The 55641-nt window shown below is 58.0% G+C and carries 54 protein-coding genes (2 of these 54 running past the window's edge); 21 read left to right on the top strand and 33 right to left on the bottom strand.

Annotation, left to right across the window (positions count from 1 at the left end; translation table 11 throughout):
• A protein-coding gene (locus tag ACF8YQ_RS12960; RefSeq protein ID WP_396621628.1) for a D-amino acid dehydrogenase crosses the window boundary here: on the top strand, positions 1-1090 show its 3' portion. Its footprint begins 164 nt before the window's first position; the window shows 1090 of its 1254 coding nt (coding positions 165-1254); the start codon falls outside the window, past its left edge; it ends in the stop codon at positions 1088-1090.
• An 83-nt stretch (positions 1091-1173) separates the two neighbouring features.
• Here ACF8YQ_RS12960 and ACF8YQ_RS12955 read toward each other — a convergent pair whose 3' ends face one another.
• The 15 genes from ACF8YQ_RS12955 to ACF8YQ_RS12885 all read right to left on the bottom strand — a co-directional run bounded on the left by ACF8YQ_RS12955 (position 1174) and on the right by ACF8YQ_RS12885 (position 14921).
• Positions 1174-2820 (bottom strand): fatty acid--CoA ligase, encoded by a 1647-nt coding sequence (locus ACF8YQ_RS12955; RefSeq protein WP_396621627.1) that lies wholly within the window; start codon positions 2818-2820, stop codon positions 1174-1176.
• A 63-nt stretch (positions 2821-2883) separates the two neighbouring features.
• Positions 2884-3165, bottom strand: coding sequence for a pyrimidine/purine nucleoside phosphorylase (locus ACF8YQ_RS12950; RefSeq protein WP_396621626.1), 282 nt, complete (start codon positions 3163-3165; stop codon positions 2884-2886).
• 66 nt (positions 3166-3231) lie between these two features.
• Complete coding sequence (mnhG, locus tag ACF8YQ_RS12945) at positions 3232-3642, bottom strand: monovalent cation/H(+) antiporter subunit G (RefSeq protein ID WP_396621625.1); 411 nt, start codon at positions 3640-3642, stop codon at positions 3232-3234.
• Positions 3635-3907 (bottom strand): monovalent cation/H+ antiporter complex subunit F, encoded by a 273-nt coding sequence (locus ACF8YQ_RS12940; RefSeq protein ID WP_011786304.1) that lies wholly within the window; start codon positions 3905-3907, stop codon positions 3635-3637. The genes mnhG and ACF8YQ_RS12940 overlap by 8 nt, the downstream gene beginning before the upstream one ends.
• Before the next feature lie 10 nt (positions 3908-3917).
• Positions 3918-4391, bottom strand: coding sequence for a Na+/H+ antiporter subunit E (locus ACF8YQ_RS12935; protein ID WP_228223820.1), 474 nt, complete (start codon positions 4389-4391; stop codon positions 3918-3920).
• Positions 4388-5902: a Na+/H+ antiporter subunit D gene (locus tag ACF8YQ_RS12930; RefSeq protein WP_228223821.1), complete on the bottom strand. Its 1515-nt coding sequence runs from the start codon at positions 5900-5902 to the stop codon at positions 4388-4390. Before ACF8YQ_RS12930 ends, ACF8YQ_RS12935 begins: the two co-directional genes overlap by 4 nt.
• Entirely contained in the window at positions 5899-6246 is a 348-nt protein-coding gene (locus tag ACF8YQ_RS12925) for a Na+/H+ antiporter subunit C (RefSeq protein ID WP_228223822.1), read from the bottom strand. Before ACF8YQ_RS12925 ends, ACF8YQ_RS12930 begins: the two co-directional genes overlap by 4 nt.
• Before the next feature lie 34 nt (positions 6247-6280).
• On the bottom strand, positions 6281-6706 hold the full coding sequence (locus ACF8YQ_RS12920) for a Na+/H+ antiporter subunit B (protein WP_153741007.1): 426 nt from the start codon (positions 6704-6706) through the stop codon (positions 6281-6283).
• Complete coding sequence (locus tag ACF8YQ_RS12915) at positions 6703-9012, bottom strand: putative monovalent cation/H+ antiporter subunit A (protein ID WP_396621624.1); 2310 nt, start codon at positions 9010-9012, stop codon at positions 6703-6705. Before ACF8YQ_RS12915 ends, ACF8YQ_RS12920 begins: the two co-directional genes overlap by 4 nt.
• Positions 9013-9132: 120 nt before the next feature.
• Positions 9133-9465: a Na+/H+ antiporter subunit G gene (locus ACF8YQ_RS12910; RefSeq protein ID WP_224849780.1), complete on the bottom strand. Its 333-nt coding sequence runs from the start codon at positions 9463-9465 to the stop codon at positions 9133-9135.
• A gap of 15 nt (positions 9466-9480) precedes the next feature.
• A complete protein-coding gene (locus ACF8YQ_RS12905) occupies positions 9481-9750 on the bottom strand; it encodes a K+/H+ antiporter subunit F (RefSeq protein WP_011786297.1) in 270 nt (89 codons plus the stop codon).
• A complete protein-coding gene (locus ACF8YQ_RS12900) occupies positions 9747-10235 on the bottom strand; it encodes a Na+/H+ antiporter subunit E (protein ID WP_023009135.1) in 489 nt (162 codons plus the stop codon). Before ACF8YQ_RS12900 ends, ACF8YQ_RS12905 begins: the two co-directional genes overlap by 4 nt.
• Positions 10235-11752, bottom strand: a complete 1518-nt coding sequence (locus ACF8YQ_RS12895; RefSeq protein WP_396621623.1) for a monovalent cation/H+ antiporter subunit D — start codon at positions 11750-11752, stop codon at positions 10235-10237. The genes ACF8YQ_RS12900 and ACF8YQ_RS12895 overlap by 1 nt, the downstream gene beginning before the upstream one ends.
• Complete coding sequence (locus ACF8YQ_RS12890) at positions 11749-12120, bottom strand: Na+/H+ antiporter subunit C (protein ID WP_011786294.1); 372 nt, start codon at positions 12118-12120, stop codon at positions 11749-11751. Before ACF8YQ_RS12890 ends, ACF8YQ_RS12895 begins: the two co-directional genes overlap by 4 nt.
• Entirely contained in the window at positions 12120-14921 is a 2802-nt protein-coding gene (locus ACF8YQ_RS12885; protein WP_011786293.1) for a monovalent cation/H+ antiporter subunit A, read from the bottom strand. The genes ACF8YQ_RS12890 and ACF8YQ_RS12885 overlap by 1 nt, the downstream gene beginning before the upstream one ends.
• A gap of 351 nt (positions 14922-15272) precedes the next feature.
• On the opposite strand from ACF8YQ_RS12885, the gene ACF8YQ_RS12880 reads away from it, so the two are divergent.
• Positions 15273-17327, top strand: coding sequence for an FAD-dependent oxidoreductase (locus ACF8YQ_RS12880; RefSeq protein ID WP_396621622.1), 2055 nt, complete (start codon positions 15273-15275; stop codon positions 17325-17327).
• A gap of 66 nt (positions 17328-17393) precedes the next feature.
• On the opposite strand, the gene ACF8YQ_RS12875 is transcribed toward ACF8YQ_RS12880, so the two are convergent.
• Positions 17394-17558 (bottom strand): hypothetical protein, encoded by a 165-nt coding sequence (locus tag ACF8YQ_RS12875; RefSeq protein WP_011786291.1) that lies wholly within the window; start codon positions 17556-17558, stop codon positions 17394-17396.
• A 140-nt stretch (positions 17559-17698) separates the two neighbouring features.
• Positions 17699-18691: a GlxA family transcriptional regulator gene (locus tag ACF8YQ_RS12870; protein WP_396621621.1), complete on the bottom strand. Its 993-nt coding sequence runs from the start codon at positions 18689-18691 to the stop codon at positions 17699-17701.
• Between the two features lie 277 nt (positions 18692-18968).
• On the opposite strand from ACF8YQ_RS12870, the gene ACF8YQ_RS12865 reads away from it, so the two are divergent.
• Together ACF8YQ_RS12865 and ACF8YQ_RS12860 are read left to right on the top strand one after the other, a co-directional pair.
• Positions 18969-20771 (top strand): acyl-CoA dehydrogenase, encoded by a 1803-nt coding sequence (locus tag ACF8YQ_RS12865; protein WP_396621620.1) that lies wholly within the window; start codon positions 18969-18971, stop codon positions 20769-20771.
• 411 nt (positions 20772-21182) lie between these two features.
• On the top strand, positions 21183-21962 hold the full coding sequence (locus tag ACF8YQ_RS12860; RefSeq protein WP_396621619.1) for a crotonase/enoyl-CoA hydratase family protein: 780 nt from the start codon (positions 21183-21185) through the stop codon (positions 21960-21962).
• Between the two features lie 227 nt (positions 21963-22189).
• Here ACF8YQ_RS12860 and ACF8YQ_RS12855 read toward each other — a convergent pair whose 3' ends face one another.
• The gene (locus tag ACF8YQ_RS12855) at positions 22190-23494 is read right to left on the bottom strand and encodes an alkane 1-monooxygenase (RefSeq protein ID WP_396621618.1); all 1305 of its coding nucleotides are present in this window, start codon (positions 23492-23494) and stop codon (positions 22190-22192) included.
• A 181-nt stretch (positions 23495-23675) separates the two neighbouring features.
• Between ACF8YQ_RS12855 and ACF8YQ_RS12850 the strand changes: the two genes are divergently transcribed.
• The 5 genes from ACF8YQ_RS12850 to ACF8YQ_RS12830 all read left to right on the top strand — a co-directional run bounded on the left by ACF8YQ_RS12850 (position 23676) and on the right by ACF8YQ_RS12830 (position 28824).
• Complete coding sequence (locus ACF8YQ_RS12850; RefSeq protein ID WP_022987979.1) at positions 23676-23927, top strand: hypothetical protein; 252 nt, start codon at positions 23676-23678, stop codon at positions 23925-23927.
• 79 nt (positions 23928-24006) lie between these two features.
• Positions 24007-24321, top strand: coding sequence for a hypothetical protein (locus ACF8YQ_RS12845; RefSeq protein ID WP_226595591.1), 315 nt, complete (start codon positions 24007-24009; stop codon positions 24319-24321).
• 179 nt (positions 24322-24500) lie between these two features.
• Complete coding sequence (locus tag ACF8YQ_RS12840) at positions 24501-26516, top strand: PhoX family phosphatase (RefSeq protein ID WP_141067164.1); 2016 nt, start codon at positions 24501-24503, stop codon at positions 26514-26516.
• Positions 26517-26753: 237 nt separating this feature from the next.
• Positions 26754-28394 (top strand): methyl-accepting chemotaxis protein, encoded by a 1641-nt coding sequence (locus ACF8YQ_RS12835; RefSeq protein WP_396621617.1) that lies wholly within the window; start codon positions 26754-26756, stop codon positions 28392-28394.
• 61 nt (positions 28395-28455) lie between these two features.
• On the top strand, positions 28456-28824 hold the full coding sequence (locus tag ACF8YQ_RS12830) for a DUF4870 family protein (RefSeq protein ID WP_396621616.1): 369 nt from the start codon (positions 28456-28458) through the stop codon (positions 28822-28824).
• A 15-nt stretch (positions 28825-28839) separates the two neighbouring features.
• On the opposite strand, the gene ACF8YQ_RS12825 is transcribed toward ACF8YQ_RS12830, so the two are convergent.
• From ACF8YQ_RS12825 to ACF8YQ_RS12805, 5 genes are all read right to left on the bottom strand, one after another.
• A complete protein-coding gene (locus ACF8YQ_RS12825; protein WP_014422204.1) occupies positions 28840-30153 on the bottom strand; it encodes an MFS transporter in 1314 nt (437 codons plus the stop codon).
• Between the two features lie 80 nt (positions 30154-30233).
• Positions 30234-31328: a DUF1513 domain-containing protein gene (locus ACF8YQ_RS12820; protein WP_014422203.1), complete on the bottom strand. Its 1095-nt coding sequence runs from the start codon at positions 31326-31328 to the stop codon at positions 30234-30236.
• 12 nt (positions 31329-31340) lie between these two features.
• A complete protein-coding gene (locus ACF8YQ_RS12815; protein WP_396621615.1) occupies positions 31341-32375 on the bottom strand; it encodes an imelysin family protein in 1035 nt (344 codons plus the stop codon).
• 9 nt (positions 32376-32384) lie between these two features.
• A complete protein-coding gene (locus ACF8YQ_RS12810; protein ID WP_226595597.1) occupies positions 32385-33788 on the bottom strand; it encodes a di-heme oxidoredictase family protein in 1404 nt (467 codons plus the stop codon).
• Positions 33789-33794: 6 nt separating this feature from the next.
• Complete coding sequence (locus ACF8YQ_RS12805; protein ID WP_396621614.1) at positions 33795-35090, bottom strand: imelysin family protein; 1296 nt, start codon at positions 35088-35090, stop codon at positions 33795-33797.
• A gap of 169 nt (positions 35091-35259) precedes the next feature.
• On the opposite strand from ACF8YQ_RS12805, the gene ACF8YQ_RS12800 reads away from it, so the two are divergent.
• Genes ACF8YQ_RS12800 through ACF8YQ_RS12790 form a run of 3 tightly spaced genes read left to right on the top strand, consistent with a single transcriptional unit; the run spans position 35260 to position 38151 of the window.
• The gene (locus ACF8YQ_RS12800) at positions 35260-36102 is read left to right on the top strand and encodes a 23S rRNA (adenine(2030)-N(6))-methyltransferase RlmJ (RefSeq protein WP_396621613.1); all 843 of its coding nucleotides are present in this window, start codon (positions 35260-35262) and stop codon (positions 36100-36102) included.
• 16 nt (positions 36103-36118) lie between these two features.
• Positions 36119-37330 (top strand): hypothetical protein, encoded by a 1212-nt coding sequence (locus ACF8YQ_RS12795; protein WP_396621612.1) that lies wholly within the window; start codon positions 36119-36121, stop codon positions 37328-37330.
• A gap of 11 nt (positions 37331-37341) precedes the next feature.
• Entirely contained in the window at positions 37342-38151 is an 810-nt protein-coding gene (locus ACF8YQ_RS12790) for a mechanosensitive ion channel family protein (RefSeq protein WP_396621611.1), read from the top strand.
• A 15-nt stretch (positions 38152-38166) separates the two neighbouring features.
• Here ACF8YQ_RS12790 and dctP read toward each other — a convergent pair whose 3' ends face one another.
• The gene (gene dctP, locus ACF8YQ_RS12785) at positions 38167-39228 is read right to left on the bottom strand and encodes a TRAP transporter substrate-binding protein DctP (RefSeq protein WP_396621610.1); all 1062 of its coding nucleotides are present in this window, start codon (positions 39226-39228) and stop codon (positions 38167-38169) included.
• A gap of 155 nt (positions 39229-39383) precedes the next feature.
• Complete coding sequence (locus tag ACF8YQ_RS12780) at positions 39384-39773, bottom strand: DUF4168 domain-containing protein (protein ID WP_396621609.1); 390 nt, start codon at positions 39771-39773, stop codon at positions 39384-39386.
• 221 nt (positions 39774-39994) lie between these two features.
• On the opposite strand from ACF8YQ_RS12780, the gene ACF8YQ_RS12775 reads away from it, so the two are divergent.
• From ACF8YQ_RS12775 to ACF8YQ_RS12760, 4 genes are read left to right on the top strand one after another with little or no spacing between them, the layout of a single operon-like run.
• Positions 39995-41467 (top strand): ATP-binding protein, encoded by a 1473-nt coding sequence (locus tag ACF8YQ_RS12775; protein ID WP_396621608.1) that lies wholly within the window; start codon positions 39995-39997, stop codon positions 41465-41467.
• Positions 41464-42849, top strand: a complete 1386-nt coding sequence (locus ACF8YQ_RS12770; RefSeq protein WP_396621607.1) for a sigma-54-dependent transcriptional regulator — start codon at positions 41464-41466, stop codon at positions 42847-42849. Before ACF8YQ_RS12775 ends, ACF8YQ_RS12770 begins: the two co-directional genes overlap by 4 nt.
• A complete protein-coding gene (locus ACF8YQ_RS12765; protein WP_036219955.1) occupies positions 42842-43747 on the top strand; it encodes a DMT family transporter in 906 nt (301 codons plus the stop codon). Before ACF8YQ_RS12770 ends, ACF8YQ_RS12765 begins: the two co-directional genes overlap by 8 nt.
• Entirely contained in the window at positions 43740-44018 is a 279-nt protein-coding gene (locus ACF8YQ_RS12760) for a GIY-YIG nuclease family protein (RefSeq protein WP_396621606.1), read from the top strand. Before ACF8YQ_RS12765 ends, ACF8YQ_RS12760 begins: the two co-directional genes overlap by 8 nt.
• On the opposite strand, the gene ACF8YQ_RS12755 is transcribed toward ACF8YQ_RS12760, so the two are convergent.
• The gene (locus ACF8YQ_RS12755) at positions 43996-44889 is read right to left on the bottom strand and encodes an alpha/beta hydrolase (protein WP_396621605.1); all 894 of its coding nucleotides are present in this window, start codon (positions 44887-44889) and stop codon (positions 43996-43998) included. The genes ACF8YQ_RS12760 and ACF8YQ_RS12755 overlap by 23 nt on opposite strands.
• A gap of 70 nt (positions 44890-44959) precedes the next feature.
• Here ACF8YQ_RS12755 and ACF8YQ_RS12750 point away from each other — a divergent pair, with 70 nt between their 5' ends.
• Both ACF8YQ_RS12750 and ACF8YQ_RS12745 read left to right on the top strand, forming a co-directional pair.
• Positions 44960-45949: an alpha/beta hydrolase gene (locus ACF8YQ_RS12750; RefSeq protein ID WP_396621604.1), complete on the top strand. Its 990-nt coding sequence runs from the start codon at positions 44960-44962 to the stop codon at positions 45947-45949.
• Positions 45950-46006: 57 nt separating this feature from the next.
• Complete coding sequence (locus ACF8YQ_RS12745; RefSeq protein ID WP_396621603.1) at positions 46007-46663, top strand: OmpA family protein; 657 nt, start codon at positions 46007-46009, stop codon at positions 46661-46663.
• A gap of 69 nt (positions 46664-46732) precedes the next feature.
• Here ACF8YQ_RS12745 and ACF8YQ_RS12740 read toward each other — a convergent pair whose 3' ends face one another.
• Positions 46733-47017 carry a hypothetical protein gene (locus ACF8YQ_RS12740; protein WP_278350284.1) on the bottom strand — a complete coding sequence of 95 codons (285 nt, stop codon included), beginning with the start codon at positions 47015-47017 and terminating at the stop codon, positions 46733-46735.
• 188 nt (positions 47018-47205) lie between these two features.
• Positions 47206-48435, bottom strand: a complete 1230-nt coding sequence (serA, locus tag ACF8YQ_RS12735; RefSeq protein ID WP_226595608.1) for a phosphoglycerate dehydrogenase — start codon at positions 48433-48435, stop codon at positions 47206-47208.
• Positions 48436-48624: 189 nt separating this feature from the next.
• Between serA and ACF8YQ_RS12730 the strand changes: the two genes are divergently transcribed.
• Together ACF8YQ_RS12730 and ACF8YQ_RS12725 are read left to right on the top strand one after the other, a co-directional pair.
• On the top strand, positions 48625-50028 hold the full coding sequence (locus ACF8YQ_RS12730) for an FAD-binding oxidoreductase (RefSeq protein ID WP_396621602.1): 1404 nt from the start codon (positions 48625-48627) through the stop codon (positions 50026-50028).
• Complete coding sequence (locus tag ACF8YQ_RS12725) at positions 50028-50705, top strand: NAD-dependent deacylase (RefSeq protein WP_011786261.1); 678 nt, start codon at positions 50028-50030, stop codon at positions 50703-50705. Before ACF8YQ_RS12730 ends, ACF8YQ_RS12725 begins: the two co-directional genes overlap by 1 nt.
• A gap of 8 nt (positions 50706-50713) precedes the next feature.
• On the opposite strand, the gene ACF8YQ_RS12720 is transcribed toward ACF8YQ_RS12725, so the two are convergent.
• The 5 genes from ACF8YQ_RS12720 to ACF8YQ_RS12700 all read right to left on the bottom strand — a co-directional run bounded on the left by ACF8YQ_RS12720 (position 50714) and on the right by ACF8YQ_RS12700 (position 55378).
• Positions 50714-52018 (bottom strand): AarF/ABC1/UbiB kinase family protein, encoded by a 1305-nt coding sequence (locus ACF8YQ_RS12720; RefSeq protein ID WP_014422182.1) that lies wholly within the window; start codon positions 52016-52018, stop codon positions 50714-50716.
• Between the two features lie 60 nt (positions 52019-52078).
• Positions 52079-52741 (bottom strand): fumarylacetoacetate hydrolase family protein, encoded by a 663-nt coding sequence (locus ACF8YQ_RS12715; protein WP_396621601.1) that lies wholly within the window; start codon positions 52739-52741, stop codon positions 52079-52081.
• A gap of 14 nt (positions 52742-52755) precedes the next feature.
• Positions 52756-53298, bottom strand: a complete 543-nt coding sequence (locus ACF8YQ_RS12710; RefSeq protein ID WP_011786258.1) for an adenine phosphoribosyltransferase — start codon at positions 53296-53298, stop codon at positions 52756-52758.
• Positions 53299-53329: 31 nt separating this feature from the next.
• The gene (locus ACF8YQ_RS12705; protein ID WP_011786257.1) at positions 53330-54628 is read right to left on the bottom strand and encodes an NCS2 family permease; all 1299 of its coding nucleotides are present in this window, start codon (positions 54626-54628) and stop codon (positions 53330-53332) included.
• A 132-nt stretch (positions 54629-54760) separates the two neighbouring features.
• Positions 54761-55378, bottom strand: coding sequence for a trimeric intracellular cation channel family protein (locus tag ACF8YQ_RS12700; RefSeq protein ID WP_011786256.1), 618 nt, complete (start codon positions 55376-55378; stop codon positions 54761-54763).
• A 183-nt stretch (positions 55379-55561) separates the two neighbouring features.
• Between ACF8YQ_RS12700 and ACF8YQ_RS12695 the strand changes: the two genes are divergently transcribed.
• Positions 55562-55641, top strand: partial view of a BLUF domain-containing protein gene (locus ACF8YQ_RS12695; RefSeq protein ID WP_396621600.1) — the 5' end (the start) only. It continues 490 nt past the right edge of the window; only the first 80 of its 570 coding nucleotides appear in the window; the start codon lies at positions 55562-55564; its stop codon lies off the right edge, out of view.

Raw genomic sequence — 55641 nt, 5'->3', positions numbered from 1 at the left:
GGCCAATCCCTCGGCGCCCGTGAAAGTCGCTAAATGGCTGTGCCAGCCGGATGCTCCGCTGTTGTTCCGGCCGCGGCTCGACCTGTACCAGTGGCGCTGGGCGCTGTCGTTCCTGGCCCAGTGTACCTCCGCCAAAGCTGCCCATAACATCCGCCAGATGGTCAATCTCGGCACCTACAGCCGTTCTTGCCTGCAGTCGCTGCGGGAAGAACTGACTCTGGATTATGACCAGTTGGCGAAGGGCATTCTGCATTTCTACACCAATCCTGCCGAGTTTGATGCGGCGCTGGAACCTTCCCGCATCATGCGTGACCTGGGCTGTGACCGTCAGGTTATCGATGCCGGCCGTGCGGTTGAGCTGGAGCCGGCGCTTGAGCCGATCCGTCATCGAATTGCCGGCGCCACTTACACCGCCGATGACGAAAGCGGCGATGCCCGTAAATTCACCCAGGCTCTGGCTGAGAAATGTAAAGAAGCAGGGGTGGCCTTTGAATATGGCACCGAAGTCCTGGGTTTTGATCGGGCGGGTGACCGGATTCTGGGCGTGCTGGCACTGAAAGACGGCAAACACCACACCCTGAGGGCGGACAGCTATGTGTTGAGCCTGGGCAGTTTCAGTGGGGTACTTGCCCGCCAGCTCGGGATGTTCCTGAATATCTATCCGGCCAAGGGCTATTCCATCACCGTACCGGTGAAAAACGAAGAAGCGGCCTTTAACGTCAGCCTGACCGACGACGAATACAAGCTGGTTTACTCGCGCCTGGGGGACCGAATGCGCGTGGCCGGCACGGCAGAGTTGAATGGTTACAGTCGCGACCTGAACTTTACCCGTTGCAGAGCCATTGTCCGCCGGGCTGCGGAAGTGATGCCCGAGGCTGGTTATTGGGACCAGGCTGAGTTCTGGACCGGCCTGCGGCCTGCCACACCCTCCAATGTGCCGTATATCGGCAAAAGCCATTTCAGCAATCTGTACCTGAACACCGGCCACGGCACCCTGGGTTGGACCCACTCCTGTGGGTCGGCGGCCGCCCTGGCGGATATTGTGGCTGGCAAGCGTCCGGAAGTGGACTTCACCTTCTCCGGTCTCTGAGCAGCGGAAGATTCAGGTAACCGCACAAACAAAAACGCCGGCGTCTGTGGCCAGGACGCCGGCGTTTCTGGTTTCTCGGGACCCTAGTCCTTCAACTGATCCCGAATCAGTTTCTTGTTGATCTTGCCGACGCTGGTCTTGGGGATGTCCTCCACAAACCGCATCTGCTCGGGAATCGCCCATTTGTTGATGTCGCCACTGTCGACAAACTGTTGCAGGTGCTGCTTGATATCCTGCTCCGAGATGGATTCTCCGGGCTTCAGGGTGATCAGGGCGTAGGGCCGTTCCCCCCATTTCTCATCGGGCACACCTACCACCGCAGCCCCGGCAACGGCAGGGTGCTGGCTGATCATGTTCTCCAGGTCGAGCGACGACAGCCATTCGCCTCCGGTCTTGATCACATCCTTGATGCGGTCTTTGATGGTCAGCGTGTTGTCCGGCTCCATGGAGGCGACATCACCGGTGTGTAACCAGCCGCCTTCCCACAGTTCCTCGCCTTTGTCCGGCTGTTTGAAGTAGCTCTGGGTCAGCCAGGGGGCCCGGGCGACCACTTCACCTTTGGCTTCGCCATCATGGGGTACCGGTTTGCCATCAGGATCGACAATTTCCAGTTCCACCATGGGCACGGCTTTACCGGTCTTCACCCGGATTGCGGTTTGCTGCTCCAGGGGCAGTTCAAGATCCGCCGGGGAGAGGTGCGTGGTGCTCAGCAGCGGGCAGGTTTCCGACATGCCGTAGCCGGTGAACATCTTGATGCCCAGTTTCGCCCCCGCATCGCACAGGCCTTTGGTCAGGGCGCTGCCACCGATGAGCACATGCCAGTTGCTCAGGTCGGCGGTCTTGATGGACTCGGTGGCCATCATCATCTGCATGATGGTGGGCACGCAGTGGGAGAAGCTGACTTTGTGCTCCTTGAGCAGATCCACCAGCAACTCGGGTTCATAGCGACCGGGATAGACCTGCTTTATTCCCATCATGGTGGCCGCGTAAGGCACGCCCCAGGCGTGAACGTGGAACATGGGCGTAACCGGCATATACACCGAGGATGAACGCAACAGCGGCATTTCGTCGAAATGGGAGATGCTGCCGGCCATGGAAAGCGTATGCAGTACCAGCTGGCGGTGGCTGAAATACACGCCTTTCGGGTTACCGGTGGTGCCGGTGGTGTAGAAAGTGGTGGCGACGCTGTTCTCGTCGAAATCGGGGAAGTCGAAGTGGTCGCTGGCCCCCGCGAGCAGGGCTTCGTACTCGCCGTGGGTGTCGAAAGAGGCGTTGCCCGGCTTGTCGCTGTCGGTCAGTTGAATCCAGGTTTTGACGGTTTTGATCTCGTCTTTCACGCCCTCGATGATGGGCAGGAAGTCATCGTGCACCAGTACCGCGTCGTCTTCGGCGTGGTTCATGGTGTAAACGATCTGCTCCGGCGACAGGCGCACGTTGACCGTGTGCAGTATGGCGCCAATCATCGGAATCGCAAAGAAACACTCAAGGTACCGTGGGGTATCCCAATCCATCACAGCCACGGTATCGCCGGGTTTGATACCGGCGTCTGTCAGGGCATTGGCAAGTCGATGGATGCGTTCGACAAGGTCCTTGTAGGTGTACTTGCGGCGATCGGCGTAAACGATTTCCTGGTCCGGGTTGTAGCGGGGGCCGGACATCAGTAACCGCTTGATCAGGAGCTGGTACTGGTGGGCATTGTCAGCCGGTTCGAGAATTCGGGGTTGAGCCATGTTGTTGTCCTCTTTCTCTGCTTATGTTTGTTGTCACGGTAAGAAAGACGGGCTGAGTGGGGCTTATCCGTAGGTACAGAGATAAGCAGTATCGGCATCCGTTTTTGCTTTGAAGCTTGCTTGCCCCGCTACCTCAAAGCTCTCGCCGGCGCCGAAGGTTTGCCAGTCTTGCTGGCCTGGCAGCCGCACGGTCAGTTCACCGCTGACGACCGTCATGGTTTCTTTTTCTGAGGTGCCGAATTCGTATTCCCCGGCACTGATAACACCGATTGTGGCAGGCAGTGTGCTGGACTGGAAAGCCACTGATTTTACCTTGCCATCGAAGTATTCATTGACTGTCAGCATGTCTGGTATTCCTTGAAATGGTTTGCAGCCTACTATACTGGAAATTCCTGTGCTGCCAATCACAAACTATTGGTTTGAGGTACCTTTTCCAGTTCGGGTTGGCTGCTCGGGCTTTAGCTCCTCAAGCCCGCTATAGAGTTTGTGGGTAACCGGGTCGTATCGTTCCTGCAGCTCATCCTTGATGGTGCCGGCCCAGAGTTTGGTGCCGGTGAAATAACCGGCCCGGCCTATGACATGAGCGGCGATCGGAGCTGTCAGAAAAATGAAGATAACAATGGCAACCGCCCGCGCGGCCACGGTACTGTCCCCGAAATAGAACGCCACGCCACCCATGGTCATCATGGCGCCCAGAGCACCGGCTTTGGTAGTGGCGTGCATGCGGGTAGGGAGGTCGGGCAATCTCAGAACGCCGATGGCGGCCAGTACCATGAAAGCAGCGCCCACCAGGAGCAGTACGGATACCAGTATTTCAATCATTCTTTACGCCTCCCCGCTCGACGAATCTGGCGAAGCCGATGGCTGCCAGAAAGGCAGTCAGAGCGATAACGATGGCAACATCCAGAAAACTGGCCACGCCGGTGTCAATCGCGTGCACTCCAACATAGCCGACCACGATGGAGGCGATCAGCTCCAGTGCGACCACCCGGTCCGGCAGGGATGGCCCCCGGGTGAGCCGAATGAAGGCGAAGAGCAACGCCAGTGACAGCATGAGATAGACAATATTGATCACCACATTCAGCATGACTGGCCTCCTAGCGCGTCACCTTCAGGATTCGGCGTTCGAGTTCTCTCAGGTCGTTTCTGAGCTGCTCTTCGTCGTGAAGAAACATGGCATGGATAAACAGCACCTTTCGATCATCAGAAACGTCCAGGCTCAGGGTCCCGGGTGTGAGAGAGATAACACTGCTGACAAACAGAATTTCCATATCGGTCTCAGCCCGGAGCGGGAACGCGATCACTCCCGGCTTCATGTGCCAGACGGGCGTTGCGATGTCATAGGCGACCCGCAGATTCGACTTCACCAGTTCTTTCAGGAAATACACCAGGAAAGTGGCGAGACGGGGAATCCGGCGGGAATACCCTTTCAACACCGGCACCTGTTTCTGCAGCACCATGAGGGCGACGTAGCCAAAGATAAAACCAGCGAGCAGGTTCATGGCTGTGATACTGCCCGTGAGGGTTACCCACGCGAGCGCCAGCAACAGGTTCCAGAACAGACCGATCATTCAGGCTGCCCTCCCAGAACGGCTGCGATGTAAAGCTGCGGGTTCATCAGCTGTTCGGCGGCGGATTCTGCAAGCATGTATATGGGCTGACCATAGAGGCCGATAATCAGAGTGCACACCGCAAGCGCCACCACCGGGGTGTAGTAGGCCCAACTGCGTTTTTCCCTGATCTCACCATTGAGCCGGCGCACATCAGTAACGTGCTCCGGGACTTTCTTCCAGAACACTTCCGCCCAGATCTTGATCATGGAGTAGAGCGTCAGCAAGCCCACCAGCAGGGCCACCGCTGCGACAAGGTATTCGCTGGATTCCAGTGTGGCACGGACAACAACGAACTTGGCGAAAAAACCGGATAAAGGCGGAATACCGGCCAGCGACAAGGCCGGGATCAGGAACAACAGCGCCAGATAAGGCCGTTGCCGATACACGCCGCCCAGGTCTTTCAGGTCATAACTGCCCAGCAGGCGATAGGTGATGCCGCTCACCAGGAACAGATTCGTTTTAACGATGATGTGGTGCATGATGTAAAACACGCCGCCAATCAGTGCCAGGGGTGTAAACAGCGCCAGCCCCAGCAGCATATAGCCGATCTGGCTGACGATGTGGAAGGATAGAATCCTCCGGAACTCGAACTGCGCGGCAGCGCCGAGCACACCGGTCAGCATGGTTAGAGCGGCCGCCCAGAGCAGGATGGTGTGGGTGTACTCCACATCCTGGGTGAAAATCAGGGTGAATACCCGATAGAGCGCATACACCCCGACTTTGGTCAGCAATCCCGCGAACAGAGCTGAGACCGCGACCTGAGGAGTGTGGTACGAGGCCGGGAGCCAGAAAAACAATGGGAATGCCGCTGCCTTGATACCGAACGACACCATGAACATGAGCGACACCACCGTGATCATGCCTGCATCATCAACCCGGCTTACCTTCTGGGCGATATCCGCCATGTTGAGGGTGCCCACCATGCCGTACAGCAGGCCAACAGCCGACAGGAAGAGGGCCGATGAAAACAGGTTCAGGGTAACGTACTTGATAGCGCCCTCCATCTGGGCTCGCTCGCCGCCAAGGGTGAGCAGGGCGAATGAGGCCAGTAGCATGACCTCAAACCAGACGAAGAGGTTGAAAATATCGCCGGTCAGAAAGGCGCCAGCGACTCCGGCAAGCAACAGGTGCATCAGCGGGTAGTAGCCGAACCTTTCATGCCCCGGAGGCGTTGAAGCCAGAGAATAGATGGCGATGGCGAGCCCGATCATGCCAGTCAGCACAATCATGATGGCGCTTAGGATGTCAGCTACCAGCACAATACTGAACGGTGCCGGCCAGCTGCCCATTTCCACCACCAGGAAACCTTTGTCGATGGTTGAACGCAGCAGCCAGATGCTGGCAACCAGCAAAAGAGCGGTGGCCACCACGGCAACCAGGCGTTGCAGCTGAACCGAGCGCCACAGCGCCAGGGACAGGGCACCGGCGGTCAGGGGGATCAGGATCGGGAGAACAACTTCCAGGCTCAAGTGTCGGTATCCTTCATCTTGTCCAGATCATCGGTGCCTACTACCTCGTAGGCCCGGCGGATCAGAACCACAGCAAAAGCCAGAACACTGAAGGCGATCACAATGGCCGTAAGGATGAGCGCCTGGGGTAACGGATCTGCCACCGTTCCAGACACCTGCTTCGCGCCGTCGGCTATGAGCGGAGGTGCGCCCCGGGTTAGCCCCGACACTACAAAAATCAGCAGGTTTGCCGCGTTACTCAGAATGATCAGGCCAATTACGATTTTCACGATCGAGCGCCTGAGCATCATGTAGATGCTGGCCGCGAAAAGGGTGCCAACCACCAGTGCCATCAGGCTCCCCATCGCAAGGCTCCCCGTTCCAAAAAGTGTGTTCGACTCATCCCTCAACCTCCATCAGACCGATCACGAATGTCATCAGTGTGCCAAGGACCGCCAGATACACGCCAATGTCGAAGACGAGTACGGTCGATAGCTTCAGGTAGCTGTCACCGGGCAGCGGAAGCTCCCACCAGTGGGCAGTCAGCATGGCCTGGCCGGAAAGCAGGGCCGGAATGGTGGAGGCCAGTCCGAACAGCAGGCCGGCTGCCAGGAGATCTTTGGGGTGCACCCTGAGGAGTTTCCGGGTAGCTTGCGCGCCGAAGGAGAAGGCATAGAGGACAAACGCGCTTGCGGCGACCAGGCCGCCGATGAAGCCGCCGCCAGGTTCATCGTGCCCGCGCAGCAGCAGGAAAACCGAGAACATCAGTTGCAGCGGCATGATCGCCAGTGCCGCGGTGTGAAGGATCAGGGTATTGGGTTTCATGACTTGTACTGATCCTCCGCCCTGAGCTTGATCATGGAGTAGATGCCAATTGCTGAAAGGCCCAGTACAAAGATTTCTCCGAGGGTGTCCAGTTGCCGGAAGTCCACCAGAATCACATTGACGATATTCTTGCCAAACGCCAGGGTGTAGCTGTTTTCAACGTAGTAACTGGAAATACTGTCAAAGTACTGAATATCCAGTACCGCCGTCATAATGAGTGTCATCACCACGCCTGCAAACACTGCGACAGACAGGTCCCGGTAACGTTCCCAGGAAGAGGAGAGCTTGGCGAACGGTGGCAACCGAAACAGTACCAGCACCAGCAGGATGACGGTGAGCGTTTCCACCAGCAGTTGGGTGATACCCAGATCCGGGGCACTGAAGTGAATGAAGGTCAGGGCCACACCAAACCCTGCAACCCCCAGCGACGCCACAGAACCAAGGCGGGATCGGGTGACACAGGCAAAAACCGTCGCCGCGACAATCAGCAGCGCGATGCCCCATTCGTAGAAAAAACTGTCGCTGAAGTCGAAATCCAGCTGCAGACCGTGCCGCGTCAGCAGCGTGAAGCCCGTCAGAGAAAACGTGACAAGAACCAGAACCAGTAAATAGGTGCCGAGAACGCCGTTCTGCAGGATTCGTGTCTGCCAGCCAGCAACCTGACTGATCCCTTCCATTAAGCGGAAATAACCGGATTCCGGGCCGAATCGGCTGGCTGCGGTATTCATCGCATACAGGGTTGGCTGAAGTCTGTGCCAGGCCGCCACGAGGAACGAACCAGCCAGGAGACTGAGACCGGAAAGCATCAAGGGAAGGTTAATGCCGTGCCAGAGGGCGAGGGCAGTTTCCACCGGGTAGCCGGAGACTGCTGAAATAGCGGCGTCCAGAACCAGATTTGCGGGCAGAGATGGCATGAAGCCGAAGATCAGGGCGAGCATTGTCAAAACGCCGGGGCCGATCAGCATCGCAAACGGGGCCTCGTGGGGCAGTTTGGGCGTTTTAACAACCGGCCCGAAAAAGGGCTTGATAAACACCAGGCCGGCGACCGCCACCACCAGCATGGCCGAGAGAACGGCGGCCACCAAAAGCCCGGTTTGCCATATTGACGCATGCAACAGCGACTCCAGTAACAGTTCCTTGGCCACGAACCCGAACAGCGGTGGAAGCCCTGCGAGGGATAAGGCCGCAAGTCCGGTAATAACGGCTGTCTTTGGCATGCTGTGCCTCAGGCCACCCATCCGGGTAATGTCTTTGGTGCCGGTTTCGTGGTCCAGTGCGCCGGCGAGCATAAACAAGGCGCCCTTATACAGCGAGTGGGCCACCAGGAAACAGATGAAAGCTGTGATGGCCAGTTCCGTCCCCACGCCGACCAGCATGGTCAGGGTGCCCAGCGCCATCACCGTGGAATAGGCCAGAACCTTTTTCATGCCGGTGCTGCTGTAGGCAAGATAGGCGCCGGTGAGCATAGTGACGGCACCAAACACCAACAGCGAGCCGCTCCAAAGCATGTCTCCGTCCATTGACGGGTTCAGGCGGGCCAGCAGATACACACCCGCCTTCACCATGGTCGCAGAATGCAGGTAGGCCGAAACCGGGGTGGGCGCAGCCATGGCGTTTGGTAGCCAGAAGTGGAAAGGCGCCTGTGCGGATTTGGTAAAGGCGCCAATCAGTATGCAGACTGCTGCCGCGGTGTAATACGGGTGCTCATGAATGGACAGTTCTGACGCCAGAAGGCCCGAGAAGGAGGAATCCCCGGTGATAATAATCAGCAGGATCAGGCCCGCCATCAACACGAGCCCGCCACCTGCGGTTACGAACAGGCCCTGGAGGGCAAACTTGCGCGCGTCGGTATCTTCATGGTTGAAGCCGATCAGCATGTAGGAGGTGATGCTGGTCAGTTCCCAGAACACAAAAAAGGTAATGAGGTTGTCCGAGAGTACCAGCCCGAGCATCGAGGCCATGAACGACAACATGATGACGTAGAACCTTGCCAGGTCTTTGTGGCCTTTAAGATAGGAGCCTGCATAGATCAGAATGAAGGTGCCGATGCCGCTGATCAGAAGGGCGAACACCAGGGACAGGCCATCAACCATGAAGTCCAGGGTAATCCCGAGGCCTGGCATCCAGGGCATTTCAAACAGGAGTTTTTCACCACCACGGATCGCGGGAATCAGGCTGGCGAAGTAGGCGGTGAGGGAGGCGGGTAGCAGAGCCAGTACCCAGCCGATGTAACTGCCTGCCAAACGATATAGCGCCGGTACCGCGACCGCCAGCATAAATCCGGATAGCACAGCCAGTAACATCATGGGAGAGGACTCCTTAAAGACCTGACTTTACGCGTATTGAAATATATCGGTGCCGGTAGCCTCTTGATTTATACGATTGTTTTGAACAAAAGGCTCACTGAGCCCTTGAATGACAAGGGCTCATTGATCCCAGGTCTGACCGCGAGTTTTCTCAGAGGTTCTGACTTCCAGGTGCATGGCGGCCTTTGCCAGGAAGTTAGCGCTGATGGGCGCCGTCATGAACAGGAACGCCGTGATCAGGACTTCCTCGATCCCGATGCCTCGTCCAAGCGTGCTGAAGTAGATCACGGAGCTGATCACGATAGCGCCAACGCCAACCGTGGTGGCTTTGGTAGGGCCGTGTAGCCGGGTGTAGAAATCCGGCAGTCGAGCCAGACCAATGGCACCGATGAGAGTAAAAACGCCACCGATAATCAGCATGGCGGAAATGGCGTATTCAGCGAAGGTGCTCATAGGGTGTCCTCCGGGTTATTCAATGACGCTGCCGCGCTTGAGGTATTTGGCCATGGCGACGGTTCCAACAAATCCCATAACCGCAATCAGCAGCGCAGACTCAAGGTACATGCGGGTTTTAAGCGTGATGCCCAACAGAATGATCAATGCGATGGCGTTAATGTAGAGGGTGTCCAGCGCCAGTATCCGGTCCGGCGCATCCGGGCCCTTGATCAGGCGGTACACGTTCAGCAAGGCGGCCAGCGTGACCATGGCAATGGTGATGTAGAGCGCGGTTAGCATCATTGGAACATCTCCAGCAAAGGCTTTTCGTACCGGTTCCGGATAGTGTCGATGACTTCCTGCTCGTCCTCGGCGTCCAGGGCATGAATCAGCAGCAGTGTGTTGTCATCGCTCACATCCGCGCTAACGGTGCCCGGCGTCAGGGAAATGGTGCTGGCGAGAATGCTGATAGCCAGCGGATCCTTGAGTTCCAGGGTGTAGCAGATGAACATCGGGCGTGGTTCGCGAGGGCTCAGTATCAGCCTTGCCACATCAACGCTGGCGACCACAATGTCCCACAGAACCCGCAACAGGTAGGCAGGTGTCTTCCAGGCCTTGAGCAAGGTGGGTGGATCTGGCCAGAAACCCTGGGTCATCAGGGGGATTATCCAGGCCAGGATCAGCCCAAGAACAATACTGCCGCCACTGATGCCGTCACTCAGAAATTGCCACATGACGAACAGGGTCAGGCTCAGCCAGGGGTGGGGAAACCTCAGTCGATCAAGCATCAGTTATCCTCCCCGACCATAGGCATCTGCAGGATTTCGATATAGGCACTGTTATTGTGTAGCTGTTCGGCCGTTGCATCGGTATAGCGTGTTATTGGACCGGCAAACACGACCAGGACGATCGCCAGTGCGGTGAGCGCGCCAGCTGCCACAGAAATCCGACCATTCAATGGGTCCGGCTTTTCCAGGTGGCCGTCGACGGTTCGCCAGAAAACAATACTGCCGGCCCGACTGTAGGCAATGATTGTGAGGAAGCTGCCAACCAGCAGCACTGACCAGAGCCAGGCCATTTCGAAACCGGGCTCAACGGACTGTAGAATCAGCAGCTTGCCAATGAAGCCGCTGAGCGGAGGCAACCCGGCGGCGGCAACGGCACCGATCAGAAACAGCACGCTCAGGAAGGTGCGGTTATGCATTCTGGGCGCGGTGATGATGCGATCATTCGCGCTGCCGCGCTGGTTGGCTATCAGTTCCGATACAAGGAACAGGCCGCCGACGGTCCAGGTCGTGCTGAGCATATAGAACAAGGCGGCAGACAAGCCGGCTTCGGAGCCCAGAGAGATGGGAGCCAGCAGGGTGCCCACGGATATGATTACCTGCCAGGCCACAAGCGTCTTCAGGCTACCAGAGCCCAGAGCGCCTATGACGCCCATGGCCAGGGTGGCCAGAGCGATCGGGAACAGCCAATCCATGCCGAGATTGGCAAGCTCACCGGCTTCGTCGCCAAACACCAGCGGGTATACCCGCAGGATGGCGTAGATGCCCACCTTGGTCATGACCGCAAACAGAGCCGCAACGGGCGCCGTGGCTTTGGAGTAGGCACGGGGCAGCCAGAAACACAGCGGCAGAATGGCGGCCTTCAGGCCAAAGACTACCAGCAGCATCATGCCGCCGGCCTTGACGATATTCAGGCTTTCACCGGTTACCTGGGGAACCTTGACCGCAAGGTCTGCCATATTCAGGGTGCCGGTGACGCTGTAGATCATGCCCACACTGATCAGGAAGATCGCCGAGCCGATCAGGTTGAGAACCACGTAGTGGAGGCCAGGTACAGTCCTTATGGTGCCTCCACCATGCATCAGCAAGCCGTAGGAGGCGATCAGAAGCACCTCGAAGGCAACGAAAAGGTTGAACAGGTCACCGGTCAGGAAGGCGATGTTGAGGCCCATCAACTGGAACAGGAACAGCGCGTGGAACTGTCGGTTACCCTCATCGGCGCCGCCGATGGCATAGAGGTGACAGAACAGGGCCAGAACAGAGGTCATGACCAGCATCAGCGCGGCCAGCCGGTCCAGAACCAGGACAATCCCGAACGGCGGCTGCCAGTTGCCAAAAGCATAAATGCGGTAACTGCCGTCGTTTGCCAGCACCAGAAGGACTATGGCCGAGACCAGGATCAGCACGGTGGTTGCCAGTGCCAGGGTTCGGCGCAGAGTGATGGGGGCATAGCCCATCAGTGCCTGCAGAATGCCGCCAAGCAGAGGAATCAGAATCGGAGCGGTAAGCCAATGGTTCATTTACCGGTTACCTCCTCGTCTTCCTGCTCCGGTGCTGGCGATTTATAGGGTTGTTTGCCATCAACATGGTCATCTTCGTTATCCGCAAGGTTTCGTAGCGACATCACCACCACAAAGGCTGTCATGGCGAAGCCAATCACGATGGCCGTTAAAACCAGCGCCTGCGGCAGTGGGTCGGCATAGCTTTCCGCAGTGCCGATAATCGGTTGCTTGCCGGTAGCCAGCCGGCCAGTGGAGAACAGGAAAAGGTTTACCCCGTAAGACAGGAGTGTCAGGCCAACCACCACGGGGAACGTGCGCGCCCGCAGCAGCAGATAAACGCCGGAGGCGGTCAGGGCACCAATCACCAATGCATAGACAAGTTCCATTACGCGCCCTCCCTCTTACTCTTGATGGCCGAATGCGGCGATATGCGGCCAATGGTCACCAGCGCCAACAGGGTGGCCCCGATTACCGTGAGATAAACACCCAGGTCGAAGACCAGTGCTGAGGCTACCTCGAACTTGCCGACTACCGGCCAGGTGATATAGCCGAATGTTGAGGTCAGGAACGGATAGCCGAAGGCCAGGCTGGCCGCGCCGGCAATGGTTGCGAACAACAGGCCCAGGCCAATGACGTTGTGATATTTGAACGGAATCCGGTCCTGGGTCCAGTTCAGGCCACTGGCAATGTACTGGAGGATCAGGGCTATCGAGGTGATCAGACCCGCGATAAATCCGCCGCCGGGCAGGTTGTGGCCACGCAGGAAGATGAATGCCGACACCATCAGGGACAGCGGCAACAGTGGCCGGGCAATCAAGCGCAGCATTAACGGGTAGGCATCCCGTGACCAGGCATGGCCTTCGCCATCACTGGGTGGTGGCGTCAGCGGCGTATTTTTCAGCAGCGCGTAAATGCCCAGGGCAGCAATCGCCAGAACCGTGATTTCGCCCAGGGTATCAAAGCCCCGGAAGTCCACCAGGATGACGTTGACCACGTTGGTGCCGCCACCGCCCGGTTTGCTGTTCTCAAGGAAGAAATCGGAAATCGAACTGAACGGTTGCGTCAACATGGCCAGGGTAACCAGAGTCATACCAATACCGGCAATACCCGCGATAGCGATATCCCGGAAGCGACGTTTCAGTGGGGTTTCCACGGGTGTCCAGCCAGGCATGTAGTAGAGCGCCAGCATGAGCAGAACAATGGTCACCACTTCCACCGACAACTGGGTCATGGCCAGGTCGGGCGCCGAGAAGCGGGCAAACGCCAGTGCAACGATCAGGCCCACCACGCTCAGCACAACCAGCGCGTAAAATCGCTGCCGGTGCACGGCCGCCGTCAACAGGGCACAAATGATCAGTACGCCTGCGGCAATGGCCGTGGGCCAGTCCACAGGGCTCAGGCCGGTCTCACCAATGAAGATACCCAGATCCAGCAGTGGCATGGCAGCGACTGCCAGCACGCTGACCACAAGCAGCATGCCGTATCTTTGCAGAGAGCCGTTCTCGATTCTTGCCGTAAAGCCGTTCGCCAGGTCGACGATCCGCAGTACGATCGCTTCGAATACGGCCTTCTCGTCGATTTCCTTGAAGCGCGCGTGGAAATCAAAGAATTTCTGGCGCTGGCTATACATGATCAAACCGCCAAAGAAAGCCGCAAAACTCATGATCAGTGGTAGGTTAAACCCGTGGATAACCGCCAGTTGATAATCCGGTACCTCGCCGCCAAGGGTGGCGTGGGCGGCAGCGTAGAGCAGAGGCCCGACCGATACCGCCGGGAACATGCCTACCATGATGCAGGCGAAGACCAGGATCTCCACCGGGATTTTCATGTACCGGGGCGGTTCGTGGGGCGGGTAGATGGGCAGATTGACGGGCTTGCCGTTAAAGAACACGTCGTGAATAAAACGTGCGGAATAGGCGACCGCAAAAATACCGGCCAGCGTGGCGACGATCGGCGGCAGCCAGGCCCAGATGCCGGGCAGATTCAGTTGCAGGGACTCGGCAAAGAACATTTCCTTGCTCAGGAAGCCGTTCAGCAGCGGAACCCCGGCCATGGATGACGCGGCCACCATGGCCAGAGTGGCCGTATGGGGCATGTATCGCCACAGGCCGTTAATCCGGCGCATGTCCCGGGTACCGGTTTCGTGGTCGATAATACCGGCGGCCATGAACAGTGAGGCCTTGAAGGTGGCATGGTTGATGACGTGGAATACCGCTGCCACCGCCGCCAGCTCGGTACCCATACCGAACAGCAGCGTGATCAGGCCCAGGTGGCTGACGGTGGAGTGCGCCAGCAGCCCTTTCAGGTCATGCTTGAACATGGCCACGTAGGCGCCAATCAGCAAAGTTGCCATGCCGGTAAAACTGACCATGTAGAACCATTGTTCCGTACCAGCCAATGCCGGGTACAAACGCGCCATCAGGAAAATACCGGCCTTGACCATGGTGGCGGAGTGCAGGTAGGCCGAAACCGGCGTTGGCGCCTGCATGGCATGGGGTAGCCAGAAATGGAACGGGAACTGGGCAGACTTGGTAAAGGCGCCCAGCAGTACCAGCGTCAGGGCGACGGGGTACATGGCGTGGGCTTTGATAACATCGCCGGCCGCCAGCACATCGTCCAGTTCAAAGCTGCCGACAATGTTGCCGATGATCAGAATGCCCGCGAGCAACGCCAGCCCACCGCCACCGGTCACCGCCAGCGCCATGCGGGCGCCACGACGAGCGTCCTGTTTGTGGTTCCAGAAACTGATGAGCAGGAACGAGGTGAGACTGGTCAGTTCCCAGAAAATCATCATCAGCAAGAGATTGCTGGAGAGTACGATGCCCAGCATGGAGCCTTTAAAACAGAGCAGCAGCGCGTAAAACTTCCCGATATTCTCGGCCGGCTTCAGGTAATAGCGGGCATAGAGAATGATCAGCACGCCAATAATCAGAATCAGCAGTGCGAACAGCAGAGACAGTCCATCGAGGCGGAAGCTGAAGGAAATGCCGATCGCCGGTAACCACTCCCAGGATTGCAGGACGGTGCCACCGTTGGCCAGTGTTTCCCAGTGCGGAAACAGGGCAGCCAGGGCAATAAGCGCCGGAACAGAAGAGGCAATCGCAATTGCTGTTCGCCCTCCAAGGGCAAACAGCGGGGCAGCTATAGCCCCCAGAAATGGCAGAAATACAACCAGCGGTAGCGACATCGCAACCTCGTTATCGGTGTTCTTTTACATGAGTACCAAAGGCGTGTTTGCCTGAGTCTAGTCTCCGACCAGCCACCGTGCACGATGAGCATCGGGATCGGGTCGGCATGGATCGGGTGGATTCAGCAGGAAACAGGCGGGTCCGGGAAATACGGAAGGCGTCCCCGATGCCGCGCGATGTCAGCGGTAACGGGTGGGCGGGTGATTCTAATGCAGCCGAAGGACCTTGCGGTCATGGTTGCTCCGTCAGTCAAACTTGAAATGCGATGATACGTGGCCCGTCGGTCAGGTCAAGTCAACTTGCCATTGATCAAGTGTATACTCCCGATAAATATTCGATGAGAGTGCGCCATGACCAACGCCTATCCCAACCTGCTGAAACCGCTTGATCTGGGGTTCACTGAGCTCAAGAACCGGGTGCTGATGGGGTCGATGCATACCGGCCTCGAAGACCGTTTCTGGAATATCCACAAGTTCGCCCGGTATTTTGCCGAACGGGCGGAAGGTGGCGTCGGGCTCATGGTAACCGGTGGCTTTTCTCCCAACCTGGTGGGGCAGCTGGCCCCGCTGGCGTCTACGATGAATAACCGTGCGACTGCTTTGCTGCATCGTCATGTGACCGGGGCCGTACATGAAGCGGGCGGAAAAATCTGCCTGCAATTGCTGCACGCCGGTCGTTATGGTTATCAGCCGCTGATTGTGTCGGCCTCGGCCACCAAGGCACCGATCAGTCCGTTCAAGGCCAGAGCCCTCTCAACAAAAGGTGTGGAACGGCAGATCAATGACTTCGTGAATGCCGCCAAGCTGGCTAAATTCGCCGGCTACGACGGCGTTGAGGTGATGGGCTCCGAAGGTTATTTTATCAACCAGTTCCTGTGTGAACGCACCAACAAGCGAACCGACAAGTGGGGTGGGCCCTACGAAAACCGAATGCGCTTGCCGGTGGAGATCGTTCGCCGCATGCGTGAGGCGGTCGGGCCGGAATTCATCATTATTTACCGCCTGTCCATGCTGGATCTGGTGGAAGGCGGCCAGACCTGGGAGCAGATCGTCACTCTGGGCAAGGCTATCGAGAAAGCCGGTGCGACCATTATCAACACGGGTATTGGCTGGCATGAGGCCCGCGTCCCCACCATCGTGACCTCGGTACCCCGCGGCGGCTTTGCGGATGTGACAGCCAAGTTCTATGGCGAGGTGGACATCCCGGTATGTACCACCAACCGTATCAATACGCCTGAAAAAGGCGAGGAAATCCTTGCTGCCGGTAAGGCAGACATGGTGTCCATGGCTCGTCCGCTGCTGGCCGACAGCGAGTTTGTCCGCAAGGCGGAACAGGGGCGCGGCGACGAGATCAATACCTGTATCGCCTGCAACCAGGCGTGTCTGGACCATGTGTTCCAGGCCAAGCGCGCCTCCTGTCTGGTAAACCCCCGGGCCTGTCACGAGACTGAACTGGTGCTCACGGTTGCGCCTGTGGTTCGACGCGTAGCAGTGGTTGGCGCCGGGCCCGCTGGATTGGCGGCAGCCACCACGGCAGCAAAACGGGGGCACAAGGTGACCCTGTTTGAAGCTGACGACAAAATTGGCGGCCAGTTCAATTACGCCAAACGCATTCCGGGCAAGGAAGAGTTCTACGAAACCCTGCGTTATTTTCAGCGTCAGATTGATTTGCTGGAAATCGACCTGCGGCTCGGAACCCGTGTGGGGGCCGACGAGCTGATCGAACAGGGCTTTGACGACGTGATCATCGCCACCGGCGTCAAACCACGAACACCGAAGATTGAAGGCATCGACCACCCGAAAGTGCTCGGGTACCTGGATGTACTACGCCACAACAAACCGGTGGGCAAGTCGGTTGCTGTGATCGGGGCGGGTGGTATCGGTTTTGATGTCAGTGAATTCCTGACTCACGACTTTGGCAAACACCCGGAAGGCGAACAGGTGAGTGTTGCTGAATGGCAGGCGGAATGGGGGGTGAATCCCACGTTTGAGGGCCCCGGTGGCCTGGCTGAACTGGCGCAGACCCCATCGCCCCGCAAGATCTATCTGATGCAGCGTAAAACCGGCAAAGTCGGCGGCGGCCTGGGCAAAACCTCAGGCTGGGTGCACCGAAGCAGCCTCAAGCATCGGGACGTCGAAATGCTCCGGGGTTGCCGTTACGACCGAATCGACGATCAAGGCCTGCATATTACCCTGACCGACAAGGACGGAAAGACCGGCGAGACCAGAGTTCTGCCCGTGGACAACGTGATCATCTGCGCGGGACAGGAAAGCTATCGGGAACTGTTCGACCAGCTTGCGGATAAAGGCGTGAAAGCGCACCTCATTGGCGGTGCTGATGTGGCGGAAGAGCTGGATGCCAAAAGGGCCATCCGTCAGGGAACCGAAATTGCGGCAGCCATCTAAAAAGTGACCGGCTACGTCATCAGTTGACCGGAAGTGGCGTTCGATAGCTGTTGTCTGGATAAATGGCTATCGAACGGTTTTCAGGGCATTGGAAATCGCCTCTGCTTCTGCCTCCAACACCTGGCAACGCAGGCTGTTACCCTGCTGACTGGCCTGCGCGAGCTGCTTGCGCTTCATATCGTACAGCCGGTTAAGTACATCGGCCCGGCTCTGCTTCAACGGTGCGTTCATGGAAACGACCTCCCCCGAAGGGTTAATACTGTCAAGATTATTTACGTACAGCGGCAAAAAATCGCCTACAAGACAGTTTGATGCATAACCCGCGCCACAGAAACGCGACCAAAGACTGAATTGTGACCCGTGACTCTGTACTATCGGCCGAACTTCGCCCGATAGGCACCCGGCGAAAGCCCCGTATGCCGACGAAACAGCCGGCTGAACGAACTCACATCCTCGTACCCGACCGCCCGGGTGACCGACTCAAGCCCTCCCGTTGAGGATTCGAGTAGCCTGCGAGCTTCCTCCACCCGAAGCAGCTGCAGATAGGTGGAGGGTGAATCCCCCGTCGCTTGCCGGAACCGTCGCAACAGCGACCGCTCAGATAACCCGGCGACGCTGGAAAGCTCTGGCAATGAAACCGGCTCTCTGAAATGCGCCTCCAGCCAATCCTGAACCTGGTGAACCACCTTGTCTGAATGGTATCGCTTGGCCTGCAGCACGCTATAGGGAGCCTGGCTCGTGCGCCCGGCGTCAATCACAAACGCCTTCGCCAACTCCCTGGCCACCTGCGCACCTGCCAGCCGCTCAACTAGATACACCCCCAGATCCCACCAGGCCATACCACCCCCGGCGCAGGCCACAGGGCCATCAACCGTGACCAGCTTGTCGGCATGGAGATTTACAGCCGGAAACTGCCGTCTGAACTGTTCACCAAACCCCCAGTGTGTGGTGGCCTCCCGACCGTCCAGTAACCCCGCCGCCGCCAATAAAAACGCGCCGGTACAGTTACTGGCCACCCGAACATCGCCGGGCGTCGCGGCCTCAAACCTTGAAAGCCACTGAATCAGGAGAGGGTTGGTTTGCAGAACTTCATCAATGGGCGCACCAATGGTCGGAATAATCAGCAGGTCATCGGCACCCAGTTTGTCAATATCCTGCCAGGAATCATCCGCCAACAGGGTCACGCCATTGATGCATCGGCAGGGCTCGCCATCCTCGGTCAGCAGCCGGGTTCTGAACCATGCCGTCGGCTGCTCGCCATGAATTCGGGCCCAGGTCACCCCGGCCAGGCGAAACAGGTCGATCATACCGGTGATAGCACTGGCCAGAGCTCCGTTGAAGCCGATGATGGTGACGGTTTTCAATGCAGGAATGCTCCGTGGTTGTGTGAAGCTTGATCAGCCGATGCTGAAGTAGGCGGGAGGTGTGGGGGAGCTTTCAGGGAGTGTGCGCAGCAGGGAAGCTGCGCTCAAGCCCCCATGGATGGGTTCACGGCGTCTCCCGGAAAGCTCCCCCACACCTCCTGCCGGGCGTCAGTCACCACTAGGTGGTGGCGGATTCAACCAAGAATAAGTCAGAAATGACAATTCCAACAACCATAGCCGTTATGAGACGCTATGGCCAATCAATAGGAGACCAAGAATGACCGACACCCTGATCGACCGCCGCGACCTCGCATTCCAACTTTACGAGGTGATGGACACAGAATCCCTCACCCAGCGCGAGCGCTTCAGCGAACACAGCAAAGACACCTTCGACGCCGTCATCGAAACCGCCGACAAGATGGCGAAAGAAAAATTCGCCAACCACAACAGCGCTGCCGACAAAGACGAACCCAAGTTCGTCAATGGCCAGGTGGAAATGCTCCCGGACGTCAAACAGGCCTTCGATGCCTACGCCGAAGCCGGCTTCCTCGCTGGCCGATACGACTACGACCTCGGCGGCATGCAACTGCCGGAATCCGTCATGGCGGCCTGCAACGGCTTCTTCACCGCCGCCAACCCGGGCACCGCTGGCTACCCGTTTCTGACCACCGCCGCCGCCAACCTGATTCGTGTATTCGGCAACGACGAACAGAAAACCAAATTCCTGCCCAATATGCTCAGCGGCCGCTACAGCGGAACCATGGCCCTGACCGAGCCCCACGCCGGCTCCAGCCTGGCGGACATCCGCACCTCCGCCACGCCCACCGACGACGGCCACTACCTGATCAAAGGCGCCAAAATCTACATCTCTGGTGGCGAGCAGAGCATCACCGAAAATATCGTTCACATGGTGCTGGCGAAAATCAAAGGTGCACCGGCGGGCGTAAAAGGCATCTCCCTGTTCATCGTCCCGAAATTCCATGTGGACGAGAACGGCAACCCGGGCGACCGTAACGGCGTCAGCCTCGCCGGCCTGATCCACAAACTCGGCTATCGTGGCACTACCAGTACCGCCCTGAGCTTCGGTGACGATGCTCCCTGCCACGGCTACCTGGTAGGCGAACCCCATCAGGGCCTGAAGTACATGTTCCAGATGATGAACGAAGCCCGCATTGGTGTGGGCTTCGGCGCCGCTGTGATCGGCTATCGGGGCTACATGCACAGCCTGGAATACGCCAAGGACCGCCTGCAGGGCCGGAAGGCCAGCGAAAAGAATCCGGAAAGTCCGCAAGTACCCATCATCGAACACGCGGACGTACGCCGCATGCTGCTGGCCCAGAAAGCCTACAGCGAAGGTGGCCTGGCCCTGTGCCTGTATGGCGCTCGCCTGATGGACGACCAGCACACCCACCCGGATGAACAGAAGCGAATGGAAGCCGGCAAGCTGTTGGATTTGCTTACCCCGGTGATCAAAGCCTGGCCCTCGGAATACGGTCCGAAAGCCAACGATCTGGCAATCCAGGTCTACGGCGGCGCCGGCTACACTCGCGAATACCCGGTCGAGCAGTGCTGGCGCGACAACCGCCTGAACCCCATCCACGAAGGCACCAACGGCATCCAGGCTCTGGACCTGCTGGGCCGTAAAATCTGGCAGGACCAGAGCCATGGCCTGCAGTTGCTGATGCAGGAAATGCAGGTTGATCTGCAGTCGGCCACCACTGAGCGCTGCCAGCAGTGGGCGTTGTCCCTCAGCGAAACCCTGCAGCAGGCAGTAAAAGTCACCCAGAGCCTGGGCAAATCCCTGATGGGCGGCGAAGTCGACAAAACCCTGGCCAACGCCAGCTGCTATCTGCACCTGTTCGGCCACATTATCGTGGCCTGGATGTGGTTGCGGCAGGCTAATGCGTCAGCTAACGCTCTGGCCTCTGCCAACAGCGACAGCGAACGCAACTTCTACCAGGGCAAACTCCAGGCCGCCCAGTACTTCTTCCACTGGGAATTACCCACCGTGGCTCAGGATCTGGTGTTGCTGCGGAATCAGGATGATACGTGTTTGAACATGAAGGCTTCGTGGTTCTGAGTTTGCCCCCTTGCAGCCTGCATGTTTCGGCGTAGGCACGATCGGCTGGGAGCCCTTTCAGGGACACGCTACGAGCCCTTCCCTGTGCGCTCGACTTTGGCCATGGATGGCCAAAGACGGTCCCTGAAAGGGCTCCCAGCCGCTCGCGCCCGAGCAGGGGTGCATTTCGCAGGACAGTAAAGCGAAGCTTGGCAAAACCTGAGTTCTATTTATGGAACTGTGGCCTGGTATATCGCGGAAATGTGACGCGCGGGCGACGGGGAGGGCTTTTCAGGACCGTTGAGGGCCATGGACGGCCCGAAACGAGCCTACAGGGATGTACTCGTGGGCGTGTCCTGAAAAGCCCTCCCCGTTGACCGTGCATGCCACCCAAGCAACCAGGCTAGGATCCCAAAGCAGAGGAAAACACCAATGCCACTGGTAAACGTAGAAAAACAGGGTCACATCCTGAAGATCGGCCTGAACCGCCCGGAAAAAATGAACGCCATGAACCGGGCCATGTACCACGAAATCGCCGCCGCCTATTACCAGCTCCAGAACGATCCGGAGCTGCGCGTGGCAGTGATGTACGCTGAAGGTGACCACTTCACCAGCGGCCTGCAACTGGATGACTGGGCTGGCGTGTTCGCCAACGGTAAAGGCATTGAACCTGGTGAAAGCGAACTCGACCCGTTTCACATTACCGGAGAAGGCCTCACCAAACCCGTCGTCTTCGCCGCCCAGGGCATCTGCTTCACCTGTGGCGTGGAAATGATGCTCAACACCGACATCCGCGTGGCCGCGAAAGGCACCCGCTTCGCTCAGCTGGAAGTCAAACGCGGCATCTTCGCCTGCGGGGGCGCCACCATTCGCCTGCAGCGGGAAATCGGTTGGGGCAACGCCCAGCGCTACCTGCTCACTGGTGATGAATGGACCGCCGAACAGGCTTACCAGTGGGGCCTGATCCAGGAACTCGTGGAACCCGGCGAACAGCTCAACAAAGCCATGGAAATCGCCGAGAAGATTGCCAGAGCGGCTCCGTTAGGCGTTCAGGGCAGCCTGAAATCGTCCAAGATTGTCGTGTCCGAAGGCCAGGAAGCGGCCAAGGAACGCCTGTTCCCGGAACTACGCCCGGTCATGGCCAGCGAAGATGTAAAAGAAGGAATCCAGTCATTCCTGGAGAGAAGAGAGGCGGTGTTCAAAGGCAAGTAGCAGGATTGCCCTGTTAATCGAGGTTTAGTCCTTAGCGAATCGTCGAATTAACGACTATCCCACGGAAGCGAAAGCGGCGGGTTGGGGCCACCCTTCCGGGAGTGTGCGCAGCAGGGATGCTGCGCTCAAGCCCCCATGGATGGGTTCACGGCGTCTCCCGGAAGGGTGGCCCCAACCCGCCGCCGGCACCTAACCCGAAGGCTAGGGCCGAAACATAACTCCCGGACTCAGGCTGCCTCAGACTCCGAAGAAGAACCAGAAGCCCCCCGAGCCGCAGCCTCCGCTGCCACTTCCGCAGCATAATCCGCATACTTCGCCATCAGCTCCTCCTTGCGGTCAGGATCCCAGTTGATCTTCGACAGATCCCCTTCATAGTGGTCAATGACCCGCTTATCCATCGTCTCGTACCACCACTGGGGCAGGTAGGCCGGCAACAACATCGATGCGTACCCTCCCGGCAACTGGGGCGCCTTCTCAAAATGGCGCAAGGCCTGGAAACTCCGGGTCGGATGGGCGTGGTGGTCAGAATGCCGTTGCAACTGATACAGGAACAGGTTGGTCACAATGTGATTACTGTTCCAGCTGTGTTCCGGCTTCGTGCGCTCATACTTGCCATTCTTGTCCTTCTGCCGCAACAGACCATAGTGCTCGATGTAATTCACACTCTCCAACAGACTGGCGCCATAAACCGCCTGTGCCGCCAGGAACGGCACCGCCCTCGGGCCGCAGACCAGCGTCGTGGCGCCAAAGAACCCGGCCGTCATGGCCCAACCCTGTAGCAGTTCGTTATCAAAACTCCAGAAGCTCTTACCCTTGCGTTCCAGCCGAGCCTTTTCGATCTTGACCGACGACTTGATGCCTCCGAACACGGTTCGGGGCAGGAACTTCCAGAAACTCTCGCCCATTCGGCTGCTGGCGGGGTCCTCCGGTGTGGCTACCCGCTTGTGATGACCAAAATTATGTTCAACCACAAAGTGGGTGTAGGCGGTGGGAGCCAAGGCGGCCATGGCCATCAGTTTGTTCAGTTTATTGGACTTATGGCCCAGTTCATGGGCGGTGTTGATGCCTACCCCGTTGATGGCGCCTACGGTCAGGGTCAGGCCGATCTTGTCCTCGAGTGGCGTGTTTTTCCGGCTGGCCAGCCAGGCGCCCATGAAGGTCATGGCGTACTGGGTGGGGATAAACGCCTTCACAATACGGTCGTAATACTTGTCCTGCTCCAGGGTCTTTACCGCCGATTCAGGAGGATTGCTCTTGTCTTCACCAATCGCCCGGTCCAGTGCCGGAATAATGCCGTGCACCAGTGCTGGCCCGGTCCAGGCCAGAGCCTTCAGTCGTTTCGGGGCCAGGGCATAGCCAGTCAGAGCGGCAAGGCCAATGCCTGGAAGCGCAGGCCCCAACAGCCACATATAGCGCTTGGGATCTTTCCAGGTCTCGGCCTTGGTGGCGGTGTCTTTTGAATCCGGTGCCCCGGTTTTCCGGGGCGCGGCGACCTGGTGCGTGTCGAGCGAGGATTTCACTTTGGCGTTCATATGGGCTCTCCGTGGAACTCGTTGTGTTTGTTTGTTCAATTTATGTCGGACAATCTGGCAATACAACAAGCAAGAGAGTCTGGTTAAGCGAACTGGCCTCTAATGACAATCAGGCTCCAGCTGGCGAATCCAGAGCTTGTGGTCCAGACTTCTGGAAACAAAAAAAACAGGGAAGCGTCGAATGAGTGCCACCAATCCATCTCCGGCTACTATGTCCTGGACGTTGCAACAACGGCTTCAGGAATACGCGCGCGCCATGAAACTGGCGGAAATCATCTATCAGGACCCGAATGGACAGGTCTGCGTGGTTCACGGCGTTATCCGGGAAGTGCTTAGCCGGGCCGGGCGGGATTTCGTGGTGCTGGGAAAAGGACAGGTGGTCTCAGCGGACCACATCATCATGATCGACGGTGAGCGGTTAACGAAAGGGTAATCGCCCGGTAATTGCTATTGACCGCGGGCTGCCTCTACTCTGTTGGCGTTGTACACATATACCGACAGAGGGACATGTTATGAACAAGTTTACCTTGAGCGCACTCGCACTGGTTGCCACGCTTGGACTTTCTGCCTGCAGCTCCGAGAGCGATGAAGGCGCGGATTTTGAAGAAGCGGGTGAAAATGCCGAGGAAATGATGGACGACGCCGCTAACGCCACCGAAGAGACCTGGGAAGAAGCCACGGGTCAGGATGAAGGCGTGATTGGTGAAATGCAGGAAGGTGTCGAAAACGCTGGCGACGAGATTGAAGAAGCCGCGGATGAAGCGGGTGACTCTATGGAAGAAGCTGCGGATTCCATGGAAGAAGGCTATGACGAAATGACTCAGTAATCCCCTGAGTTGAGTCGCGTCGAAACGGGGCCCTTCGGCCCCGTTTCTGTTTCTGTCTCACCGGTTGTCATCGAACGTTAAACATTCTGACTTAAATCTGTTTACGTCCTGTCACATTACTTGCCGACACTTGCCTCTCGAAATAAAGGACTTGTCCACCAATCCGAGAGAGGCAAACCATGGCCAAGCACGATCTTGATCCCAATTACCTGGACCCGAACTACGAGCCAGTCGTCAATCATTCCGAAAACACCCCGTTCCATCAAGTACTGTCTGCCAGAATGCAGCGTCGTACCGTCATGAAAGGTAGCGTAGGCGCCGCTCTGGCCAGCGTTATGGGGTTGGGGCTTGCGGGTTGTGGCAGTGACAGTGATAGTGACAACGATGGCGGTACTACCGGTGGAAACACATCCAGCACTGAACTGGGTTTCAAGGCTGTCCCTACTTCAACCGCGAATCAGGTCGTTGTTCCCGAGGGATACTCCTCTGAAGCGTTTCTTCCCTGGGGCACGCCAATTACCGGGTCTTACCCGGCCTATAAGCCGGATGGCACCAATACCGGAGAAGAGCAAGAGCAGCAAATGGGCATGCATCATGACGGCGTGCACTTTTTCCCGATTGATCTGAAAGCCGGTGGTAACAGCTCCAGCGAAGGTCTGTTGGTGATGAACCATGAGTACATCAATCAAGGCGCTTTGCATGCCAACGGGGCTACCTACATCAACGGTATGCGTCCGGCCGATGAAGTGCGCAAGGAAATCGCCGCGCACGGTGTGTCTGTGGTTCATATCAAACGCGACAACAACGGCAAGTGGGATATTGTTTTCGGGAGTCCGTTTAATCGCCGGGTTACGGGTAATACCGAAATGGATATCCGTGGTCCGGTGCGTGGTTACGACAAACTGGTCACCAAATACAGTCCGGATGCAACGGAAACCCGCGGTACTCTGAACAACTGCGCGATGGGCCCGACGCCGTGGGGAACTTACCTTGCGGCTGAGGAAAACTGGCACGGGTACTTCGCTAATAGCGATGCAACGCAGCCCCGGGAGCAGACCCGCCATGGCGTCGGCGATTCAAGCCGCTACGACTGGGAGTTGGCTGACAGCGGTGCGGATCAATACGTGCGCTTTGATGTTACCCCGACGGGTGCGTCGGCGGCGGATGATTACCGGAATGAGGCCAATACCTACGGTTTCATGGTGGAAATTGACCCGTTTACTCCAGAGAGCAAACCACAGAAGCGAACCGCGCTGGGCCGCTTTGGTCACGAGGGTGTGATTTTTGCGCCGGTTAAGGAAGGTGAGCCGGTCGTATGTTATTCCGGTGATGATTCCCGTTTCGAGTACATCTACAAATTTGTCTCCTCGAAGCCCTATTACGCTGCAACGGCCGGAGGCTACCTCCTGGACGAGGGCACGCTCTACGTGGCTCGCTTTAATGACGATGGCTCGGGCGACTGGCTGGCGCTGGATCTGAACGATGCGGATTTTGCTGCCAAAGTGGCTGCGGCCCAGGGCGAAATGGTTGGCAACGTTCAGTTTGACGGTTTTGAGAATCAGGCTGATGTTTTGTTGAACACTCGCCTGGCTGCCGACATCGCAGGTGCGACCCCGATGGATCGCCCGGAGTGGGGGGCTGTAGATCCGAATTCCGGTCAGGTTTACTTTACGCTGACCAATAACTCCCGCCGGACGGAGGAGCAGGTTAACGCGGCAAACCCGAATGCCAACAACCGCACCGGTCATATTATTCGCTGGAGCGAAGACGGCAACGATCACACTGCGACCAGCTTTGACTGGGATATCTTCGTGTTCGCCGGTGAGCAGGGCACGGAAACCGTGGTTGACGACCAGGTCATCGTATCTCTGACTGATGACAACATCTTCAACAGTCCGGATGGTCTCTGGTTCGATTATAACGGTCGCCTCTGGATTCAGACCGATGGCTCCGATGCAGCACCTTATCAGAACAACATGATGCTGGCGGCCAACCCGGAAACCCGCGAGATCAAGCGTTTCTTCGTTGGGCCGGTTGGCTGTGAGGTTACAGGCGTTGTCTCCACACCGGATGTGAAGACCATGTTCGTCAATATCCAGCACCCGGAAGCAAACTGGCCCGATGCCAACGATCCGCGTCCGCGTGATGCAACGGTTATCGTTACCCGCGATGACAGCGGCGTTATCGGTGCCTGATCAGCCATAACGGTTGTCAGGCTCTGCCAAAAAGCCCGGGCGGACTCGTTCCGCCCGGGCTTTTCTCTTCTGTATTTCAGATTTCCTTCCAAATGCCGATAAACCCCTTGGGCACTGCAATAGTGGTATCTTTAATCCACTAAAGTAGCAGTTATTAACCCATATCATTTCTTTACTCTCCGGGATGGCCTGCAATAACAACATGCTTGCGTTAGCAATGATAAAGATGAGGGCACCATGGGTTTACTCGATCGCACTGCAATTTTATGGGGGGTGGGCATTGCTGTTGCGCTCGGTATTGCCTGCATTCTGGTGGCTCCGATGATGGGGCTCGATGCCGCGTCTCTGTTAATCGGGCTCCTCGTAGGGCTCGCCGCCGCGGCCGGCTATCTGGTTCTGAGGGTGCTGGAACCAATAGAACGCGGGATTAACGGTCTGAATGATGGCTCCCTGGCGGATAATCATCCTCTGCGGGCTCAATGTGCGCAGCTTCTGGCCGATGCCCGGGCTGGCAGAGCTCTGGTTGAAACGCTTTCCGCCAGTGCCGACAAGAATGCCATCTCGGCCGCCGAAGTCTCGTTTGCGGCGGATCAGGTGAAGCAGCGCCTGGACAGACAGGTGGAAGAAACCGCCCAGATGGCCGATTACGCCGGCCAGATCACGGAATCGGTTCGGGAATCGTCGGAACAGGCCACTAACGCTGCCACCATGGCTCTGCAGAATCGCGAAGTCAGTGTGGAGGGGCGTCAGTCATTGGTGTCGGCCATTGAAAGTGTGCGACTGCTGCATCAGCAGTCGGAAGAAAACCTCCGGCTGATTCAGGCGCTGCATGAAAAATCCGGCAAGATCCAGGGCGTGACCTCCACCATTCAGGGCATTGCCGAACAGACCAATCTGCTGGCACTGAATGCCGCTATTGAGGCGGCCCGCGCCGGTGAGCAGGGGCGCGGGTTTGCGGTGGTGGCCGATGAAGTCCGGCAATTGGCCGGGCGCACTGCCCAAGCCACCAGTGAAGTGGCGGACACCCTCGACGAAATCCAGAATGATACAACCAAGATTGTGTCCCGCATTGAATCTCTGGCGAAAACCGTGGAAGACGGGCTGGCATCTGTAGAGAGCGTTGGCGGCCAGCTGGATCAGATTCGGGATCAATCCGACCGGGTTCAGCAGCAGGTTGCCCGTATTGCCGAGATTGACCAGAACAACGAGCAGAGTCTGGCCCAGGTGTTTTCGGCTATTGAGTCTGTCCGTGACCATATATCCGAAAGTGATACCAGTGTGGCATCGCTGGCGGACCAGGCTTCCACGTTGATGGAGCTGGCGGAGAAGGCGAATGCTGCCTTTGCGCTGAACAGCAGCGAAAGCTACCACCGGCCGTTTTATGAGAAAGCACTGGAAGGGGCGCAGCAGATTGGCCAGTTGTTTGAGGCGGCAATTCGAGAGGGCCGTTTGAGTGAAGCGGCGCTGTTTGACAAGAAGCGAACACCGATTGCCAACACCCAGCCCCAACAGTATTCCAGCAGCTTCGATCGGTTTACTGACCAGATGTTTCCGGCAATACAGGAGCCCATCAAGAAATCCCATGAGGCCATTGTGTTCTCCATCGCCTGCACGCCGGACGGTTATGTGCCTACCCATAACAAGGATTTTGCCCACCCGCCGAGTGGTAATCCGGAAGTGGACCTGGTGAAAAGCCGCAGCAAGCGTTTGTTCAATGACCGTACTGGCATTCGCTGCGGGAGTCATACCGAGAGTATGCTGCTGCAGACCTATCGCCGGGACACCGGTGAAATCATGCACGATCTGTCGGTGCCCATCTATGTGAACGGTAAGCACTGGGGTGGGTTCCGGGTTGGGTATCGGCCGGCGGGGCATTGACGGCACTGGGCTCCCGCCAAGGCTGTGATAGACTGCCGGGGACGTAACAAGGAGAACGCCTGTGTCCGAAACCGAGTACATCCCCGCAAAACCTGACGGCCAGCAATCACAGGAGCCCAGCTCTGCGAGGAATCTGGCGGTGGTGGTTTACATCCTGCAGGCGTTGTCGTTCTTCCTGGGAGGCGTGACGGCACTGGTGGGCGTGATCATCAACTACGTCAAACTGGATGATGTCCGTGGTACCTGGATAGAGCCCCATTTCCGCTGGCAGATCCGCACCTTCTGGATTGGTTTGCTGTGGACAGTCATCGGGGTGATTACCACCATGCTGATCGTGGGATGGTTTATTCTGCTGGGTATTGCGATCTGGGTGATCTACCGAATTGTCAGAGGCGCCCTGGCCCTGAACGATGGCAAGACCCCGATGTAACGGGGTCTTGATGGCTCAGCCTTCCGTCACTTCTTCCAAGCGTAATGCGCTCAGCATACCCGCCAGCCCCATCAGGCCCAATACCAGAATCACCGCCACGTCCGAAATCATGGAAATGGCGGCTGTGAACCCCCCGGTTACCAGCAGCAACACACCGATAACGGTATTGCTGACTGCTGTATAGTCTGTCCGTTTGTTGCCACCGGCCATATCCACCAGATAGGTTTTACGCCCCAGGCGCACGCCGGCATGGGCAATACTCAGCACAAAAAACGCGACCGGATAGAACCAGGCACCGCCAAACCCGGGGCCCAGCACCAGCGCCAGAACACCAACCACCAGGCAGACCGAGCTGGCCATGGCGGCACCCCGAATCATTACTCGGCGGCTGGAGGTGTCGGCGGCCCAACCCCAGAAGCTGGCGCTCAGGGAGCTGGCGAGACTGCTGGCGAGCAGAAAGACACCCAGCATCCAGCCGATATCGGATTCCTGTTGGGCGAGCACCACGAAATAGGGAGACGCGAGAGCCGAACACAAAAGCAGTGCACGAGTGATGACAAAATGCCTGAAGGGCGCATCGTCCCGTAGCAGCGACAGGCTTTTAAAAGCCTCGTTGATAGCGTTGCCACCGCCCCCTGTTTCCCCGGCGTACTCTTCCACATTGGCAAACAGAACCCCGGCAATCACCCACAGCGTAGCTGCCAGGAGCAGCAATGTGGTGTAGAACGCAATGCTGGGGTCGCCCCGATCCCAGAACAACAGTCCTGTGAGCACTACCGTGGCGGTGCCACCAATGGTGGTTGCCAGCCCAGACAGCCGACCCCGGCGGGTTTTGGGGATACATTTGCCCTGAACGTCTTTCATAGAGACCGAACAGAATCCCCGGGCCAGTGAAAACACAACAAGCGCCGCGACAATACCGCCACCGGCCGCATAGCCTTCAAGAAACCACACGCTTGCCGCCATCGCAGCCACGCTGACGGCCTGCCCGAAACTGCCCAGGGTCCAGAACCATTTGCGCACCGCCTTGCGACGCACCCAGGCGGCGATCACCATTTGTGGCACCATGGAGCCGGATTCCCGGATAGGCACCAACCAGGCTACCAGAGCCGGTGCGCCAACGGCACTCATCAGCCAGGCCAGCACGGTCTTGGGGCTGATCAGCAAGTCTCCGAGTTTGGTGAGCACATTGCTGAACAGAATCAGGAAGAAGTTTCGGGGTACTTCCCGACAGGCTTCCTCCGGGATGTCTTTACAGACCCGTGCGTCCTCTTCGTTGGCAATCAGTCCGTAGAGCTGGTCGATGGTGTCGGGTTTGGTTGCTGGCAAAGGGCCGTCCTCCGGAAAAATGTTTGCCAAGCATACCAGTTAGCTCGGGTGTGCTTAAGCGGGAGGACCAGCGGTGCCGGTCAGACCAGGTGGTGGTCCCACTGTACCGGTAGCCGCGCGATGTCTTTCGCAGCTTGTCCGGCGCTCAGTTGCACCAGTCGGCCCTGTCCCGAGGACACCAGGAAATCGCCTCCTGCCAGAGTCTGAATGCCGGCGCAGTCAGTAATGCGGGCTTTGGCAACCAGCTCCCCGGTCTTGCCGCGGAAGACAATAACGGTGCCGCCCACGGGGGAAGCGGCGGCGATCAGGTCGTTTTCAGGATGGGCCACCACGCTGGCGATGTAGTTGCCGAGGGCGGCCTGGGTTTCCGGGTCAAAGCGATATTCCCGGAGTTGCCCATCTTCTATGCGCGCCAGCAGCGGAGGTCGCTCGTAGAGCGGGCCCTGATACTGGTAGGCAACATAGATTTTGCCTTCGGTGCTGACGCTGACGTGGCGGGAGCTCTGCTGGTGGTGGGCAGGGGCAAAGCGGCCAACGATCTGGCCGGACCGGCGGTCCATCAGAATCAGGGCCGGCTGCATGGTATCCAGATTGAGTTTGATGCGGTCGTAATCAGGGTGGGTCAGAATGCCGCCCAGGCCGATGACCAGAGTGTTGCCGTCCGGATGCAGGGTAAGCTCATGGGGCCCGATGCCTTCCAGTTCAAAGGTGTCCACCCGTTTATAGTCCTGCTCGGCATCGTAGACGGTGACAATGCCTTCGCCAGGCTGGTAGCGGCTGGCCGTGGCGTAGAGCCACCGGCCGTCGGGTGAGAAGACGCCGTGACCGACAAAGTGTTCGCCTTCCGGGGCCATGATGCGGTGTCTGCGTTGGCCGGTTTCTGCATCAAACACATAGAACGACCAGCCCGGTCGGCGCTCAAAAAACAGAGTATCGTTTCGGCCGGGCCGGTTACAGCCGCTGTGGCATCGGGTGTCTACCGGCGCCTGCCACTGAACGTTGCCGGATCGATCAAAGGCACTCACGCCAAAGCGTCGATCCGGCAGGCCAACCGCGCCAGCATAGCGTTCGGGCTGTGGGCCGGTTTTGCGGGGGAGCAACGAGCACCCGGTGAGGGTGGCGGCCATAGCTCCGGCGACGGTGGCTTTGATCAGGGTTCTGCGATAGATGAGCATGGGTATACCTGTTCAGTCGCCGTCACTTGAGTTGAAGCCACGCACTACGCCAAGCGCCACGGCGGCTTCGTCATTGACCAGCGTTGAAAGCTGGGAAACATCCACAAAGAGCCCTTGCAGAATGCGGAACCGCTCATCACTCTCCATGAGCGTTGCCATGGCAGCACGGGCTTCCGGAAAGTTGTCAGCCACTTTCTCAAACTGCCTTTGAATGCGCTCTGCCAGTTCGGTCTCGCCGTCGGTTTTCAGTAAGGTGATCAATCCGGGAAGGTAGAATTTCTCGAGCCCTGCCACTGTTGCTTCCACCGCCGTCAGGCTCTGGCCACTGCGCCAGGCATCGGTGATGTAAGGGTTGCGTTTGCCATTGCCCCTTAGCCCCATGGGCTGCGCCAGCCGTCGCTCTTCCAGTATTTCAAGCGCCGTCATGCCGGCTTTGATGGTGGTGTCGCGGTATGGCCCGGTGTCCAGATAGTGTTGTTTGAAACTCGCCCAGCTGTCTGCGAGCCCCCGGGCATTACGTGCCATATGCCGGGTGACCGCCGAGAGCACCTCACAGTTTTTGGCTGCGGGCAGGGCGTTTTCTCCACTGTTGAGTTGCTCATCGAATAGCAGGTATTCGGCCATGGGAAAGCCCTGAACCGCTACCCCGGATTGGTTGATCACCTCGGCGTTAACGGGGGCTTCGGTGCCAAGCAGATACCGGGCCTTGCGAGCGACCAGGTTTTTCGGGTCCGGCCAGAACTGGAACTGCCAGGACAGGTTGTTGTTCTCCACCGGGCCGAAGTCAACAAAGCGGACCCGCTGCCAGGCCAGGAAGGCATCGAGCCAGGCATCGTTCAGGGCCGGTCGGCTGTCGGACGTCGGTGCGTTGCAGTAGCCGACCGCCGCCGATGCGAGTTGTTCGGTTTTGGTTGCCAGCGATTCGTAGCCGTTTTGAATTGCGCCATGCCACTGTTCGCGGGCCCGGGTATCGGCGTTGGCCCCGAGTGCCGCCGTAGTGCAGACAATCAGGGCGGAGGCGAGGAACAGTCTGGTGATCGGTTGCATAGTGGATCCTCAGAGTGAATTCAGAAAATCGATCAGGGCGCTGCGCTCCGGCTCGGCCATCTGACGATAGCGGTCGGCTGCCGGCCGGGCTTCGCCACCGTGCCAGAGAATGGCTTCTTCCAGCGTGCGGGCGCGGCCGTCATGCAGAAAACCGGACTGGGGGTTAACCACCTGGGCCAGGCCGATGCCCCAAAGCGGTGGCGTGCGCCACTCGTTGCCGTCAGCGAGGAACTCGTCCCGACCGTCTGCCAGGGCCGGGCCCATGTCGTGCAGTAACAGGTCGGTGTAGGGCCAGATGGTCTGGTTGCTCAGATCCGGGCGGTCGGCCACTTCTCCGGTTTGGTATTTCGGGGTGTGGCAACCGGCACAGCCGGTTTCATTGAACAGCCTGGCGCCTTTCTGCACGGATTCAGCGCCCATATCCCGACGGGCAGGTACCGCCAGACTCTTGGCGTAGAAGGTGACAAAGTCGGCGACCTTGTCGCTCACTTCGGGCTCACCACCGTGGGCAAATCGTTCGCACTGTTGTTCCGGGGTGCAGTCGGTGGTGGGCTTGATGGACGACGTCAGGCCCATATCGCCGGCGAAGGCGCCCATGCTTTGCTGGTGTACATCCGGTTCCCCGGCTTTCCAGCCAAACCGGCCCGGCAGCGTTTGCTGGCTGGCGACATCCCACACCTGATTGAGCTTGCCTGAAATCCCGTTGTTGTCGGCATCTTCCGGGTCGGCCAATGCCTGAAGATCGGCAATGGGGATGGCTTCCAGCAGGCCCATGCCGATCATCTGTGGTGCCACCCGCGGTGATACCAGCAAATTTGCCGGCATTGGGCCGTAGTTGGGGTTCTCAATGCGGTATTCCGGTTTTCGCAATTCAACCACCGTTCCATCGCCGAGTGTTTCCTGAACCGGCTCCCAGTCAATCAGCAGGTCTGCTTCCGGCTTTGCGGCCGGCAGGGCCGCGGTCTGCAATTGACTGCCGTAGACCGGTGCGGGTTTGAAACCGTGCTTGCGCAGGAGCTCTGCATCCTTGACTGGATCGGCGGGTACCGCCAGGCGCAGGAACAGCGAGACCGGCGGCTCATCAACGCCGGGCGGGTGTCCGCGGCCATCCTTGATGTGACAACCCTGGCAGGAGTTGGTATTGAACAGGGGCCCCAGCCCGTCCCGGGCATCGGTGCTGGCCGGCGCTTCCACCCAGGGGTTGCGGAAGAAACTGTTGCCAACGCTGAAATCCAGGCGTTTGGTCATGGACAGGTTGCCCTGGGGCAGGGAATAGGCGTTGGTGTCGGCCTGATTGACCGTGCCTTCACCGCCCGTGGCCGGTGTATTTTGTATCGGGTAACCGGCGTGGGTCTCGGCAAAAACGGGAACGCTGGACAAGGCCAGCGTTCCCAACAACAGAAATGATTTCATGTTACCTCAGAAAGCGTGACCAGCATCGTCCGGTGACAGGGCTTCAATGCCCAGTTGCCGTGCAGCCTGCTCGATAGAGCCGGTCTGCTCAACCAGCGCCATGATAGCACCGTTGACAATGCGGGTGCCTTCCGCGTTGCCCGGGGCGATCATGGTGTCAAAGGCCATCGGGTTCTGGCTGCTTTCGGCGCGGGCTTTCATGAGCGCCAAGGCTTCCATTGACGCGTCCAGCTGACGGTTCAGGCGAGCATCCAGCTCCGGGTTGGTCTGCTCAACCAGGTCAGACAGAGACGGGCCTGAAACCACAGAGCCATCTACGCGACGATAGGTGCCGGTATACACGTTCTGGATGCCCTGGCCGTTGTAGTAGTGCGAGTTGTGGGTGTTATCGCTGAAGCAGTCGTGTTCGTCTTCATAGGAGTTGGCTTCCAAGGCAACTTTCATGCGCTCACCAGCCAGCTCGCCGAGGGACAGGGAGCCCATACCGAACAGCATTTTCTGGATGCCCTCGTCGGCGTTTGCGGACGTCAGCTGGGAACGGTAGTTATCTGAGCTACCCGGGGCCCACTGGGCAACCATCCACTCCAGATCATCGACCAGCAGATCAGTCACGGCATCCAGGTACTGGGCACGGCGCTCACAGTTGCCGTTGGTGCAGTCGTTGCCTTTGGCGTAGTCAGTAACCGGGCGCTCGCCTGCGCCACCTTCAAAACCGTGCAGATCCTGGCCCCACAGCAGGAATTCGACCGCATGGTAACCGGTGGCTACGTTGGCTTCGGAACCGCCGACTTCGTTCAGGTCGGCCAGTAGTTCAGGGGTGAGTGTTGCCACATCCAGATTTTCCCCGCCGACGTTAATGCTGTTGCTGGCGACGATGTTGGCGGTTGCACCGGCATTACCGAGTTCGTGCTGGTAGTCGTCGGCTTTGACGTAGTCGATCAGGCCTTCGTCCAGTGGCCAGGCGTTCAATTGGCCTTCCCAGTCATCCACGATGGCATTGCCGAAGCGGAATACCTCTGACTGCTGGTAAGGAACCCGTGAGGCCAGCCAGGCTTCTTTTGCCGCTTTGAGGTTGGCTTCGGTGGGGTTGGCAATCAGGCGGTCAGTAGCCTCGTCCAGCGCACGCGCAGTAATCAGGGCATCCTCGTAGGTGGCATGGGCCAGATCGGCGTAATGGGTTACCACCGATGCTTTAGTGGCCGGAGCACTTTGCTCGGCGGACCATGGCGCGTTTGCGCAGCCCGCGGTAAGGGCTGTGGCAATGGTCAGTGCCAATGGGGCTGGGCGAAACAGGTTTTTCATTTCAAACTCCATGTTGATGAGGTATTTTTGTAAATAAGAAATATTAGCGTTCAGATTATGGGTTTGGAAACCCTACATAGCAAGGGGTTTTTGATATAGGTGATTGTCGGGCCGCTTGCTTGGCCAAGGTGACTGCGGCTTAATGGGCTCCTGATTCCGGGAGCCTTTTATGCTGAGTTATCTTCACGCCTTCCACGCCGGCAACTTTGCCGATGTTCAGAAGCATGCTGCACTGTCACTGGTGCTGGCCATGATGCAATCCAAGAAATCTGCCATAGCCTGTTTTGACACCCACGCGGGCAGCGCCCGTTACGATTTGGGCAGCGAGCGGGCAAGAAAAACCGGGGAAGCAGATGCGGGTGTTCAGGCCTTGTGGCGGATCCGGGAGCAACTGGCCTCCGGCGACTGGCAGCCGGTTCTGGAGGTATTGGCGCGGTACAACCCAGGCAATGGGCCGCTACGGACGTATCCGGGCTCGCCGGCATGGTTTGCGGAATTTTGCCGTCCGGGTGATTCCGTCACCGCTTTCGAGCTGCACCCTTCGGAAGAGCGTCAGCTGGCTCAGTGGGCTGATGAAGTGGGGGTGAAGGTGCGCCATGAGGATGGCCTGAAAGGGCTCCTGAAATGCTTGCCGCCGGCACAGCCACGACTGTTGGCGCTGATTGATCCTTCTTACGAAATCAAAACCGATTATGAGGCCGTAGCCCGGACATTGATGGACGCGTGGAAAAAATGCCGCCATGGCGTCTATCTTATCTGGTATCCCCTGTTAACCAGTGGCCTGGAACAAAAGCTGATGGATTCGCTGAGGGCGTCCGGTTCGGTGCGCAAGATTCTTCAGTGCGAGGTTATGCTGGATCAGCCGCCCGAACGGGGCATGGTGGGTTCCGGCATGCTGATTGTGAACCCGCCCTGGGGGTTCGATGAACGTTTTGCGGCCATGATGTCGGATCTGACCGGCCCGGGCCGGCTCGGGCTGTCGCCCTCCATGGACTGGCTGGTGCCTGAGTAGGCCCGGAGTATCGCCGTTGACTGACAACAACCAAGCTGATCACCCATGCCTGCCTGGCGGGCTGATTCCTCTGGAGCAATGGCGGCTTCCGGAGACCTCCGTCCGCAGAACCATTCGCAGTGGTCTCCGGGATATTCTGGATCAGTTAAAAGCGGGCATTCATCCTGACGAACAGGCGTTCAGAAGTCTGGATGATTTGCCTACCCTGTCGGAACGCCAGATTCAGGACTATGCCCCGGTACCGGATCGTGAAGAACTTGCCCGGGCTTTATTGAACGAGCTGGAACAGTTGCGCCGGTCAGGCGGGCAGTCACGCAAGGCCAGTTTTCTGGTGGCACCACCATTCTCAGGTATTGCCGAAGCGTTGGGGGCCTCGGGTCGGCGGGTGATCGCCCCGCCGGACAATCTGTTAATGCCTGAAAGAGACATTACCGGCTGGTGGGATAACCAGCTTCAGGACGATGACTGGGTAATACCGGAACTGGCGGATTTCTGGCTGCGACACCGGTCCGGTCTTGGTTTGTTGCGTGAATTATTCGCCCGCCTTGCGCGGGATAAAGTGGGTGAGGGCATCATTGGCTGTTCCGGCTGGTGTTGGCAGTTCTGGACTCAGTATCTGCCAGAGCTCCACCTGGCGCCATTGACCCCCAGCCCTTTGTCCGGGGATCGTCTTACCAACTGGCTTGGACATCTGGCGGGGGAGCGCCCGCAAGGACCACTGACGGCGAGAATGACCCAGGATGGCCTGTATGTACTGCCGGCGCCAACCGGGGACGACGAGCGAAAATACAGCCTGTTTACCCGGGATCTGGCCACTTTGGCTCGGGGCAATCCGGGCGTTGCCCTGGCTATCTGGCGCCGAACTCTTCGGGCACGGCCCGAGGATGAGGCGCAGCAGCAAGGGGAAGAGGATGCACATCAAGATGGCCGCCAGTGTTGGGTGGCGCCGCTGGATCAGCTGAGTTTGCCTGCCGTGCCCCAGAGTTCAGCCCGGCAGTCCGGCTACCTGCTGCATGCGTTGTTGATGCATGGCGGCCTGAGCCTGGGGCAGCTGGAGCTGACGTCGGGGTTGCCTGGCGAGGAATTGCGGATAGCGCTGTCCCGGCTGCAGCGAGCCGATGTAGTGACCGGGGATGAGCCGGACGGCATCTTTCGGGTGCAGGCATTGGCGTATCCGGCTGTGCGGCGGTATCTGCAATCCAAAGGGTATCCGGTGGACAGCTTCTAGGAGAAACGGTTATGGGCGATTTCGGTATCAAGGACGCACTGTCTTCAATTACCTCCGAGGCTTTGCTGGAAGCCCTGGCGGTCATCGTTGCGGCTTCGTTGCTGATCCTGCTGGTTCAGAAAGTAGTTCCGGTGCTGGCTGCGAAATTATCGGGAAAACCCAGGCTGTACCTTCTCGCATCCGTTCCTCTTTTCCGGCTTCTGGTTATTGTTCTGACGATCATTGTGGTGGTGCCCATTCTGGTGGAACCCTCATTCGAGAACATGATTGCCATCTTCGGTGCCCTGGGGCTTGCCTTGGGGTTTGCCTTCAAGGACTACGCCAACAGCCTCATTGCCGGTATCGTCACGCTCTATGAAATGCCTTACCGACCGGGTGACTGGATCGAAGTGAACGGTCGCTATGGTGAGGTGCGGAGTATCGGTACCCGGGCCGCAGAAATCGTGACGCTGGATGATACCGTGATTGTGATTCCCCACAGTCTGCTCTGGAATACCCTGCTGGCCAATGGCAACGACGGTACCGATAACTTGATGTGCGTGGCCGAGGTCTTTCTGGACCCGAACCACGATGTCGGCCGGATGCTGGGCCTGTTCCGGGATGCGATCTTTGCCTGCCCGCTCACCAAAACCTACCAGCCGGTGCTGGTTACGGTTTCCGCAAGGGAAGCCGGTATGTGCTATCGGTTGAAAGCCTACCCGCTGGAACCCAGAGAGCAGGCGCGCTTTATTTCAGACCTTACCGCAAGGGCTGCGGAGATCTGTGGTGATGAGGGTGTCCCGATGGTCTCTTACCCTTATCTGCAGGCTCAGAAAGCCTGATCCGGACAGGGCTGATCAGTCACCCGCAATCGACGTTGCCTGCTGAATCAGCGCCTGGCCTTTCTCTCCGGTCAGTTCGATAAAGCGTTCCCTGGCAGGCAGGCTTGCCTCCCGGAAGGCCGACCGTTCAGCTTCCGTCAGCCGTACAACCCGGATTCCGCCCTGTTCCAGTATGGTCTCCAGCCGCTCCTTGTTCAGTTCCTCCTGGATGGTCCAGGCTTCCTCGGATAACTGTGCAATGGTCTCCTGCAGCCATTCCCGTTCCTGCGAGGGGAGACCGGCGAACCAGTCCTCATTGGCTACAACAGATGCGATAAACCGTGAGGCCCTGGCCATGGTCATAACGTTCTGGACCTCGTGGAACCCCATTTCCTCAATAGCAAACACCGGGTTGCTCTGGCCGTCGATGTTGCCGAGCTGGAGATCACTGTATACCTGGGAGAAAGGCGTCTGTACCGGATCTGCACCATAGCGTCGGAAGGCTTCCGCCGCGGTTTCCGAGGTCATGGTGCGAAATCTTAAACCCTGGAAATCACTGGGGGTTCTCAGGGGGCTGTTGGCCGTCCAGGTCATCCAGCCTTCCGGCACAAACCCCAGCAGTTGCAGGCCAGCGTTGTGGTAGGCCGGTTCAAATGCGGACATAAATGCCGGCGCTTCCAGTAGACGACGGGCAGGTTCCTGTTCTTCCGGAAGCAGGAAGTGCAGGTTAAACAGGCCGGTCTCCGGAACGGTATCGGCCAGGTGGCCGGGCGAAGCAAATGCCAGGTTCACCGAGCCGTTGCGAGCCAGTTCTGTCAGCTGCGCGGAGGTGCCCAAAGAGCCATAAGGAAAGACATCGACCTCAATCTTGCCACCGGACAGCGCTTCAATTTGTTCCCGGAACTGCTGCGCATAAAGATGCTGAACGCTGCCTTCAATCTCTTCCAGGGCAAAGCGCCAGGTGACCGGATACTCTGGTTTGCCATTCGCCGAACTCTGCGCGGCTGCCGGGTCGTCGTTGTCGGAGCAGCCGGTCAGCAGCATCACTGCCGCAGTGGCAACGAGGCTGAAGCGGAGAAGCGGGTGGCGTTTGGTCATTGTGTTCAAGGCTCCAGAATCCGGCGCGTTCGGGTCTTAAGGGAAAAGGTAACACAACATACTGAGGAGAAAAGGCCGATGTGTAAATGCCTGATGAACAGCCATAAAAAAGCCCCGCTGAAGCGGGGCCAGACGACGAACCGGATGCCGGAAATTTACATCAGAGCATCAACGCGGTTGCGTACCTTCGGCTCACTGCTGTATGCGGTGGCAATGGCGTTATAGGTGGGGATGTCGATACCCACGTCTTCGATCACGGAGACCATCTCGTCGTTGGCTTCCATCTGCAGCTCCTGGGCCTCCTGCTGAGAGTCGGCCGATTCGATCTTCTCGATGTATTCCTCTCGCACTTCCATAACACCGGATTGTGCCTCAATGAATTGTTTCAGCTCAGCATCGCTGTAATTGGTGCTTTGGCTGCCTGCGGCAGCGGGGTTGCTGTAACCCGAGCCCTGTTCGGCCGGGGCCGGGTTCTGTTGTGCTATCACCGGTGCGGTTGCCAGCAGGGCCAGAGATGCGGTGAGGGATACAAGCAGTTTGTTCATAGCTTTACTCCTGGTTTTAATGAGGCCGGCTCGGTCGTCCAGCCACAAACTTGTGAATGTCGATGTGGCAATAGCGATTCCCGTGCCAGGTTTTAATTTCTCTATAAAGGCAATAAAAACAGTGGTTTATGGATTTTCTATGGTTAAAGCTCAGTAATCTGTCTTGTGGCAAAATGCCACATGTGGCAGAAAGGCTGTGACATTTCTGCAGAGTGGTGTTTATGGCGTTGTTGGGAAAACGGGTCGGGGCACTGTTCCGGTCGCTGCAATTAACGTTGGTGCTCAGTATTGTGGTGCCGCTGCTGCTGTTCAGTGGCATTGCCATCTACATTGGCATGGGGGCGGTAGAGCGTGCTTTGAACGATCGCCTTCGTGAAGACCTGGAACTGGTTGCCCGAGCGGTCAGCGGGCCGGTAAGCAAGGCGCTGGCCGAAAGCGATGAGCTGGTACTGGGAGAATCCCTGAAATCCATCTTCCAGATCGGGCGCATTTCCGGGGCCTCGGTGTTTGATGCCGAGGGTAACCGGGTGGCCAGTCTCGGTGTTGCAGATTCCGATGTCACCAACAGTGCCAGCGCCGAAAAAGTAATCGCCAGTGGTGAGCTCGGGGGCGCGTTTCGTAGGGTGGATGGCGAGTCGGTGTTTTCCCAGTTTACGCCTCTGGTGGCGGAAGACGGGCGGATCCAGGGCTTGTTGCAGGTAACGCGCCAACGCAGTGATTTCCATGATCTGGTGGCCACCAGCCGTTGGTGGGCAGTGGTGATCTGGTCGATGATTGCGGCCACCATCATCCTCGTTGTCGTTCTCGGGCATTACCGCACAGTGGGGCGACATGTGAACCGTTTGCTGGAGAGCATGGCTTCTCTGAAACCGGGCGCCTGGCGGTTGGAGACACCGGAGGCAGGGCCACAGGAGCTGCGCCAGATCCAGCAGGGCATTCGTGCTCTGGGCGAACGAATGGCCGAGGCCGAGGCCGAAATCGAAGACAGGATTGCCCGGGAACGGGCGCTGGCAGAACAGCTGGAATACCAGGAGAAAGTGGCGATGATTGGCCGGGTCGCAGGCGGGGTAGCTCACGAACTGGGGGCGCCTCTGAACGTTATTCAGGGCCGGGCCCGCATTCTGGCCAGGGCCGGGCTGGAGCAGGAGCAGCAACGGCATCTGGATGATATCGAACATCAGGTGGACCGGATGACCATGATTATCCAGCAACTGCTGGACTGTTTCCGGCATGTGCCCGAGTCCCGGCGACCCGTAAACCTGGCAGACATTCTCGAGGACGTCGTTACCCGCGCCCGTGAAGACAGGCGCTGCCAGGCGGTTTCGCTGCAAGCCGACGCTTTTGACAGGCCGATGCCGACACGGGCGGAGCCGCTCCGGGTTGGCCTGGCGTGTCTGAATGTGGTGAGAAATGCCTGCCAGGCTGCCCGGGAACAGGTCGCGCTCTCTGTCGGCGAGACCGGGGAGTTTTGGGTGTTCCGGGTCGAGGACGATGGCCCTGGTATACCGGCGGAGCATCACGCCAGGGTTTTCGAGCCGTTCTTCAGCACCCGCCCGGCCGGCGAAGGCACGGGGTTAGGGCTGGCAGTGGTTCAGAGTGTCATGAAAGAACACGGGGGATCCGTTGAAGTGATTGATAGTGAGTTGGGCGGTTGTGGTATGGCGCTGTATTTTCCGAAAGAGGTGGGCCAATGAGCAGCCGGCCTGTCACCATCTTGCTGGTCGAAGATGACGCCAGCCTTGGCCAGCTGCTGATGGAGGAGTTGGAAGTGGATGGTTACCGCGTACGCAGGGTCAGTATGGTGGCCGAGGCGCGCACTGCTCTGACAGACGAACGCCCGGGCCTGATCGTGTCGGATCTGCGCTTGCCCGATGGTGACGGTCTGGAGATTCTGTCGCTTCAGCAGGCCGAGCATCCCGGTATTCCCTTTATTGTGATCACTGCGTTTGGCACGGTGGACCAGGCGGTCGATGCTTTGAAGGCCGGCGCTGATGATTTTCTGACCAAGCCGCTCTCAACGGATCATCTCCGGTTAAAGATCAAGCGGTTGCTGGCCCAGGCGGATCTGAACCGGCAGTTGGCGGAATATCAGTCCGGGCGCGGCGGCGATGAAAACATGGGCTTGATCGGCGGCAGTGCGATGATGGATCGCCTCAGGTCAGACATTCGCCAGGTTGCCCGCAGTCAGGCCGCGGTTCTGATTAATGGCGAAAGTGGAACCGGGAAAGAACTGGTTGCGAGGGCAATCCACCAGCAAAGTGAGCGCTCAGCACGGCCGTTCCTTGCGGTGAATTGTGCCGGTATCCCGCCAGACTTGATGGAAAGTGAATTCTTCGGTCACGAGGCTGGTGCTTTTACCGGTGCACGGCAGGCCCGTCGGGGGCTGTTTGCAGAGGCGAACGGTGGCACCTTGCTGCTGGACGAGATTGGTGAAATGCCATTGGCGCTGCAAGCCAAACTGCTTCGGGTGTTGCAGGAGGGCTGCATCAAACCAGTGGGGGCTGACCATGAGGAAATGGTGGATGTTCGCATTCTGGCGGCAACGCATGTGGATTTGCTTCGGGCTGTTGAGCAGGGCCATTTCCGCGAAGACCTGTATTATCGTCTCGAAACCCTGTCGTTAACGGTGCCTCCCCTGAGGGAGCGGGATGAGGATGTTGAATTGCTGGCCATGCATTTTCTGGGTGAGGCAGCACGTCGTCACAGCCGGGGGTTCCTGAAGTTCAGTGACGTCACGTTAAGGATACTCCGCGATTATCCGTTCCCGGGCAATGTGCGTGAGCTGTCCAGTGCGATTGAGCGGGCGGTCACTTTTTGTGAAAGCGATACCATACAGCCCGAGCATTTGCCCGAACGCATCCGGAAGCGCCAGGGCGGGATTGTTCAGGCTGCCGTTGCCGCTTCGCCCGGGAAACTTTCCGAATGGCCCACCTTGGAGATGCTCCAGCAGGATTACGTGCGCCGGGTCATGTCTGCCGTTGAAGGCAACAAACGCCGGGCGGCCCAGATACTCGGCATTAATCGTAGAACACTATACCGCTGGCTGGAGTCGGATGTGGAGCAGGGGCATGACTGATCAGAAACAGGCCATGATGTACGGCCTTGCCACGGTGCTGCTGTGGTCGACCGTTGCTACCGCCTTCAAATTGTCACTGGCGGATCTTGCGCCGGTTCAGATGCTGCTGGTGGCCTGTACCGCATCCATCGTCGTGATGGCGGCTATCCTCATGCTACAGGGGCGCTGGGGACTGGTGTTCCGTTTGCGGCGTGGCCAATACCTGCAGTCCATGCTGATGGGGCTGATCAATCCCTGTCTGTACTACTTTCTGCTGTTTGGTGCGTTCGACCGTCTGCCCGCCCAGGAGGCTCAGCCTCTTAATTACACCTGGGCACTGGTGCTGGCCTATCTGTCGGTGCCGTTTCTGGGGCAGAAACTGCGCAGGATCGATATTCTGGCGGGGTTGGTGTGTTACGCCGGAGTGGTAGTGATCGCCACCCGCGGTGCGGTAACCTCGCTCTCATTCTCGGACCCCCTCGGTGTCTCGCTGGCGTTGGGCAGCACGCTGGTTTGGGCGTCTTACTGGATTATTGCCACCCGGGATACCCGGGACCCGGTGGTTGGCCTGTTTCTCAATTTTCTATTTGGACTGCCGGTCATTGTGCTGGTGTGCTGGCAGACGGCGGGGTTGGTCATGCCGGTCGGGAGTTCGATGGCCGCTGCGGTTTACGTCGGCGTTTTTGAAATGGGCATAGCCTTTGTGCTGTGGTCCCAGGCCATGAAAAAAGCAGAAAACACCTCGAAAGTGAGCAATCTGATTTTTATCTCGCCGTTTCTGTCCCTCGTGTTTATCTACTTCATTCTGGGCGAAGTTATTCTCACCTCGACCTACGTCGGGCTGGTGCTGATCATTGCGGGATTATGGCTGCAGCAGAAGAAGGTCCGTGACCGGGAGCAGGCGTTGAACCATGGCTGAAAACTGGTATCTGTACCTTGTTCGCACCGCATCGGGTAGCCTCTACACCGGAATTGCCACAGATGTGGAGCGGCGGTTTGCCGAGCATCAGGCGGGGGCACCCAAAGGTGCCCGGTGCCTGAGAGGTAAAGGGCCGTTAACCCTGGAATTCCATGTGCCTGCCGGCGACAGAAGCCGCGCCTCCCGCCTGGAATGGCAGGTCAAGCGCTGGCCCAAGGTTCGAAAGGAAGCTTTGATCCGGGGTGTCGTCAGGCTTGAAGATGATGCCTGATGTGGCGCCCGGCAACGGCCAGTGCTTCTCTGGCCCGGTCAAGCTGCGCGGCGTGCACCTGGAATACATGCCAGAGATTGTTGTAGATCTCCAGCGTGGTTTCCACGTGTTCCTGTTTGGCCGCCTCCGCCAATCGACGGGCGTCGTTGAGCAGAACTTCCTGGCTTCCGACCTGAATCAGCAGGGGAGGCAGGCCACTCAGGTCGCCGTAGACAGGCGACACCAGCGGGTGCGTCAAAGGCACGCCGTTGGCATACATTTTCGCGGCTTTGAGGGTCCAGGCAGCGTGCAGGACCGGTTCACATTCCGGAGTGTAAAGATCCTTTTCTGACAGATCTGTCCAAGGCGAGAAGCAGGTGACGGATGAGGGTAGTGGATGACCGTGGTCGCGCAATCGCATGGCCAGTACCACCGACAGACCGCCGCCGGCGGAATCTCCGGCCAGCGCAATGGAGCCGGGGCTTACCCCCTGGTTGATCAAGGCCAGATATACGGCTTCGGCATCGTCCGGCGCGGCTGGAAACGGATGCTCCGGCGCCAGCCGGTAATCCGGGATCAGTACGTCGCAGCCAGAGAATTTGGCCAGATGGCCGGCAATGCCCCGGTGGGTATCGGCAGAGCCCATAACATAGCCTCCGCCGTGAAAATACAGTACGGTGCCGCCAGAACGGTCTTCCGGGGAGGCGCGCAGCACCGGTACATCGCCCAGGTCTTCCCACGCGAAACTGACGTCTTTAGGCGGGTAGGATGTTCGATAAGCTTCCCGGGTGTATCGGCGCTGCACCGATAACGGAAACGCCCGGGACAGGACGGGCTTCACAAAACGGTGCATGGTCCCTCTCAACCCGGCCTCAAGAAGCGGCTGGAACATCTGTGTTCTCCCTTGTGAATGCGTTAGGATGACTGGCATTTATGGATTCATGACAGGCGTTTAACTCTACGTGTACTGGAAAACAGATACCATAGAAATACCGAATTGGGACAGACATTCCCTGTTGGACCGTCTGGAACCGTTTGATCCGTCCGCCAGCCGGGAACTGAGTTCCGAGATGGAGGCGTATTGCCGGTTCTATGGCCTTGATCTTTGGGTTGAGCATCCGGATGTGGTCTACCATCAGGGGTACATCCGTGCCGAGCGGCATGAAGTGATGGTGCATTACTTCCGGCTGCCGGAGAGTGCCAGCCCGAAAGGCACGGTGTTCATTCTGCATGGTTATTTTGATCATGTGGGGCTGTATACCCAGTTGATTGACCGCTGTCTTGGTGCTGGCTTCGATGTTCTGGCCTACGATCAGCCCGGGCACGGATTGTCGAGTGGCACGCCGGCCGCCATTGGCAGTTTCCTGGAGTACCAGGCCGTACTGTCGGAAGTAATGGCGAAGGTCAGGGACAAGATTCGGGGGCCCTGGTACGCAGTGGGGCAGAGTACGGGTGGCGCAATATTGATTGACTACCTGCTGTCGAACCACCACAACCGGGAGTCCTCGGCGTTCCGCAAAGTGGTGTTGCTGGCGCCACTGGTAAGGCCTATGGGCTGGCTGGGGGCAAAGATTCTCCACAGTCTGGTCAAACCGTTCCTGACTCGCTGGAAACGGGTATTCGGGCCCAACAGTGGCGATACCCGCTTCCTCCGGTTCCTGCGGGAACACGATCCGCTGCAGGCTCGGGCGGTTCATGTCGACTGGGTGACCGCGCTGCGTCAGTGGGTGCCACACATTGAGTCGGCGAGACCGGTGGATTTTCCGGTCACCGTGGTTCAAGGTGAGAAGGATCTGACGGTAGACTGGCACCACAATCTGAGGATTATCCGGAATAAATTTTCCTCAGTGAAGGAACGAAGAATACCGGACGGTCGTCATCATCTTGTGAACGAAGCGCAGGATTTGCAGGCGACGGTATTCAATACCATTATCGATACATTCTCGGAGTAAACGGCAGCGTTGATGCCGAAAGCTCCGGGCGAACCATTACAGAAGCGGGAGAAAACAGTGAAAAAGACAATTCTTGCCTTTGCGGTAGCAACTGTTGGCCTGAGTGGCTGTATGACCTATGACCCGTATACCGGGGAAGAGAAAACCTCGAACGCCACCAAGGGCAGTATTATTGGCGCGATCGGTGGTGCTGCGATTGGCGCAGCAACCTCCAGCAGCAGTGATCGTGGCAAAGGTGCACTGATTGGTGCCGCTGGCGGCGCGGCCGTGGGTGGCGGTATCGGCTATTACATGGATCGCCAGGAAGCCCAGCTGCGCCAGAAGCTGGAAGGTACCGGTGTTCGCGTTGTCCGTAATGGTGACCAGATCGATCTGATCATGCCGGGTAACATTACCTTTGATACTGACCAGTCCACCATCCGTTCCGGCTTTACCGGTACGCTGGAATCGGTATCGCTGGTGCTGAAAGAGTTCGACAAGACCATCATTCAGATTGAAGGCCACACCGACAGCACCGGTTCCGACAGCTATAACCAGCTGCTGAGCGAGCGGCGCGCGTCTTCTGTCCGTGACTTCCTGCTGAATCAGGGTATTGAGCCCCGTCGTACCAGGGCCACCGGTTATGGCGAGCGCTACCCGGTTGCTTCCAACGATACGGCTGCGGGTCGTGAGCAGAACCGTCGCGTTGAGCTTACGCTGGTGCCCATGCAGTAACAGCCAGCTCAGTACGCAACGAAAAAGCCCCGGTTTATGCCGGGGCTTTTTGCGTTATGGCCGGAGCAATCAGTTGGTGTTGCTCGGCAGCCATTCGTCGATTCGTTTCTTCAGATCGTCGAGCTGGTCTTCGCCAGAGTCTTTGAGTTCGCCTAGTTTGCTTCGGGCGGTTTCTATGTGGTCTTCAACGGCCTGGATGCGCTCGGAAAACTCTTTCTGAATTTCGGCTTCCGCTTCGTCGTCTTTTGCCTTGGCCATCTTTTCGTCGGCTTCGGCACGCAGGCTGTCGATCTGTTTGCTCCAGTACTCGGTCTGGGTTTCCAGTTTCTTCTGCAGAGATTCCTTCAAGGACATAATTACCTCCATGCTGGGCCTGTTCCGGCCCGGTTTGAATGACTGGTACTTTTCAGCATGGCTACGTATGGCCGAATCTCAAGGGCGGCAGCGTGAAGTTTTGTTGAAATGTGGCGTTGTGGCCCGAAATGTCATAAAAAAACCGGAGCTCCCAGGGGGATGCTCCGGTTCTTGAAGGCAGCTGTCTGTCAGAACAGTACGCGACAGCGAATGGTGCCTTTTACCTGGCGGAGTTTTTCCAGCGCCAGCTCACCGTAGGCCTTGTCCACATCGACCACCACATAACCAATATCTTCCTTGGTTTGCAGGTACTGGCCACAGACGTTGATGCCGTTTTCGGAGAACACCTGGTTGATTTCCGACATTACGCCCGGCACGTTCTCGTGAATGTGCAGCAGGCGGTGCTGGTTCGGGTGCGACGGCAGCGCCACTTCCGGGAAGTTCACCGAAGAAACGGAGGTGCCGTTGTCGCTGTACATGGCCAGCTTCTCGGCCACTTCGCGCCCGATGTTTTCCTGGGCTTCAATGGTTGAGCCACCCACGTGCGGAGTCAGGATGCAGTTGTCGAACTCACGCAGCGGAGAGACAAACTCTTCGTCGTTGGACTTGGGCTCAACCGGGAATACGTCGATTGCTGCACCCAGCAGTTTGCCGGAACTCAGGGCATCGGCCAGGGCGTCGATATCCACCACGGTACCGCGGGAAGCGTTCATCAGAATGCTGCCCGGCTTCATCTGGGCAAACTGCTCGGCCTTGAACATGTATTTGGTCGCCGGAGTTTCCGGTACGTGCAGGGAAACCACATCGGACATGTTCAGCAGTTCCTGCAGCGTGCCCACTTGCGTGGCGTTACCGATCGGCAGCTTGGAAACCACGTCGTAGAAATAGACATCCATACCCAGGCTTTCGGCCAGCACGCTGAACTGGGTGCCGATGTTGCCGTAACCGATGATGCCCAGCTTCTTGCCACGAATCTCGTAGCTGTTCTTGGCGGATTTCAGCCACTCGCCACGGTGGGCTTTGGCGTTTTTTTCCGGCACGCCGCGCAGCAGCAGGATGGCCTGGGCCAGAACCAGTTCTGCCACGGAACGGGTGTTGGAGAAAGGCGCGTTGAACACGGCCACGCCACGGCGGGTCGCGGCCTGCAGGTCAACCTGGTTGGTGCCGATACAGAAGCAGCCCACAGCCACCAGCTTCCTGGCGGCTTCAAATACTTTCTCGGTCAACTGGGTGCGAGAGCGGATACCAACGAAGTGCGCATCGGCAATCTTCTCGATCAGCTCTTCCTCACCCAATGAATGGGTCAGATACTCGATATTGGTGTAACCCGCGGCATTCAGGGTATCAATGGCAGATTGATGCACGCCTTCCAGCAGCAGGATCCGGATTTTGCTCTTTTCGAGAGACGTATTTGACATGGGCTTGCTTCCGAACCTTTCGTCACGTGAAATGACCTGAAGCCAGGGATCGTCGGCCTGGCTCACAGAACAGGGGCGGTATGATACCATAAACGCAGATTTTCACAGCGCGCCGGTTTGCCTGAATCAATTCTTTGTGAGTGATCTCTGAACAGGCCCTGGCCCAACTTCGAAGAGACTGACACATCCATGAGTTCCGAACAGATCATCGCTTCCCTTAAAGAGCTGGTTGCCACCTCCGAAAACCCGGGCAAGGTTCTCACCGATCCTGCGGATCTGGACAACTACGGCAAGGACTGGACCAAAATCTACCCGCCCAAGCCGCTGGCCATTGTCCTGCCGAAAACCACGGAGCAGGTGCAGGCGCTGGTGAAGTTTGCCAATGACAATCAGGTGGCTCTGGTACCTTCGGGCGGACGTACCGGCCTGAGTGCCGGCGCCGTGGCCGCCAATGGCGAAGTGGTGGTAGCGTTCGACAACATGAACCAGATTCTGGATTTCAACGCCAGTGATCGCACCGTACGTTGCCAGGCCGGGGTGGTGACCGAGCAACTGCAGACCTTTGCCGAAGAAAACGGCCTGTACTATCCGGTGGATTTTGCCTCCGCCGGGTCGAGCCAGCTCGGTGGCAACCTGTCCACCAATGCCGGCGGCATCAAGGTCATTCGCTGGGGCATGAGCCGGGACTGGGTTGCCGGACTGAAAGTGGTGACCGGTAAAGGTGATGTGCTGGTTCTGAACAAGGATCTGGCCAAGAACAACACCGGCTACGATCTGCGCCACCTGTTCATCGGTGCCGAGGGCACCCTGGGTTTCATTACCGAAGCCACCATGAAGCTTACCCGCAAGCCGGACGACCTGACCGTGCTGGTGCTGGGCCTGAATGACCTCACCAACACCATGGATGTCTTGCAGGCTTTCCAGAAAAAACTGGATCTGACCGCCTACGAGTTTTTCTCTCACCAGGCCATGGGGCATGTGCTGGCCCACGGCCAGGTACAGGCACCGTTCGAGACCGAGGCGCCATATTATGCGTTGCTGGAGTTCGAGGCTGTTTCTGATCAGGTGATGGACGATGCCATGGCACTGTTTGAGCAGTGTGTGGAAGAAGGCTGGGTGCTGGATGGCGTCATCAGCCAGAGTGAAACCCAGGCACAGAACCTTTGGCAACTGCGTGAGCGGATTTCCGAATCCATCGCGCCGCGAATTCCCTACAAGAACGATATTTCGGTGGTGGTTTCCAAGGTGCCGGGCTTCCTCCAGGAAATCGACAACGTGGTTACCGAACACTACCCGGACTTCGAGATCATCTGGTTCGGCCACATTGGTGACGGCAACCTTCACCTGAACATCCTCAAACCGGAGGACATGGCGAAGGAAGATTTCTTCGAAAAATGCCAGCAGGTGAACAAGTGGGTATTTGAAATTGTCGAGCGTTATCAGGGCAGTGTCTCTGCTGAGCACGGTGTGGGCATGACCAAGAAACCCTACCTGCAGTACACCCGCAGCGAGGCGGAAATTGCCTACCTGCGCGGTATCAAGCAGGTATTCGACCCCAATAACATCATGAATCCGGGTAAGATCTTCGACTGATGCAAGAGCACATTGTCGTACTCACTGGCGCTGGAATCAGCGCCGAAAGCGGCCTCTCCACCTTCCGGGACAACGGTGGGCTGTGGGAGCAGCACAGTGTGTACGATGTGGCCACGCCGGAGGCGTTCGAGCGCAACCGGGATCTGGTGCTGAGGTTCTATAACGAGCGCAGGCGGCAACTTCAAACCGTCCAGCCCAATCCTGCGCACCGCTTGCTGGCGGAGCTGGAAAGCCGTTTTCAGGTGACCGTGGTCACCCAGAATGTGGACGACCTGCATGAGCGCGGCGGTTCGAGCAATGTGCTGCACCTGCACGGTGAACTCACCAAGGCCCGCAGTTCCGCCTATCCGGACCTCATTTACGACATCGGCTACAACGACATCAATCCCGGGGATACCTGTGATCGCGGTGCCCAGCTTCGGCCCCACATCGTCTGGTTCGGCGAAGAAGTGCCGATGCTGGATGCGGCGGCAGAGGTGGTGCGCACCGCAGATCAGTTGCTGATTGTGGGTACGTCGCTGCAGGTATATCCGGCGGCAGGGCTGGTCTACGAGGTGGACATTGATGTGCCCATCACGGTGATTGATCCCGGCGAACCTGCGTCCGTCTCCCGGGCACGGGTGATTCGCAAAGGGGCCTCGGAAGGGGTGCGGGAGTGGGTTTCGCGTTATTTGTGAACCTGGCGTTAGCCTCGGAGGTATTTCTCCAGTTCACTTCTGAATGCTGCCTGGACACCTAAGCGTTTTAGCATCCAGTAATGCCCCGCAATCATCCGGTCTATGAAAATACTCTCGACCGGTGGTTTGAAGTAATCCAGGTATTTGAACACCGTGCTGGTTTTTGCGGCCACGTGTTTATGGATATCGGCCTCGGCGAAGTCGTAGGGCTCATCGTTCAGGAACGGGATGATCAGGATGTCCCTCCACATGGCGTAATAGGCTTCATCGACCGCCGGTTGGCTGTCCACGCGAGCGCCCAGGTCGATCAGGTACTGGTCCAGGGCCTGGTAGTCCTCATCCAGCGCTGCGATCAAGGCTTTGCGGTAGGCTTCTACAATCTCCGGTTTGAGTTTCTTCACGCAGCCGAAGTCATACATGATAATGGTGCCATCCGGCCGGTAGGCGAAATTGCCCGCGTGAGGGTCCCCGTGAATGCATTGGAACCGGAACAGCTGATCGGCCATGATCGTGAAAATCCGGTGGCCAATCAGGTTGAGGGTTTCCTGGGAGTAGTGTTCCGGTGTGACCTTGCTGACGTGGTCGCCCTCCACCAGCCCCAGGGTCAGGACCCGACGGGTTGAATGGCTGTCGACCACCTCCGGGATGATCACCCACGGCTGATCATTGTGGAATTCGTGGAACAGCTTGAGGTTTCGCGCCTCGTTCTCGTAATCCAGCTCTTCCTTCAACCGCACCCGGATTTCGCCGAACAGCTGATCGACTGTCTCCTTGGGCATTTTCAGCAGGCCGCCGAGCTTCAGGGCCAGTCGTAGCTGTTTGAGGTCGGAGTCGCAGGATTCATCCACGCCAGGGTATTGCACCTTTACGATCACATCCGTGCCGTCGTGCAGGCGGGCGCGGTGTACCTGGCCGATGGAGGCGGAGGCGTACGGCGTTTCCTGCAGGTATTCAAACAGCTCGCCGACCGGTTTGCCCAGCTCACTTTCCACCTGTTCCAGAATCACCTCGAATGGCATCGGTGGTGCTTCTTTCTGGAGTTTTTCCAGCGCGTCGGAGAATTCTTTGGGCAGGAAGTCCTGGGTCTGGGAGGCTATCTGCCCCACCTTCATCACCGCCCCCTTGAGCTCCCCCAGGGTATCGGCAATTTGCCCGGCCATCCGGGTGTAGCTTTCGCTCTGGGCGCCTTCGTCATTTTCGGTGCGGAACATGCGCCGCGCTCTCTGGCCGGCGTACTGGCCCGCCACCGTGGCGGTCATGCCTGCGAGTTTGAAGAAGCGCCCTGTGCGTGAAGTAACGGGTTTCCTGGCCATGGTAGTGCCTGTTCTACGGGAAGTTTGCAGCTCGTCTGAATATCCGTATCCGTGTTGCGTTCAGACCACTGTGGTCTCCACAAATAACACATCTTCCAGCTCCAGGGACAGAGTCTGGCCGCTGACAAGCGGGCCAACGCCTTTGGGCGTGCCAGTCAGCACCACATCGCCGGGTAACAGGGTGAACTGGGTGCTCATATGAGCAATCAGGGGCACGATCGGGTTCAGCATGTCGCCGGTATCCCCGGTCTGCTGGCGCTGGCCGTCGATATCCAGTGTGAAGCTCAGGTTGCCCTTGGCAAGTTGGTCGGCGGCAACGAATGGTGAAAGCGGGCAGGCGCCGTCGAAGGCCTTTGCGCGCTCCCAGGGGTGCCCCTTTTCTTTCAGGCTGCTTTGCACGTCCCGCAAGGTAAGATCCAGGGCCAGGCCATAACCGAGAATGGCTCTTTCCACTTCGCTGGCGGAGGCATTGGTCAGGGGGCGGCCGATAAGTACGGCCAGTTCGGTTTCAAAGTGCACCGCACCCTGGCCTTTGGGACAGACCAGCGGGCGGGTGATATGAACCGCTGCGGTGGAGGGTTTGATAAACAGCAGCGGCTCTTCCGGTACCGGGTTGTTCAGCTCCCGGGCGTGTTCGGCGTAGTTGCGCCCCACACAAACGATTTTGCCAAGGGGAAGATGAACCGGTGTTCCATCTTTCCAGTGATGCTGATAATCGCCCATGGTGGCGCCTCCGCTCAGTCTCCTTCGAATGAGCAGACAGTATAAACCTGCAGACCTTCTTCCTGCAGCTTGCGTGAGCCACCCAGATCCGGCAGATCAATCATGGCGGCTACTTCAACGATTTCAGCTCCGATCCGACGGATCAGCCGGGTTGCGGCCAGCATGGTACCGCCAGTGGCAATCAGATCGTCCACCAGGATGACCTTGTCGCCGGGTTTGAAAGCGTCTTCGTGTAGCTCGACGGAAGCCGTGCCGTATTCCAGTTCGTAGTCTTCCACCAGGGTGTCGAAGGGCAGTTTGCCCTTCTTGCGCACGAGTACCAGAGAGGCATTCAGCTCGTAGGCCAGCGCCGAGCCAATAATGAAGCCTCGGGCATCGACGGCGGCAACCGCATCAATGTGCTGGCCATGGTAGCGATGAACAAAGGCATCAATCAGTTTACGAAATGCCGTTTTGTCCTGAAGGACCGTGGTGATGTCCCGGAAGGAGACGCCGGGTTTGGGCCAGTCCGGCACAGTGCGGATGGCTTTCTTGATGCTCTCGGAAAAATAGTCCATGGGCGGATCCGGTGATTACTCTGGGCGCCGCTCAGGCGGCGTCCAGGAACATGAATTTCAGAACAAATACAACGGCAATGGTAACGACGCTGGCGTTAAGATCGGACCAACGGCCAGACAACGCCTTGATCACGGCGTAGGTGATGAAACCCAGGGCAATGCCGTTTGCAATAGAGAAGGTCAGCGGCATGGTCAGTGCCGTGACGATCGCTGGTGCGGCGTCGGTGATGTCATCCCAATCGATCAGTTTGAGGCCGCTTGCCATCAGCACGGCGACGTAGAACAGGGCCGGTGCGGTCGCATAGGCAGGGATGATGCTCGCGATCGGTGACAGCAGCAAACAGGCGAGGAAGAGCAGGGCCACGACAACAGCCGTCAGTCCTGTGCGACCACCGGCGGAAATGCCAGCGGTTGATTCGATATAGCTGGTGGTGGTTGAGGTGCCCAGGGCTGCGCCTGACATGGTTGCGACGGAATCCGACATCAGAGCTCGTCCGAGACGGGGCAGCTTGCCATCTTTATCCAGCAATCCACCACGCTGGGCTGCTCCGATCAGGGTGCCGGAGGTATCGAAAAGATCCACGAACAGAAAGGCAAAGATAATGCTGATCATGCCAACATTCAGTGCGCCGGCCAGATCAAGTTGCATAAAGGTGGGGGCAAGGCTGGGTGGGGCAGACACAAAACCTTTGTATTCCACCATGCCAAGCATCATGGCGGCCACGGTAACAGCAAGGATGCCGATCATTACGGCGCCGGTGATTCTGCGGAATGAAAGTGCACAGATCAGTACGAATCCTGCGAAGAACAGCAGGCTCTCAGCCACTTTAATGTCGCCCAGACCCACAAGGGTCGCAGGGTTATCTACCACGATGCCGGCGTTTTTCAGTGCGATCAGAGCAAGAAAGAATCCGATGCCGGCGGAAATGCCAAAGCGTAAGGACATCGGAATGCTGTTGATGATCCATTCCCGGATCTTGACCACACTCAGAATGAAGAAAATAAACCCGGAGAGAAAGACAGCGCCCAGCGCCACTTCCCAGCTGTATCCCATACTGCCGACGACCGTGAACGAGAAAAAGGCGTTCAGGCCCATGCCGGGGGCCAGGGCAATTGGATAGTTTGCCCAGAGGCCCATAATCAGCGTACCGATGGTTGCGGCCAGACAGGTGGCCACGAAAACGGCTCCGAAATCCATGCCGGTGGACGACAGGATGCTGGGGTTGACCACGATGATGTAGGCCATGGTCAGGAAGGTGGTAATGCCAGCTACCACTTCTTTACGGACAGTGGTGCCGTGGGCCTGGAGTTGGAACAGTCGTTCAAGCATGACTCGGGTCTGCCTCTAGAATGCCTGGATTAGGGAGTTTGAAAGTCAGTTTGCGTGCGGAAAACGTGAATTGGGTGAAAAAACGGCAATGTTACCGGCTCAGGCGCCTCACGCCAAGGGATGATTCAGAGTTCAGTTCAGCATCTGGTCTCGTTGCAGGCGGATATCAAAGCGCACCGCGAGCATGCGAACAATCACGATAAACAGCAGGCCAATAGTCAGCGCCATGGATTCGCTCTCCAGCAACCACTGGCACACAAAGTACAGCCAGCAACCGGCGAAGGCGATAGAGGCGTAGATCTGATCCTTGCGGAAAATAAAGGGAACTTCGTTACACAGGGTGTCGCGCAGGGCACCACCAAAGCAGCCGGTCATGACACCCAGCATGGACGCGATAAACCAGGAATGGCCCAGATCAAGAGCCAGTTGCGCACCGAGAATGGAAAAAATGCCAAGGCCGATGGCGTCCGGGAACACGATTCTCGATTCTTTCAGGGAATGGGCCCGGCTCCAGTAGCTGAACACGATTGCCATGGCCAGGATCATGATCGGCTGCTCCTGGTGCTTGATCCAGTACAGCGGGTGATTGTCCATGATCAGATCCCGCAATGTGCCGCCACCCAGAGCGGTAATAAAACCGATGGCAAAAACACCCACCGGATCCATGTTTTTGGACCGGGCGACGATCATGCCGGAAATGGCAAACGCCACAACGCCAATCATTTCAAGAGTATAGATGATGTCAAACATGGGGCAGCTCTGATCTGACGAAATTCGGTCCGGGGCGTGGGTGAAAGGCTGGAAGAATAGCGGAATTCGTCCCGGGATTCATCTTCAGGCGTTGATGGCCGATTCGGCCAATGTGATCTGTTGCGCGACAGTTACGCGTATCACTGCCTTGTTTCCCGTTTGATTGATCCGGAGTACTGCAATATGGCCCTGATGCGACTCGCCTACGCCAGCGAAGCAACGTTTGAAGCGCAACCCCTGGAAAAGGGTGTCGAGCCCCATGT

The organism is Marinobacter sp. W-8 (genome assembly GCF_044342215.1).
GTDB classification, from domain to species: Bacteria; Pseudomonadota; Gammaproteobacteria; order Pseudomonadales; family Oleiphilaceae; genus Marinobacter; species Marinobacter nauticus.
Note: the sequence above shows the minus strand (reverse complement) of the source record. Positions and strands in the feature narration are given on the sequence as shown.

Coding starts and splice junctions, on each gene's coding strand:
- ACF8YQ_RS12705 (WP_011786257.1), bottom strand. CDS start 54,628: ATGCTTGAACGACTGTTCCAACTCCAGGCCCACGGCACCACTGTCCGT.
- ACF8YQ_RS12730 (WP_396621602.1), top strand. CDS start 48,625: ATGAGTTCCGAACAGATCATCGCTTCCCTTAAAGAGCTGGTTGCCACC.
- ACF8YQ_RS12725 (WP_011786261.1), top strand. CDS start 50,028: ATGCAAGAGCACATTGTCGTACTCACTGGCGCTGGAATCAGCGCCGAA.
- ACF8YQ_RS12920 (WP_153741007.1), bottom strand. CDS start 6,706: ATGAAACCCAATACCCTGATCCTTCACACCGCGGCACTGGCGATCATG.
- ACF8YQ_RS12780 (WP_396621609.1), bottom strand. CDS start 39,773: ATGAACAAACTGCTTGTATCCCTCACCGCATCTCTGGCCCTGCTGGCA.
- ACF8YQ_RS12805 (WP_396621614.1), bottom strand. CDS start 35,090: ATGAAAAACCTGTTTCGCCCAGCCCCATTGGCACTGACCATTGCCACA.
- ACF8YQ_RS12740 (WP_278350284.1), bottom strand. CDS start 47,017: ATGTCCTTGAAGGAATCTCTGCAGAAGAAACTGGAAACCCAGACCGAG.
- ACF8YQ_RS12950 (WP_396621626.1), bottom strand. CDS start 3,165: ATGCTGACAGTCAATGAATACTTCGATGGCAAGGTAAAATCAGTGGCT.
- ACF8YQ_RS12910 (WP_224849780.1), bottom strand. CDS start 9,465: ATGAGCACCTTCGCTGAATACGCCATTTCCGCCATGCTGATTATCGGT.
- ACF8YQ_RS12775 (WP_396621608.1), top strand. CDS start 39,995: ATGGCGTTGTTGGGAAAACGGGTCGGGGCACTGTTCCGGTCGCTGCAA.
- ACF8YQ_RS12710 (WP_011786258.1), bottom strand. CDS start 53,298: ATGGACTATTTTTCCGAGAGCATCAAGAAAGCCATCCGCACTGTGCCG.
- ACF8YQ_RS12770 (WP_396621607.1), top strand. CDS start 41,464: ATGAGCAGCCGGCCTGTCACCATCTTGCTGGTCGAAGATGACGCCAGC.
- ACF8YQ_RS12865 (WP_396621620.1), top strand. CDS start 18,969: ATGACCGACACCCTGATCGACCGCCGCGACCTCGCATTCCAACTTTAC.
- ACF8YQ_RS12890 (WP_011786294.1), bottom strand. CDS start 12,120: ATGGAACTTGTCTATGCATTGGTGATTGGTGCCCTGACCGCCTCCGGC.
- ACF8YQ_RS12935 (WP_228223820.1), bottom strand. CDS start 4,391: ATGATCGGTCTGTTCTGGAACCTGTTGCTGGCGCTCGCGTGGGTAACC.
- ACF8YQ_RS12955 (WP_396621627.1), bottom strand. CDS start 2,820: ATGGCTCAACCCCGAATTCTCGAACCGGCTGACAATGCCCACCAGTAC.
- ACF8YQ_RS12855 (WP_396621618.1), bottom strand. CDS start 23,494: ATGAACGCCAAAGTGAAATCCTCGCTCGACACGCACCAGGTCGCCGCG.
- ACF8YQ_RS12715 (WP_396621601.1), bottom strand. CDS start 52,741: ATGGGCGATTATCAGCATCACTGGAAAGATGGAACACCGGTTCATCTT.
- ACF8YQ_RS12885 (WP_011786293.1), bottom strand. CDS start 14,921: ATGTCGCTACCGCTGGTTGTATTTCTGCCATTTCTGGGGGCTATAGCT.
- ACF8YQ_RS12880 (WP_396621622.1), top strand. CDS start 15,273: ATGACCAACGCCTATCCCAACCTGCTGAAACCGCTTGATCTGGGGTTC.
- mnhG (WP_396621625.1), bottom strand. CDS start 3,642: ATGATTGAAATACTGGTATCCGTACTGCTCCTGGTGGGCGCTGCTTTC.
- ACF8YQ_RS12790 (WP_396621611.1), top strand. CDS start 37,342: ATGGGCGATTTCGGTATCAAGGACGCACTGTCTTCAATTACCTCCGAG.
- ACF8YQ_RS12845 (WP_226595591.1), top strand. CDS start 24,007: ATGAACAAGTTTACCTTGAGCGCACTCGCACTGGTTGCCACGCTTGGA.
- ACF8YQ_RS12820 (WP_014422203.1), bottom strand. CDS start 31,328: ATGCTCATCTATCGCAGAACCCTGATCAAAGCCACCGTCGCCGGAGCT.
- ACF8YQ_RS12860 (WP_396621619.1), top strand. CDS start 21,183: ATGCCACTGGTAAACGTAGAAAAACAGGGTCACATCCTGAAGATCGGC.
- ACF8YQ_RS12895 (WP_396621623.1), bottom strand. CDS start 11,752: ATGAACCATTGGCTTACCGCTCCGATTCTGATTCCTCTGCTTGGCGGC.
- ACF8YQ_RS12925 (WP_228223822.1), bottom strand. CDS start 6,246: ATGGGGAGCCTGATGGCACTGGTGGTTGGCACCCTTTTCGCGGCCAGC.
- ACF8YQ_RS12765 (WP_036219955.1), top strand. CDS start 42,842: ATGACTGATCAGAAACAGGCCATGATGTACGGCCTTGCCACGGTGCTG.
- ACF8YQ_RS12800 (WP_396621613.1), top strand. CDS start 35,260: ATGCTGAGTTATCTTCACGCCTTCCACGCCGGCAACTTTGCCGATGTT.
- ACF8YQ_RS12810 (WP_226595597.1), bottom strand. CDS start 33,788: ATGAAATCATTTCTGTTGTTGGGAACGCTGGCCTTGTCCAGCGTTCCC.
- ACF8YQ_RS12850 (WP_022987979.1), top strand. CDS start 23,676: ATGAGTGCCACCAATCCATCTCCGGCTACTATGTCCTGGACGTTGCAA.
- ACF8YQ_RS12700 (WP_011786256.1), bottom strand. CDS start 55,378: ATGTTTGACATCATCTATACTCTTGAAATGATTGGCGTTGTGGCGTTT.
- ACF8YQ_RS12755 (WP_396621605.1), bottom strand. CDS start 44,889: ATGTTCCAGCCGCTTCTTGAGGCCGGGTTGAGAGGGACCATGCACCGT.
- ACF8YQ_RS12815 (WP_396621615.1), bottom strand. CDS start 32,375: ATGCAACCGATCACCAGACTGTTCCTCGCCTCCGCCCTGATTGTCTGC.
- dctP (WP_396621610.1), bottom strand. CDS start 39,228: ATGACCAAACGCCACCCGCTTCTCCGCTTCAGCCTCGTTGCCACTGCG.
- ACF8YQ_RS12835 (WP_396621617.1), top strand. CDS start 26,754: ATGGGTTTACTCGATCGCACTGCAATTTTATGGGGGGTGGGCATTGCT.
- ACF8YQ_RS12720 (WP_014422182.1), bottom strand. CDS start 52,018: ATGGCCAGGAAACCCGTTACTTCACGCACAGGGCGCTTCTTCAAACTC.
- ACF8YQ_RS12905 (WP_011786297.1), bottom strand. CDS start 9,750: ATGATGCTAACCGCGCTCTACATCACCATTGCCATGGTCACGCTGGCC.
- ACF8YQ_RS12900 (WP_023009135.1), bottom strand. CDS start 10,235: ATGCTTGATCGACTGAGGTTTCCCCACCCCTGGCTGAGCCTGACCCTG.
- ACF8YQ_RS12875 (WP_011786291.1), bottom strand. CDS start 17,558: ATGAACGCACCGTTGAAGCAGAGCCGGGCCGATGTACTTAACCGGCTG.
- serA (WP_226595608.1), bottom strand. CDS start 48,435: ATGTCAAATACGTCTCTCGAAAAGAGCAAAATCCGGATCCTGCTGCTG.
- ACF8YQ_RS12915 (WP_396621624.1), bottom strand. CDS start 9,012: ATGATGTTACTGGCTGTGCTATCCGGATTTATGCTGGCGGTCGCGGTA.
- ACF8YQ_RS12940 (WP_011786304.1), bottom strand. CDS start 3,907: ATGCTGAATGTGGTGATCAATATTGTCTATCTCATGCTGTCACTGGCG.
- ACF8YQ_RS12840 (WP_141067164.1), top strand. CDS start 24,501: ATGGCCAAGCACGATCTTGATCCCAATTACCTGGACCCGAACTACGAG.
- ACF8YQ_RS12760 (WP_396621606.1), top strand. CDS start 43,740: ATGGCTGAAAACTGGTATCTGTACCTTGTTCGCACCGCATCGGGTAGC.